This is a genomic window from Massilicoli timonensis, assembly GCF_900199515.1.
In the GTDB taxonomy this organism is placed as follows: domain Bacteria; phylum Bacillota_I; class Bacilli_A; order Erysipelotrichales; family Erysipelotrichaceae; genus Massilicoli; species Massilicoli timonensis.
The window spans coordinates 197,071-254,741 of sequence record NZ_LT963434.1 but is presented as its reverse complement, the minus strand read 5'-3'; the positions used below and the strand labels follow the sequence as shown (position 1 = coordinate 254,741).

General features: G+C 43.7%; 61 protein-coding genes and 1 pseudogene (1 of these 62 running past the window's edge). 32 read left to right on the top strand and 30 right to left on the bottom strand.

Features of this window, described 5'->3' with window-relative positions; translation table 11 throughout:
• The first annotated feature begins 12 nt into the window (after window positions 1-12).
• The 5 genes from C1712_RS12535 to C1712_RS03215 all read left to right on the top strand — a co-directional run bounded on the left by C1712_RS12535 (window position 13) and on the right by C1712_RS03215 (window position 5,456).
• Entirely contained in the window at window positions 13-195 is a 183-nt protein-coding gene (locus C1712_RS12535) for a hypothetical protein (RefSeq protein WP_146003306.1), read from the top strand.
• 198 nt (window positions 196-393) lie between these two features.
• Window positions 394-1,767, top strand: a complete 1,374-nt coding sequence (locus tag C1712_RS03230; RefSeq protein WP_102266739.1) for a glycine--tRNA ligase — start codon at window positions 394-396, stop codon at window positions 1,765-1,767.
• A 29-nt stretch (window positions 1,768-1,796) separates the two neighbouring features.
• Window positions 1,797-3,578 (top strand): DNA primase, encoded by a 1,782-nt coding sequence (gene dnaG / locus C1712_RS03225; protein WP_102266737.1) that lies wholly within the window; start codon window positions 1,797-1,799, stop codon window positions 3,576-3,578.
• A 26-nt stretch (window positions 3,579-3,604) separates the two neighbouring features.
• Window positions 3,605-4,780, top strand: coding sequence for an RNA polymerase sigma factor RpoD (gene rpoD, locus C1712_RS03220; protein ID WP_180963056.1), 1,176 nt, complete (start codon window positions 3,605-3,607; stop codon window positions 4,778-4,780).
• 4 nt (window positions 4,781-4,784) lie between these two features.
• A complete protein-coding gene (locus C1712_RS03215) occupies window positions 4,785-5,456 on the top strand; it encodes a tRNA (adenine(22)-N(1))-methyltransferase (protein ID WP_180963055.1) in 672 nt (223 codons plus the stop codon).
• Between the two features lie 205 nt (window positions 5,457-5,661).
• Here the strand turns inward: C1712_RS03215 and C1712_RS03210 are convergent, their stop codons facing one another.
• Window positions 5,662-6,945 (bottom strand): ISL3 family transposase, encoded by a 1,284-nt coding sequence (locus C1712_RS03210; RefSeq protein ID WP_102266732.1) that lies wholly within the window; start codon window positions 6,943-6,945, stop codon window positions 5,662-5,664.
• Window positions 6,946-7,154: 209 nt separating this feature from the next.
• Window positions 7,155-8,135: an asparaginase gene (locus C1712_RS03205; RefSeq protein WP_102266731.1), complete on the bottom strand. Its 981-nt coding sequence runs from the start codon at window positions 8,133-8,135 to the stop codon at window positions 7,155-7,157.
• A 111-nt stretch (window positions 8,136-8,246) separates the two neighbouring features.
• On the opposite strand from C1712_RS03205, the gene C1712_RS03200 reads away from it, so the two are divergent.
• Window positions 8,247-8,906 (top strand): alpha/beta fold hydrolase, encoded by a 660-nt coding sequence (locus C1712_RS03200; protein ID WP_178199945.1) that lies wholly within the window; start codon window positions 8,247-8,249, stop codon window positions 8,904-8,906.
• 4 nt (window positions 8,907-8,910) lie between these two features.
• Here C1712_RS03200 and C1712_RS03195 read toward each other — a convergent pair whose 3' ends face one another.
• Window positions 8,911-9,813 carry a 4-hydroxy-3-methylbut-2-enyl diphosphate reductase gene (locus C1712_RS03195; protein ID WP_102266729.1) on the bottom strand — a complete coding sequence of 301 codons (903 nt, stop codon included), beginning with the start codon at window positions 9,811-9,813 and terminating at the stop codon, window positions 8,911-8,913.
• A 161-nt stretch (window positions 9,814-9,974) separates the two neighbouring features.
• Here C1712_RS03195 and C1712_RS03190 point away from each other — a divergent pair, with 161 nt between their 5' ends.
• Together C1712_RS03190 and C1712_RS03185 are read left to right on the top strand one after the other, a co-directional pair.
• Window positions 9,975-11,324: a DEAD/DEAH box helicase gene (locus tag C1712_RS03190; RefSeq protein ID WP_102266728.1), complete on the top strand. Its 1,350-nt coding sequence runs from the start codon at window positions 9,975-9,977 to the stop codon at window positions 11,322-11,324.
• Window positions 11,325-12,218 (top strand): deoxyribonuclease IV, encoded by an 894-nt coding sequence (locus tag C1712_RS03185; RefSeq protein ID WP_102266726.1) that lies wholly within the window; start codon window positions 11,325-11,327, stop codon window positions 12,216-12,218.
• A gap of 264 nt (window positions 12,219-12,482) precedes the next feature.
• Here C1712_RS03185 and ispG read toward each other — a convergent pair whose 3' ends face one another.
• Window positions 12,483-13,559, bottom strand: coding sequence for a flavodoxin-dependent (E)-4-hydroxy-3-methylbut-2-enyl-diphosphate synthase (gene ispG / locus C1712_RS03180; RefSeq protein ID WP_180963054.1), 1,077 nt, complete (start codon window positions 13,557-13,559; stop codon window positions 12,483-12,485).
• 214 nt (window positions 13,560-13,773) lie between these two features.
• Between ispG and C1712_RS03175 the strand changes: the two genes are divergently transcribed.
• From C1712_RS03175 to C1712_RS03100, 16 genes are all read left to right on the top strand, one after another.
• The gene (locus C1712_RS03175) at window positions 13,774-15,834 is read left to right on the top strand and encodes a peptidoglycan D,D-transpeptidase FtsI family protein (protein ID WP_180963053.1); all 2,061 of its coding nucleotides are present in this window, start codon (window positions 13,774-13,776) and stop codon (window positions 15,832-15,834) included.
• Between the two features lie 56 nt (window positions 15,835-15,890).
• Entirely contained in the window at window positions 15,891-16,040 is a 150-nt protein-coding gene (gene rpmG, locus C1712_RS03170) for a 50S ribosomal protein L33 (RefSeq protein WP_102266723.1), read from the top strand.
• 40 nt (window positions 16,041-16,080) lie between these two features.
• Entirely contained in the window at window positions 16,081-16,698 is a 618-nt protein-coding gene (locus tag C1712_RS03165; RefSeq protein WP_102266721.1) for an MBL fold metallo-hydrolase, read from the top strand.
• Window positions 16,699-16,861: 163 nt separating this feature from the next.
• Window positions 16,862-17,851: an ATPase, T2SS/T4P/T4SS family gene (locus tag C1712_RS03160; RefSeq protein ID WP_102266719.1), complete on the top strand. Its 990-nt coding sequence runs from the start codon at window positions 16,862-16,864 to the stop codon at window positions 17,849-17,851.
• Window positions 17,838-18,797, top strand: coding sequence for a type II secretion system F family protein (locus C1712_RS03155; protein ID WP_180963052.1), 960 nt, complete (start codon window positions 17,838-17,840; stop codon window positions 18,795-18,797). The genes C1712_RS03160 and C1712_RS03155 overlap by 14 nt, the downstream gene beginning before the upstream one ends.
• A gap of 13 nt (window positions 18,798-18,810) precedes the next feature.
• Window positions 18,811-19,110: a competence type IV pilus major pilin ComGC gene (gene comGC, locus C1712_RS03150; protein WP_102266716.1), complete on the top strand. Its 300-nt coding sequence runs from the start codon at window positions 18,811-18,813 to the stop codon at window positions 19,108-19,110.
• 13 nt (window positions 19,111-19,123) lie between these two features.
• On the top strand, window positions 19,124-19,483 hold the full coding sequence (locus C1712_RS03145; RefSeq protein ID WP_146003305.1) for a hypothetical protein: 360 nt from the start codon (window positions 19,124-19,126) through the stop codon (window positions 19,481-19,483).
• Complete coding sequence (locus C1712_RS03140; RefSeq protein ID WP_102266713.1) at window positions 19,470-19,667, top strand: hypothetical protein; 198 nt, start codon at window positions 19,470-19,472, stop codon at window positions 19,665-19,667. The genes C1712_RS03145 and C1712_RS03140 overlap by 14 nt, the downstream gene beginning before the upstream one ends.
• Window positions 19,621-20,031: a type II secretion system protein gene (locus C1712_RS03135; protein ID WP_146003304.1), complete on the top strand. Its 411-nt coding sequence runs from the start codon at window positions 19,621-19,623 to the stop codon at window positions 20,029-20,031. The genes C1712_RS03140 and C1712_RS03135 overlap by 47 nt, the downstream gene beginning before the upstream one ends.
• A gap of 31 nt (window positions 20,032-20,062) precedes the next feature.
• A complete protein-coding gene (locus C1712_RS03130; protein ID WP_102266710.1) occupies window positions 20,063-20,380 on the top strand; it encodes a hypothetical protein in 318 nt (105 codons plus the stop codon).
• Window positions 20,381-20,394: 14 nt separating this feature from the next.
• Window positions 20,395-20,727: a hypothetical protein gene (locus tag C1712_RS03125; protein ID WP_102266709.1), complete on the top strand. Its 333-nt coding sequence runs from the start codon at window positions 20,395-20,397 to the stop codon at window positions 20,725-20,727.
• A gap of 68 nt (window positions 20,728-20,795) precedes the next feature.
• Complete coding sequence (efp, locus tag C1712_RS03120; protein ID WP_102266707.1) at window positions 20,796-21,353, top strand: elongation factor P; 558 nt, start codon at window positions 20,796-20,798, stop codon at window positions 21,351-21,353.
• 144 nt (window positions 21,354-21,497) lie between these two features.
• Window positions 21,498-22,337, top strand: coding sequence for a hypothetical protein (locus tag C1712_RS03115; protein ID WP_102266706.1), 840 nt, complete (start codon window positions 21,498-21,500; stop codon window positions 22,335-22,337).
• A complete protein-coding gene (gene cmk, locus C1712_RS03110) occupies window positions 22,327-22,992 on the top strand; it encodes a (d)CMP kinase (protein WP_102266704.1) in 666 nt (221 codons plus the stop codon). The genes C1712_RS03115 and cmk overlap by 11 nt, the downstream gene beginning before the upstream one ends.
• Window position 22,993: 1 nt before the next feature.
• Window positions 22,994-24,301 carry a ribosome biogenesis GTPase Der gene (gene der / locus C1712_RS03105; protein ID WP_102266703.1) on the top strand — a complete coding sequence of 436 codons (1,308 nt, stop codon included), beginning with the start codon at window positions 22,994-22,996 and terminating at the stop codon, window positions 24,299-24,301.
• Window positions 24,302-24,311: 10 nt separating this feature from the next.
• On the top strand, window positions 24,312-25,322 hold the full coding sequence (locus C1712_RS03100) for an NAD(P)H-dependent glycerol-3-phosphate dehydrogenase (RefSeq protein WP_102266701.1): 1,011 nt from the start codon (window positions 24,312-24,314) through the stop codon (window positions 25,320-25,322).
• 132 nt (window positions 25,323-25,454) lie between these two features.
• On the opposite strand, the gene C1712_RS03095 is transcribed toward C1712_RS03100, so the two are convergent.
• A complete protein-coding gene (locus C1712_RS03095) occupies window positions 25,455-26,711 on the bottom strand; it encodes a shikimate kinase (RefSeq protein WP_102266700.1) in 1,257 nt (418 codons plus the stop codon).
• Between the two features lie 153 nt (window positions 26,712-26,864).
• On the opposite strand from C1712_RS03095, the gene aroD reads away from it, so the two are divergent.
• From aroD to C1712_RS03065, 6 genes are all read left to right on the top strand, one after another.
• Window positions 26,865-27,641: a type I 3-dehydroquinate dehydratase gene (aroD, locus tag C1712_RS03090; protein WP_180963051.1), complete on the top strand. Its 777-nt coding sequence runs from the start codon at window positions 26,865-26,867 to the stop codon at window positions 27,639-27,641.
• A gap of 191 nt (window positions 27,642-27,832) precedes the next feature.
• The gene (locus C1712_RS03085) at window positions 27,833-29,419 is read left to right on the top strand and encodes a peptide chain release factor 3 (protein WP_102266697.1); all 1,587 of its coding nucleotides are present in this window, start codon (window positions 27,833-27,835) and stop codon (window positions 29,417-29,419) included.
• Window positions 29,362-31,080, top strand: coding sequence for a 4-alpha-glucanotransferase (gene malQ, locus C1712_RS03080; RefSeq protein ID WP_102266695.1), 1,719 nt, complete (start codon window positions 29,362-29,364; stop codon window positions 31,078-31,080). The genes C1712_RS03085 and malQ overlap by 58 nt, the downstream gene beginning before the upstream one ends.
• Before the next feature lie 80 nt (window positions 31,081-31,160).
• Window positions 31,161-32,639, top strand: a complete 1,479-nt coding sequence (gene spoIVA, locus C1712_RS03075) for a stage IV sporulation protein A (protein ID WP_102266694.1) — start codon at window positions 31,161-31,163, stop codon at window positions 32,637-32,639.
• A gap of 88 nt (window positions 32,640-32,727) precedes the next feature.
• Window positions 32,728-33,012 carry an HU family DNA-binding protein gene (locus C1712_RS03070; protein WP_102266692.1) on the top strand — a complete coding sequence of 95 codons (285 nt, stop codon included), beginning with the start codon at window positions 32,728-32,730 and terminating at the stop codon, window positions 33,010-33,012.
• A gap of 104 nt (window positions 33,013-33,116) precedes the next feature.
• Window positions 33,117-34,613 carry an immunoglobulin-like domain-containing protein gene (locus C1712_RS03065; protein ID WP_102266690.1) on the top strand — a complete coding sequence of 499 codons (1,497 nt, stop codon included), beginning with the start codon at window positions 33,117-33,119 and terminating at the stop codon, window positions 34,611-34,613.
• Window positions 34,614-34,803: 190 nt separating this feature from the next.
• On the opposite strand, the gene C1712_RS03060 is transcribed toward C1712_RS03065, so the two are convergent.
• The 13 genes from C1712_RS03060 to acgA all read right to left on the bottom strand — a co-directional run bounded on the left by C1712_RS03060 (window position 34,804) and on the right by acgA (window position 45,388).
• Window positions 34,804-36,486 carry a hypothetical protein gene (locus tag C1712_RS03060; protein ID WP_102266688.1) on the bottom strand — a complete coding sequence of 561 codons (1,683 nt, stop codon included), beginning with the start codon at window positions 36,484-36,486 and terminating at the stop codon, window positions 34,804-34,806.
• A gap of 2 nt (window positions 36,487-36,488) precedes the next feature.
• Entirely contained in the window at window positions 36,489-36,965 is a 477-nt protein-coding gene (locus tag C1712_RS03055; protein WP_102266687.1) for a low molecular weight protein-tyrosine-phosphatase, read from the bottom strand.
• 336 nt (window positions 36,966-37,301) lie between these two features.
• Window positions 37,302-38,807 (bottom strand): DUF3800 domain-containing protein, encoded by a 1,506-nt coding sequence (locus C1712_RS03050; protein WP_102266685.1) that lies wholly within the window; start codon window positions 38,805-38,807, stop codon window positions 37,302-37,304.
• Between the two features lie 206 nt (window positions 38,808-39,013).
• Window positions 39,014-39,157 (bottom strand): hypothetical protein, encoded by a 144-nt coding sequence (locus tag C1712_RS12860; RefSeq protein ID WP_219718832.1) that lies wholly within the window; start codon window positions 39,155-39,157, stop codon window positions 39,014-39,016.
• Complete coding sequence (locus tag C1712_RS03040) at window positions 39,154-39,396, bottom strand: helix-turn-helix domain-containing protein (protein ID WP_102266684.1); 243 nt, start codon at window positions 39,394-39,396, stop codon at window positions 39,154-39,156. Before C1712_RS03040 ends, C1712_RS12860 begins: the two co-directional genes overlap by 4 nt.
• The gene (locus C1712_RS03035) at window positions 39,386-39,775 is read right to left on the bottom strand and encodes an RNA polymerase sigma factor (protein ID WP_180963049.1); all 390 of its coding nucleotides are present in this window, start codon (window positions 39,773-39,775) and stop codon (window positions 39,386-39,388) included. The genes C1712_RS03040 and C1712_RS03035 overlap by 11 nt, the downstream gene beginning before the upstream one ends.
• Window positions 39,776-40,011: 236 nt before the next feature.
• On the bottom strand, window positions 40,012-40,881 hold the full coding sequence (locus tag C1712_RS03030; RefSeq protein ID WP_102266680.1) for an SIR2 family NAD-dependent protein deacylase: 870 nt from the start codon (window positions 40,879-40,881) through the stop codon (window positions 40,012-40,014).
• Entirely contained in the window at window positions 40,826-41,605 is a 780-nt protein-coding gene (locus tag C1712_RS03025; RefSeq protein ID WP_102266678.1) for a protein-ADP-ribose hydrolase, read from the bottom strand. The genes C1712_RS03030 and C1712_RS03025 overlap by 56 nt, the downstream gene beginning before the upstream one ends.
• A complete protein-coding gene (locus C1712_RS03020; RefSeq protein ID WP_102266676.1) occupies window positions 41,602-42,213 on the bottom strand; it encodes a nitroreductase family protein in 612 nt (203 codons plus the stop codon). Before C1712_RS03020 ends, C1712_RS03025 begins: the two co-directional genes overlap by 4 nt.
• Window positions 42,214-42,231: 18 nt before the next feature.
• Window positions 42,232-43,113 (bottom strand): nitroreductase family protein, encoded by an 882-nt coding sequence (locus C1712_RS03015; protein ID WP_102266675.1) that lies wholly within the window; start codon window positions 43,111-43,113, stop codon window positions 42,232-42,234.
• A 25-nt stretch (window positions 43,114-43,138) separates the two neighbouring features.
• Entirely contained in the window at window positions 43,139-44,101 is a 963-nt protein-coding gene (locus tag C1712_RS03010) for an alcohol dehydrogenase catalytic domain-containing protein (RefSeq protein WP_219718831.1), read from the bottom strand.
• Entirely contained in the window at window positions 44,098-45,135 is a 1,038-nt protein-coding gene (gene acgM / locus C1712_RS03005) for a radical SAM/SPASM domain protein, ACGX system (protein WP_102266673.1), read from the bottom strand. Before acgM ends, C1712_RS03010 begins: the two co-directional genes overlap by 4 nt.
• A 106-nt stretch (window positions 45,136-45,241) precedes the next feature.
• Complete coding sequence (gene acgA / locus C1712_RS13185; protein WP_425436021.1) at window positions 45,242-45,388, bottom strand: ACGX-repeat peptide; 147 nt, start codon at window positions 45,386-45,388, stop codon at window positions 45,242-45,244.
• Window positions 45,389-45,712: 324 nt separating this feature from the next.
• On the opposite strand from acgA, the gene C1712_RS02995 reads away from it, so the two are divergent.
• Window positions 45,713-46,045 carry a winged helix-turn-helix transcriptional regulator gene (locus tag C1712_RS02995; protein WP_102266670.1) on the top strand — a complete coding sequence of 111 codons (333 nt, stop codon included), beginning with the start codon at window positions 45,713-45,715 and terminating at the stop codon, window positions 46,043-46,045.
• 626 nt (window positions 46,046-46,671) lie between these two features.
• Complete coding sequence (locus C1712_RS02985; RefSeq protein WP_178200917.1) at window positions 46,672-46,977, top strand: helix-turn-helix domain-containing protein; 306 nt, start codon at window positions 46,672-46,674, stop codon at window positions 46,975-46,977.
• Window positions 46,978-47,217: 240 nt separating this feature from the next.
• Here C1712_RS02985 and C1712_RS02980 read toward each other — a convergent pair whose 3' ends face one another.
• The 12 genes and pseudogenes from C1712_RS02980 to C1712_RS02930 form a co-directional block, all read right to left on the bottom strand.
• The gene (locus C1712_RS02980; RefSeq protein ID WP_102266668.1) at window positions 47,218-47,409 is read right to left on the bottom strand and encodes a type II toxin-antitoxin system RelB/DinJ family antitoxin; all 192 of its coding nucleotides are present in this window, start codon (window positions 47,407-47,409) and stop codon (window positions 47,218-47,220) included.
• A 12-nt stretch (window positions 47,410-47,421) separates the two neighbouring features.
• On the bottom strand, window positions 47,422-48,072 hold the full coding sequence (locus C1712_RS02975) for a Fic family protein (protein ID WP_245858181.1): 651 nt from the start codon (window positions 48,070-48,072) through the stop codon (window positions 47,422-47,424).
• A gap of 120 nt (window positions 48,073-48,192) precedes the next feature.
• Window positions 48,193-48,303: pseudogene (locus tag C1712_RS13095) on the bottom strand (helix-turn-helix domain-containing protein); the annotation flags it as partial.
• 210 nt (window positions 48,304-48,513) lie between these two features.
• Window positions 48,514-49,344 (bottom strand): Mrp/NBP35 family ATP-binding protein, encoded by an 831-nt coding sequence (locus C1712_RS02970; RefSeq protein WP_102266664.1) that lies wholly within the window; start codon window positions 49,342-49,344, stop codon window positions 48,514-48,516.
• Window positions 49,345-49,405: 61 nt separating this feature from the next.
• A complete protein-coding gene (locus C1712_RS02965; protein WP_102266662.1) occupies window positions 49,406-50,590 on the bottom strand; it encodes a phosphopentomutase in 1,185 nt (394 codons plus the stop codon).
• Window positions 50,587-51,486, bottom strand: coding sequence for a tyrosine recombinase (locus C1712_RS02960; RefSeq protein WP_102266660.1), 900 nt, complete (start codon window positions 51,484-51,486; stop codon window positions 50,587-50,589). Before C1712_RS02960 ends, C1712_RS02965 begins: the two co-directional genes overlap by 4 nt.
• A gap of 44 nt (window positions 51,487-51,530) precedes the next feature.
• Window positions 51,531-52,130 carry a stage II sporulation protein M gene (locus C1712_RS02955; RefSeq protein ID WP_102266658.1) on the bottom strand — a complete coding sequence of 200 codons (600 nt, stop codon included), beginning with the start codon at window positions 52,128-52,130 and terminating at the stop codon, window positions 51,531-51,533.
• 57 nt (window positions 52,131-52,187) lie between these two features.
• On the bottom strand, window positions 52,188-53,366 hold the full coding sequence (gene dinB, locus C1712_RS02950) for a DNA polymerase IV (RefSeq protein ID WP_102266657.1): 1,179 nt from the start codon (window positions 53,364-53,366) through the stop codon (window positions 52,188-52,190).
• Window positions 53,367-53,461: 95 nt separating this feature from the next.
• Window positions 53,462-54,289, bottom strand: coding sequence for a sporulation transcription factor Spo0A (gene spo0A, locus C1712_RS02945; RefSeq protein WP_102266655.1), 828 nt, complete (start codon window positions 54,287-54,289; stop codon window positions 53,462-53,464).
• 148 nt (window positions 54,290-54,437) lie between these two features.
• The gene (locus tag C1712_RS02940; RefSeq protein WP_102266653.1) at window positions 54,438-55,427 is read right to left on the bottom strand and encodes a SpoIVB peptidase S55 domain-containing protein; all 990 of its coding nucleotides are present in this window, start codon (window positions 55,425-55,427) and stop codon (window positions 54,438-54,440) included.
• 154 nt (window positions 55,428-55,581) lie between these two features.
• Entirely contained in the window at window positions 55,582-57,234 is a 1,653-nt protein-coding gene (gene recN / locus C1712_RS02935) for a DNA repair protein RecN (protein WP_102266652.1), read from the bottom strand.
• Window positions 57,235-57,238: 4 nt separating this feature from the next.
• Window positions 57,239-57,671 carry the 3' portion of a TlyA family RNA methyltransferase gene (locus tag C1712_RS02930; RefSeq protein WP_102266650.1) on the bottom strand. It continues 368 nt past the right edge of the window, so the window shows 433 of its 801 coding nt (coding positions 369-801); the start codon falls outside the window, past its right edge — the gene reads right to left on this strand; it ends in the stop codon at window positions 57,239-57,241.

The following is a 57,671-nucleotide window of genomic DNA, read 5'->3' as shown; positions in this document are numbered from 1 at the left end:
TGAGAATAATAAATGGAATCGGAAGGTCCATTAGATTACTTCATACTAGTGCGCATGATCATTTCTTATCTCGATGTATTGAGCAACACAGCTAGTCTGTTCAATTTGTTGCTTGGACCGACACTGCCGGATGTTTGGCTCAGTTCCTCTGGATGCCGTGCACTGATCGTTTTGACAGACGCTTGCTTTTATTAGCAGAAGGTCTGTTATATAAGAAAATAGATCAGTAGAGGAAGGAAATGATAAAGATGAAAACAGGTGCTGAGCAGATAGGGAATGCAGGAAAGGATATTGACAACGGCAAAGGCTTTGTGATATATAATAGTTTGAGTTTTTGTATAAAAAATAGCGAAACGTAAGATAGATAAAACAAGGAAAGGGAAGAGTAATTGCATGAATGAGAAGAGTTTTGAAACCGTTGTTTCACATTGTAAAAACAGTGGCTTTGTCTACCAGGGATCAGAGATCTATGGCGGGCTTTCCAACACTTGGGACTTTGGTCCGCTGGGCGTTGAACTGAAGGACAATATCAAAAAAGTATGGTGGAAGAAATTTATTCAGGAAAGTCCTTATAATGTCGGTTTACAGTCGGCAATCTTGATGAATCCGCAGGTTTGGGTCGCAAGCGGGCATGTCGGCAATTTTTCCGATCCGCTTATGGATTGTAAAAACTGCAAAACCAGACATCGTGCCGATAAACTGATTGAGGATTTTTCAAACGGCGAAGTGAATCCCGGCGGCTGGTCGAATGAAAAGATGATGGATTATATCGTTTCTCATAAGATTGCCTGTCCTGACTGCGGCAGTCATGATTTTACCGATATTCGTCAGTTCAATTTAATGTTCAAGACGTTTCAGGGCGTAGTGGAGGATGCGAAAAATGCGATTTATCTGCGTCCGGAAACCGCACAGGGCATCTTCGTGAATTTTAAGAATGTGCAGCGTACCACGCGCCGTAAACTGCCTTTTGGAATCGGACAGATCGGCAAGAGCTTCCGCAATGAGATCACACCGGGGAACTTTATTTTCCGTACCCGTGAATTTGAACAGATGGAACTGGAATTTTTTACCCGTCCCGGTGAAGATATGAAATGGTATGAATATTATAAGAACTATTGCAAGGAATTTTTGATTGCCTTGGGAATCAAGGAAGCGCATTTGCGTTTACGAGAGCATGACAAGGAAGAACTTTCTCATTATTCCACCGGCACAAGCGATATTGAATATCTGTTCTCTTTTGGCTGGGGTGAGATCTGGGGCATTGCGGACCGTACGGATTTTGATTTGCGCTGTCATCAGGAAACCAGCAAGCAGAATCTGGAATACCGTGATCCGCTTACCAATGAATCGTTTTTACCGTACTGCATTGAACCAAGCGTTGGGGTGGAACGACTGTTTTTAGCCTTTTTATGCGATGCTTATGAGGAGGAACAGCTGGAAAAGGATACACGTATCGTCCTGCATCTGCATCCGGCGCTGGCACCGGTAAAAGCAGCGGTGCTGCCGTTATCGAAACAGCTCTCCGAGAAAGCGATGGAAGTATTTCATTTGATCAGCGGCATCGGCAACTGTGAATTCGATGAAACGCAGAATATCGGAAAACGCTATCGCCGGCAAGACGCGATCGGCACACCGTTCTGTGTAACCGTTGATTTTGAAACGGAAAAGGATGGCTGTGTTACCGTAAGAGAACGCGACAGCATGAAGCAGGAGCGTATTCCTTTGACAGAATTAAAGTCTTATTTAGAAGCAAAGATCGCATTTTAATTATGAAATGAACAAAAGAAGGTGGTTTTGTGGCACGATTGAGTGAAGATCAGATCAATGAGATCCGCGCTCGTGCAGATATTGTAGATATTATTTCTCATTATGTGCCATTGACGCGAAAGGGCAAGAATTATGTCTGTACTTGTCCTTTTCATGATGACCACGATCCTTCTTTGACGATTTCCCCTGATAAGCAGATCTTCAAATGCTTTGTCTGTGGAACGGGCGGAAATGTTTTTACCTTTGTGCAGAAATATGAACAGATCTCTTTCTTAGAGGCGGTGTATAAGGTTGCACAATACACTGGCATACCACTGGATGAATCGATCTTAAGACAAAATCAACGGGTGGAAGCTGATCCGAAAAAAACGCCGCTTTATAAGGTGAATCAGGATACGATCGAGTTTACGCAATACCAGTTAAGCACGTCGAGCGCCGCATCGATCAAACAATATTTGTATCAGCGCGGTGTCAGCGATGAGATCATCAAACTGTTTGAGATCGGTTATCATCCGGAAGGCAATGCTTTATATAAGTTTCTGCATGCGAAAAAGCACAGTGATGAAAATCTGATTGCGGCCGGGGTGTGCGCGGTCGGCGCCAACGGCATCCACGATATATTCAGTGATCGCATCATGATCCCGATCCATGACGCTTATGGAAATCCGGTCGGCTTTACCGCCCGTACTACAAAGCAGGGAAATGAAGCGAAATATATCAATACCGCTCAGACTTCGATCTATGAAAAAGGACAGCTGATCTTTAATTATCATCGTGCCAAAGCCGCGCTGCGGGAGCGAAAACGCGTCTTTCTCACAGAAGGCGCGATGGATGTGATCGCTTTTGCGAAGGTCGGTATTCACAGTGCGATCGCAACACTGGGAACTGCCTGCACCAAAGAACAGATCAAGGCAATGAAGTTGCTGCGATCGACGATCATCGTTTGTTACGATGGCGATCGTGCCGGCCGACAGGCAACCTATAAATTCGGAAAATTGGCGCTTGCCAATCAGCTCCCTTTTGAAATCGTCGATAATCAGCTGGGGCTAGATCCGGATGAGATCATTGCGGCTTATGGAAAAGAAGAGCTGCTGAAAATGAGTGAAAAGACGATTTCCTGGGTAGAGTTTCTATTTACTTACTTAAGTCAGACATATAACTTGGAGAATTATTCCCAGCGCAAAGAGTTCGCATTAGAGCTTGCCGAACAGATCGCGCTTTTGCCAAATGAATTTGAAAGACAAAGTGCCTTTGTGCGCTTACAGGAAATTACCGGCTTTGATATGCGAAGCAGTGTGGAAAGCAAGTCTGCACCAAAGCGGTTTATGAAAAATGAAAAAAGCGTCAGAAATGCCTTTTTAGCAAGACCAAAGGACGGAGCGACCAGCGCCCAGTACACCATCTTATCGCAGATGCTCGTGTCGAAAAGCGCCAGCAATCGTTTTCGTGATGAGTTAGGTTTTTTGATTGATGATGCGTGCAAAAAGCTCGCATACTATATCATGGATTTCTACCGCAATCATGCGGAGATGGATGTGGCAGCGCTGTTAGATGTGATCAAAGAGGAGCAGGTGAAAAAACTGCTGCTAGAAATATCGGAATGGGAACTGGCACGGGAAAGCTATGACAGTGCATTGTTGTCAGATGCGCTGAACCGGATCCGGATGCTGCTGCTGGATGAGCAGATCCGTAAATTAAACGAGGAAATCGCCAATGTGAGCGATGCAGCGGTAAAAGCGAAGCTCGGCGATGAAAAAAATGCTCTGATTCGGAAAAAGGGAGGAATGAGAGAATGGCGGCAAGACAAGTGAAAAAACAAACGGGTAAGGAGGTAGTCATGCGCGAGATCAAAACACTAGATGAAGTAAAACAGGATTTGAAAGCGATGTATGAGCAGGAAGGATATCTTTATGAAAAGGATATTATGAATGCGATCGAACATTTAGAGCTTTCTGATGAAGAAAATGAAGCGCTGCTGATGTGGTTCAAGGAAAACCATATTGAAATCAGTGATGAGGATATCGATGATTCCGATATGGAGGAAGAAAACAATTTATTAGGCGATGATCTGGATGACTTATATGATTTGGATGAAAACGGTGAGGATTCTGAATTTGACAGTTTGACCAGTGAGATCGAATCTTTAGAGCAGTCATTTGCCAATTCTGCGCATACCAAGATCAATGACCCGGTCAAGATGTATCTGAAAGAAATCGGGCGGGTGGAGCTGCTTGATCCTTCCGAGGAACCGGAAATCGCCAGAAGAATCCAGGAAGGCGATGAAGAAGCAAAACGCAAGCTGATTGCGGCCAATTTGCGTCTGGTCGTTTCGATTGCGAAAAAATATGTCGGCAGAGGCATGCTGTTCTTAGACCTGATTCAGGAAGGAAACATGGGACTAGTCAAGGCTGTGGAAAAATTCGATTATACCAAAGGCTTCAAATTTTCTACTTATGCGACTTGGTGGATCAGACAGGCGATCACAAGAGCGATTGCCGATCAGGCAAGAACGATCCGTATCCCGGTACATATGGTCGAAACGATCAATAAATTGACTCGTATCCAGCGGCAGCTCGTGCAGGATCTGGGACGTGATCCGACTGCGGAAGAAATTGCGGCGAAGATGGAAAATATCTCACCGGAAAAAGTGCGGGAAATTCAAAAGATCGCTTTGGAGCCGGTTTCTTTGGAGACACCGATCGGGGAAGAGGATGATTCTCATTTAGGTGATTTCATCGAAGATAAACAAGCGCTTTCCCCGGATGAATATGCGAACAATCAGTTGCTGAAAGATGAGATCAATACCGTGCTGCAGGGGCTTACCGAACGAGAGGAAAAAGTGCTGCGTCTGCGCTTTGGATTATATGACGGCAGAACGCGTACGTTAGAAGAAGTCGGAAAAGAATTCAATGTGACGCGTGAGAGAATCCGTCAGATCGAGGCGAAGGCGCTTCGTAAATTGAAGCATCCAACCCGTTCCAAACGCTTGAAGGATTTTGTGGATAAGCCATAATATGATGCTTTCAAAACGATTGCAGGCCATTGCATCATGTGTCGATGAAGATGTCATATTAGCAGATATCGGTTCCGATCATGCTTATATTCCCTGTGCATTGGCTAAGGCGAAGATGATCAAGAAAGCGTATGCCTGCGATGTAAACGAAGGGCCGTTAGAAAATGCACGTAAGACGATCGCTCGTTATGGAGTAGGGGAAAAGGTAGAAGCAATCCGCTGTAATGGATTAGCGGGGATCGGTGAGGATACTGAGGAAATTATTATAGCTGGAATGGGCTTTGATACGATTCAGACCATTTTAGAAGACAGTTATGAGAAGCTGCGGCATTATAAAAAGATCATCGTACAGTCTAATCACGATGTTAAGCAGTTAAGAGAGTGGATCAGTGATCGCCCTTTTACGATTATTGAGGAAAAACTGGTCTGGGAAGGCTTTTATTATCAGATCATCTGTTTTCGCTTTGATGAAAATGCAAAAAAGCTAAGTGAGGATGCATGTGAATACGGCGTGCTGCTGCGAGAAGATCCGCTTTATCCTGCTTTTTTAAGGCATCAAATGAAAAAAATAGATGAAATTTTGGAACAGTTGTCGCCGAAGCATGAAAAATATACGCTGTTTCAACAGAAACGTGATCAAATCTTGCGTAAAATAGCAGAAGCGAACAAACTATAAAGAGGAGAATACGAGCAGGACATGCTTGTTTTCTCCTCTTTTATTGAAAATGGCTCTATAACTTTTTCTGGGGTTAGATCTAAAATGGGGTCTACCATAGAGTGGGGTCTAAAGTAAAAAAAATCAGGTAAATCATGCAGAATAAACAGGCATGAGAAACCTGATTTTTATATGCGAAAAAACAAAGAGAAAAATCTAAAAAATACTAAAAGTTAATAAAAGAATTTTTGTTTAAAGAATATAAAACACGCTTTCTAAATCTTATGAAATTACGATATCCATTTGCATTTCGTTTGATTAGTTTAATTCTTGAATTGACTGATTCTATAGGACCATTCGATATACGACGATGATCGATTATATCAAAACTATTGATGATTTCCTGTTTCCAATTTTTGAAAGTAGAAACAACAGAGTTAAATTCTTCAATATTAAAGATGATCATGTCTTCGATGAAACGATTTAAAGCAACTTCAATCGTTTCAGAATTACAACGTTTATTGATATCGTTATATGCTTCTTTTAAAGCATAGGCAATCTCTAATTCACAATCACAATTCAATAAAAAATTTAGAATATCAATAGCAAGAACATCTTTACTAAAAAAGTAAGAAATGTTTTTATGAATATGAATTCGACGATGAAGATCAATGTCATCATATTTCATGTTTAAAAGCCAAGAGAATTTTTTAAGAAGATAATATTCATCACTATCAACATCGTATTGACGCATAACTTGAATACGAACTTTAGTAAAAGCATAATTGATTAGTTTGACAACATGGAAGTTATCAACACAAACTTTCGCATTTTTAAAATAAAGACGAGCAATATCACGATAAGGTTCCCACATATCGATAGAAACGTAAAGAACTTGATCACGATATTTCTTATCAATTTTAGTAAAATGATTGGCTAAGTCATGTTTTTTTCTACTAGGAAGAAGGTCATATATTTCATTTGATTGAAAATCGACCAAAACACAAGCATATACTTTCTGAGTATATTTGACAGTATAGACTTCATCAATACAAAGGATAGTAGGGAGAGGACGAGTAGGAATACCTACATATTCATCAAATACTCTCATAACAGATGAAACAGAAACATGGCAGTTAGAGGCAACCATAGAAAAGGTCATCCTAGGATTTTTCAGTTCTTTCATAATACGAAGAACAGTATATTTAGAAATTCGTTTACCAATATGAACAAAAGGAGAATCTTCTATAAAGGACTTCTTACAAGAAGGACAAAAATAACGTCTTTGGTTATAAACAATAGTGGTATCAATACCATCAAGGATTGCATGGGAGATTGTGCGTTGGTTATAATCATGAATTCGCTTCGTAGGGATACCACATTTCGGACAAGTGTAGAATTTTTTAGTAAGCGTAATACGAGCAAAGACTTGATTGTCTTGAGAGAATACATCAATATTCTGAATATCATCAGGTTCCAAATTTAAAAATTTTGTGATAAGATTTTTCATGTACGATACCTCACTTTCAAAGAATTGTTTTTTCGCAAAAATAACATAACACAGAAAGAGGTAAGGGTACAAAAAAAGTCATCATTCGTTATTAGAATTGATGGCTTTTTTACATGATTTGATTGAAGTTAAACTATGAATGAATCGCACCCCATTTTACTGTTATAGGTGGGGCTCTGACCCCAGAAAAAGTTATAGAGCCTTGAAAATCAGCATTCTTGAAACATCGCTTTGATGGCATCGATCTGATGTGTTTTTGTCAAAGCGAGCATGAGCAGGATGCGTGCTTTCTGCGGCGTCAGGGTATTGGCGCAGATCGTCGTGGCAACATCCATGGTCACGGCGGGAAGCACGATGCCGCTCACTCTGGAGGCTCGAACGATCGGAATATTAACGGCGGCCAATGCTTCTAATTTGGTTTTCCACGCTTTTGCATAATTGCCGCTGCCGCTTCCAGCGATTACGATGCCATCGACTTTTTCCCGATAAAGATAATGATCCAAAACCGCAGGATCAGCTCCGACATAATAAGAAACGATCTCTACCTTCGGAAGTGCAGTAAGCGCGCTTATATCAAACGGTGTTGCGACGGTATGCTTTTTGAATGAGCGTGTATAAAAATAAGGGATCTCATCTCGCATATAGCCGATGCAGGCAAAATCATTATGCTGAAAAGCGTCTATTTTGAAATTGCTCGTCTTGCGAATATCCCGGCTGGAAAAAATATTGTCGGAGAATAAGGCGATAACGCCTTGTCCTACACTGTCAGGATGTGCCGCCAAAGCGATTGCCTGATATAAATTCATCGGTCCATCGGCGCTGGTTGCCGTGGCTGGACGCATGGCGCCGGTCAAAACAAGCGGCTTTTCACTCTTGAACACCAGATTTAGGAAATAAGCGGTTTCTTCTAATGTATCGGTGCCATGGGTGATGACAAAACCATCTAAGTCGCTTTCTAATGCTGCCTGATTGAGCTTTTTAGCCAAAAGCAGCCAGTCGGAAAGCGTCAGATCGTTGCTGTCTTTGTTACAGATCTGTTCCATGCTTACCTGTGCAATCTCTCCTAAGTCAGGCAAGTCCTGCAGCAGCTTCTCAATATCGACATGTCCAGCTTCATATGCGGCGCTTTTCCCGGCAGCACCGCTTCCGGCAATCGTACCACCGGTCGCAAATATCTTGATCTTTTTCAATTGACTCCCTCATTTCTTATCGATCCTATTGTAAAAAACATTTTCAAAGAAAGCAAGACAAACAATGACGATTATAGTATGATGATAGCAGATGAAAAGAGGGTGAATCATATGAAACTGCTTTTTCTTTATGGGATCAACTGCAATAAAGATATTTATACATCACTTCTTTCTTATATGCAAAAGGAAGAAGTGGTCATCGCAGCGATCCCGCATGCGGTCAGCAAAACTGCACAGAAAATTGAAGATTTGAGCGCATGGGTGTATCATCGCTATCGTCATGAAACATTTGATGCCATCATCGCTCATAGCATGGGCGGTATCATCGCTGTGCAGTTGGCTGCCGTTTATTCGATGCCGATACCGAAGATCATCTGTCTGGATACCAATTTTGTACCGGCAAACGCATTTTATCGTAATCTGATGATGCCGGTACATTTAGAACGCTATCGACATTTTTTGGAAGAAATGTTTGATAAAGAAAAGCCTTTCTATCATCCCGCCCTGCGATCACGTCTGCAGGAGGATTTTGATTATCGCCCCTATCTTTACAAGCTTCAGCAGAAAATCACGGTCATTTACGGTGATCGCGGCAATCCCCATTCTCCCACTTTGATCGATGATCTGCATTTGGGAGAAGCTGCTTTGCGACATCTGGAGCTGCATTTTTTAGCGAATACTTGCCATTTGCCGATGCTGGAAGATCCAAAAGGTCTGGCAAAGCTGCTTTATACACTTCTAGCACAAAACAAAGAAAAAGAAGTCAAATGACTTCTTATAAAAGCAGATCTAGATCAAAAACAGGATACTTTTTATTTTCTTCATAATGTTCTAAATAATCAATGACCTGATTGGTTACATAGGTCGGCGTCGATGCACCGCTTGTTACAGCTACGCGTTTTGCTTCTTTTAGCTGGGCGCTGTGAATCGCAAATACATCGTCGATCAGATATACGTGAGGGATTCCATGTTCTTTAGCGATTTGTGCCAACCGATTGGAATTGTTGGAAAAGCGATCTCCGACCACATATAAAACATCAATATCCTTTAATCGGGCAATGGCTTCCTGTCGAATGCGCGTTGCATTGCAGATTTCTTCACAGAAAAGAGCAGTGGGGAAATATGCCTTGATCGTCTGAAACAGCGATTCGATATCAAAGACAGACATCGTTGTCTGATTGGTGACGAAAAGCGGTTTTTCTATCGACAATGCTTTCAGATCCGCTTCATTTTCGATTAGGTGAACGGCAGGACTGAGCGAACAGATTGCTTCTGCTTCCGGATGTCCCAGCTTTCCGATATACAGGACTTCATAGCCTTTCTCTAAATGTTCTATAACGGCTGCCTGGGTCTTTAATACATCGGGACAGGTGGCGTCCAGACAAATCAGTCCCTTTGCTTTGGCGGTATTTATGACTTGCGGAGAAACGCCGTGCGCGGTAAAGATCACGACTCCGTGATCGATCCGCTCTAACAACTGAGCCCTTGTCTTGTGCGGTTCATCTAAAGGAATGATGCCAATGCGTTTCAGCGCTTCTACGACATGATGATTGTGCACCAGCATGCCGAGTACATAGATATTTTCATTGGGATAGTCTAGTCGTGCCTGCTTCGCCATCGATATCGCGCGTACCACACCTTTGCAATAGCCGCGGGGCGTTACTTTGATCAGTTCCATCTTCATCACCTGTCTTTGTTTGTCATCGCATTCATTATAATGGAAAGAGGAAAAAATGAAAACCGGAAAACGCCGATAAAAGTATTTTTACTTGTGAGAAAGTGAAAAAACCGCTATAATAATAACGATTTTTCAGGATTCAGAGAAATGAGGTAGAGGCAATGAGTTATCAAGACTATCAATTAAAAGAGGCGACACGCCGTTTTATCGCATACCAGCGCTTTACAGAACCGACCATGATCCAGCAGGCGGTCATTCCTTACGCATGCAAAGGAAAAGACATCATCGGGGTATCGGCGACGGGTTCAGGGAAGACCCATGCTTTTTTGATTCCGATCATGGAACAGATCGATCCAACAAAGGATTTTGTCCAGGTCGTAATCACCGCGCCGACCCGTGAGCTCGCTTTACAGCTTTATCGCAATGCACAGGATATGGAAGCGTGCATGGAAGGACTGCGGGTAAAACTGATTACCGGCGGTGTCGAAAAAAGCAGAATGATGGAACAGTTAAAGCAGCAGCCTCATCTTGTGATCGGAACACCGGGACGCATCAAAGATCTGTTTGTAAAGGAAGCAGTGCTGCGTTTAGAGAAGACCCGGATCCTTGTCGTGGATGAAGCTGATATGACGCTGGAATTCGGCTTTTTGGAAGATGTCGATGCGATTGCCGGCAAGATGGGCGATCATTTACAGATGATGTCTTTCTCCGCAACGATTCCTCAGGAGCTGCAATTCTTTTTACGGAAGTATATGAAGGATCCGCGAGTGATTCAGATCGATCATGAAAAAAGCCTTCCCGCTATTACGCATGTGCTCATTCCCTGCAAGCATAAAACTTATGAAGAAAAACTGTTGGAACTGCTGCCGCTATTTCAGCCATACGTCTGCCTGATCTTTGCCAATACGCGAAAAGAGGCCGCTTCGGCAGCACAGCTGTTGCGTGATCACGGCTATGGAATAGTGGAACTGCATGGTGATCTTACCAGCAGAGAGCGCGTAAAGGCGATGAAGGAACTGCGTGAACAGAAAAAATCTTATGTCGTTGCGACAGATCTGGCGGCCCGCGGGATCGATATCGAGGGTATCACACATGTTGTTTCTTTGGGCTTTCCGAAAGAGTTGAATTTCTATATTCACCGCAGCGGCAGAACCGCACGTGCCGGTCGTGATGGGATCTGCTATGCGCTGTATCAGAAGCAAGATCAGCATGCTGTAGAGCTTTTGACGAAAAAAGGTGTGCAGTTTATACAGAAAGGCATTAAAAACAATGCTTGGCAAGAGATCCGCGTCAATACCAAGAAACCAAATGAAAAAGAAATCCTGATTGAAACGCAGATAAAGAAAGTAGCCGGAAAAAAGAAAAAAGTCAAACTGGGATACAAAGTGAAACGACGCGCTGAATTGGATCAAGCAAGACGCAAAGCAAAGCGTATGTTGATTCAGGAAGACATCAAGCGCCAAAAGAAAGAACGTGCAAAAGCGAAACAGATCGAAAAAAGAGGGATGTAAATGAAAATAGGAAGTCATGTGTCAGTCAGTGCACCTGATTATTTTAAGGGTGCGCTAGAAGAAGCGTTAAGCTATGAAGCAAACGCTTTTATGATCTATACCGGGGCGCCGCAGAATACGAAACGCACTGCTATCAGCAAGATGAAGGCTGCGGAAATGCGGGAGATGATGGAAGCAAAAGGAATTCCGCTTACCAATGTCATTGCCCATGCGCCTTATATCATCAATTTAGCCAATACGACGAATCCCGCGACCTTTGAACTGGCGGTCGAATTTCTGGCAAAAGAGGTCGAACGGGTCAAAGCGATCGGGTCAAGCGTATTGGTGCTGCATCCGGGTTCCCATGTCGGAGCCGGTGAGGAAGCGGGCATCGCGCAGATCGTGAAGGGTTTGAATGAAGTGCGGCAAATGGTCGATTTCGGTAATGTGAAGATCGCACTGGAAACGATGGCCGGCAAAGGCAGTGAGATCGGTGCGACTATGCAGCAGATCAAAATGATCCTTGAACAGGTGGAGGATGCTTCCTGCCTGGGGGTTTGTATGGATACCTGTCATTTACATGACAGTGGGGTGGATCTTACACAGTTTGACGCGTACTTAGACGCATTTGATCGTGAAATTGGGTTAGATCGCCTGCTTTGTATTCATATCAATGATTCTAAAAACGAGCGAGGCGCCAGGAAAGATCGCCATGCCAATATCGGATTCGGCAAGATCGGCTTTGATACGCTCAATCAGATCGTGCATCATCCAAGACTGGCAGATGTTGTCAAAATATTAGAAACGCCATATGTTGAAAAATGTCCGCCTTACCGCCATGAAATCAAAATGTTGAAAGCGGGGACATTTGATGCGCGGTTATTGGAAAAGATCATAGAAGATGGCAAGCAATAGCCATCTTTTTTTACTGGAGATCAATGAGACTGCGCATAGATCGATAGGTATGATCTGGGGCATGCGTAAATCAGCAAAGAACAGATGGTGCGGATCATTTCGGTTATCCTCATATAAAAAATAGAGAACATTTGAAGCAAGTTAGGCTGCAAGCGAATTTTGTGACAATTCACATCGACTTTTCTAACGGTAATTGAATGGCAGAGCAGTAAAAAAGCATATCTTCAGCTGATATGCTTTTTAGCTGTAAATGAGGGGAGTGCGTCATGATCCTGCTTCCTGCAATTTTGCCAGTGTCAGTATCTCCTCTTTTAAGCGAGCAACCATCTGTTCCTGCGGCAGTTTTTCAACGATGACACCGCGCTTGATCAATAGTCCTTCCTGTTTGCCGCCGGCAATCGCAATGTCCGCATGCTTGGCCTCTCCCGGTCCATTGACCGCACAGCCCATGATCGCAACGCTGATATCGGCATGGATCGTCTGTAAAAAAGCTTCTATTTCATCAACGACACTGCTGATATCCCATTGGGTCCTGCCGCAGGTCGGGCAAGCGATCAAGTTCGGTACATTGTCAAGCAAACCGACGCTTTTTAATAATTGCTTTACGATCGGGATCTCTTTGCGCGGATGTCCGTTTACGCTGATCCGGATCGTATCGCCAATGCCTTCATGCAGCAGATAACCTAGGGCATAACTGCTTTTGATCGCACTGGAGGTGATCGTGCCGGCTTCGGTCACGCCCAGATGCAGTGGGTAAGGGAACTGTTTTGCCGCTTCTTGGTATGCTTCGATGCAAAGCTTTGGATCAGAGGACTTAAACGATAAGACGATGTCATAAAAGCCCAGATCTTCTAAGATCTGCACATGCCGCTTAGCACTTTCGATCATACCGGCTGCTGTCGGCTTGCCATATTTTTCATGAATATCTTTTTCCAAAGAACCGGAATTGATGCCGATTCGAATCGGCACATGATGGCTGCGGCATGCCTCTACCACTTTTTCTACATTCTCACGAGAACCGATATTGCCGGGATTTAAGCGAATTTTATCGATTCCGGCTTCTACCGCCATGATCGCAATGCGATAATCAAAATGAATATCGGCAACCAGTGGAATATGCACCTGCTTTTTGATCTGGGGAATGGCTTTGACATCGGCTTCGTCAATGACGGCCATGCGTACCAGTTCACACCCCATTGCTTCTAATTCTAAGATCTGGGCAACGCTTGCCTCTACATCGCTGGTGCGGCTTGACAGCATCGACTGAATGATGACGTGATTGCTGCCGCCCATGGTAAGTGAACCGATCTGCACCGGTCTAGTCTGTGTTCGTTTGATCATATTTATGTACCTTATTTCAACGAGTATCCTTGAAATCCTTTCATGCCCATTATAAACAATCTCGTATTTTTTGACAATGACTTTATCGTACCCTTCCTAAATGGAGAAATGATCCGGTGACAGATTCACACAAATATAAAGATGGTAATTTTATAAAAACTTGATATAATATAGAAGTCAATCAGGCATGCAGATGAGAAAGGAGCACGATTCTATGTTTTCGAACCCGTTTAAGAAAATGGATCAGGAAACGCTGCGGCACAGCAGTGATCTGTTAAATAAGCAGAAGAATTATAACAAAGTCATCAATCTGCGCATCAGTATCGCGGCAGTGGCGGTTTTGTGCGTCTTTTGCATCATCGCTTTTCGACTGTTTGACATTCAATATCGAAATCATGACAGCTATACGCTGAAATTAGAGAATTTTGCCTCAAAAAAGCAAAAGACGGTAACGCCTCGCGGTCAGATCTTAGATCGCAATGGCAATGTCGTAGTGGCGACAAAGGAGTCTTTGAACATTACTTATACGCCGCCCGAAGAATTGGACGAGGAGACGATATGGGAGAATGCCATTCATTTTTATGAACATTTCGGAAAGGCGGACTATGAGCCGACAAATCAGGAATATCAGAGTCTGTATTTGCAGTTGAGCGATGATAACGGCGATTCTTTGCTGAGTGAAGAAGAACAAGAAAAAGTGGCAGCGGGGACATTAAGTGAAGCAAAGGCGGAGCAGTTAAAGCTTTCTCGGGTCAATGAGGAAATGATCGCTTCCATTCCTGAAAGTTATCGCAATGCGTACGGCATCAAGCTGATGATGCAGAAAAGTCCTGCAAGCGAAACCAAACTGATCAAGGAAAATGTATCTAATGAGCAGGTTGCTTATCTTTCCGAGCATACTGCACAGTTTGAGGGGTTTGATGTTTCAAATGGCTGGATGCGCGATTATCCTTATGCTGATACGCTGAAAGATGTCATCGGACGTATCGGTACGATCCAGGAGCAGGATCAGCTGTATTATCAGGCGCTTGGATATGGCTTGAATGAGATGGTGGGCATCAGTGGGCTGGAACTGGAGTATGAGGATCTGCTGTCAGGGAAGAAAATGGTCAATGAGATTACTTATGATGAGTCCGGCAATGCCCAGCTAAATGAAGTATCGGCGGGGAAGAAAGGCTATGATTTGCAGTTAAGCATCGACATTGAGCTGCAGCAGAAGATCGATGAGATCTTATTGAATACGATGCGTACGATCGGTTCCAATGAAACATCGAAATATATGCGCAATCTTTTTGTTACGCTGATCAATCCACAAGATGGCTCAATCTATGCGATGAGCGGGGTGCAAAAGGATGAAGAAGGCAATATTTATCTCTATGCCAGCGGTAATTATCTCAGTGCGAATTTGCCCGGTTCGGCGGTAAAGCCGGCAGTGGTTTATATGGGTCTTGCCGAAGGTGCGGTTTCCCCGGGAGAGATCATCGTCGATGAACCGCTTTATATCAAGGGCAGTGCGCCAAAAGGTTCTTATCGCAATTACGGTCCATTGGATGAAATCGGTGCTTTACAGGTTTCCAGCAATGTCTATATGTTTCATATTGCCATTCGTTTGGGGCATGGTACTTACGTAAAAAACGGACCGCTTGATCTGGATACAAGCGCTTATTCATTGATTCGGCGCTATTATTCGATGTTTGGCTTAGGCACAAAGACCGGCATCGATCTGCCAAATGAGGAAATCGGTGTGCGTGGTACCGAAACAAGCAGCGGACTTTTGTTGGACTATGTGATCGGCCAGTATGAAAGCTATACGACCTTGCAGTTAGCGCAGTACACGGCAACGGTCGCAAACGGCGGTAAGCGGATGAAGCCGCGTTTGGTTACACAGGCGTATGAGGTAAACAGCAAGAACGTCGTCTATCAGAACAAGAGTGAGATCCTGAACTATGTCAACGGCGATCGCGCTTATTTTGACCGGGTGCATTTAGGAATGCGCACCTGTGTTACGACAAATTACTGTGGCAATATCAATCGTTCTGATGTGCAGGTTGCTGCTAAGACCGGAACCGCTGAAAATAAATACTATAAAGATGGAGTCGGCTATGATTCGCCAAATGCCATTCAGTTAGGATATGCGCCATATGACAGCGATACGCCGAATTTGGCATTTGCCTGCATGGCACCTAATTACAGCAACGGCGATAAACTGCAGCCTAATATCTGCGGTAATACTATCATGCCGCAGGTTTTAGAAGAATTTTATAAAAAGTATTAGTAATCTGAAAGCAACTATGATATAATCATTACGCATGTAGGTAGAGGAGGGACACTATGAGAGATCGTATTACTTTCAAATGTTCAGAATGTAACGAAGAAAACTACATTGGAACACGCAATAAAAGGAAACATCCGGAACGCATGCAGATCAATAAATTCTGCCCGCGTTGTAACAAAAAAACCGTTCATAAGGAGAAAAAATAAAAAGGGCCGTCTGATTGGTCTTTTTTATTAAGAAACACATATGATAGAAATCGTACCAGTAATTGTCGATCATGAATTTGCCTGTAACTGTTATCTAATCTTTCAGCAGGGACATGCATTGATCATTGATCCGGGAACAAAGAATCATCGCATTGCCGATGAAATTGAAAAACGTCATGCACAGGTAGATGGCATTGTTTTGACACATGGCCATTTTGATCATATTGCCGGTGTGGATCGGCTAGTGAAACGCTATCACTGTCCGCTTTATCTGCATGAAGCAGATATGGCGATGCTGCGGGATCCTTATCTTAATTATTCCATTGCGGCGAATCCACTTACCGTCCAGGCAAAAGCTGAGAAGCTGGGAGCAGGGGAACAGCAGGTTGGAACTTTTCATATAACGGTCATCGATGCGCCAGGACATAGTGAAGGCAGCGTCATGATCCTGATCGAAGATCATTTGTTCAGCGGTGATGCACTGTTTCAAATGGGCATCGGACGCACTGATCTGCCGGGTGGCTCCAATTCAAAAATGATCCAGACGCTGCGGATGATCAAAACACTGCAGCCGGCGTGGCATGTATATCCGGGGCATGGACCTTTTACGACCATTGAGCAGGAGCTGCTATACAATCCTTATTTGGCGCAGGTTTAGCATAAGGAAAGGAAACGGGAATGATGATTTCCGTTTTTTTTTATATGCTTGAGAAGATCGCATTTATTTTCATCACTGTCTTAGGATAAAAGACAATCTTTCGCGTATAGAAAATACAGGAGGAAGGATATGCTTAATGCTCACAAGGGAAGGGGGATAAGAAATGAAGGAACGTTTGATCAGATTGCTATTGACCGCCCAAAGGCATGGTGCTACTGACGTGCATTTTTTATTAGAGGATGAGCGATTACAAGTATCTTTGCGCGCATTAAAAGGGATTCGTGTGATCGATGATCCGTTATTTGACCGTGCTTTCTTTCAGTATTTGAAATATTTGGCAAACTTAGATCTGGGATCAAAGCGGCCGCAGTCCAGCGCATTTACATTATCACTGAATGGGAGCATGCAGTACTTTCGTTTTTCACTCATTGTCAATCGTTCACTGGAAACAGCGGTCTTACGTATTTTAAGCAATCATCCGCAGTTAAAAGTGCAAGACCTGACCAAACAAAAGCAGTGTGTTGCGGCGATGGTGAGATGGTGCCGCTTTCGTAGCGGCATGATCCTGCTAAGTGGACCGACAGGCAGCGGCAAAACGACCACGCTCCATGCGTTATTGCATTTGATCGCCAAACGCAAGCAATTAAAGATTATTACCTTAGAGGATCCAATCGAAATTATTTCTCAGGAGTACTTACAGCTGCAAGTCAATGAAGCGGCTGATTTCAGTTATGAGGAAGGGATCAAACAGCTATTGCGTCATGATCCCGATGTTATCATGATCGGTGAGATTCGTGATGCTCATACTGCAAAAATGGCATATCGCTGTGCATTGAGCGGACATATGGTATTTACCTGTATTCATGCCAAAAGTGCAACGGAAGCCTTAAAACGCATGGAAGAGCTGGGGGTAAGCCGCAGTGAATTAAAGCAGACGCTGACTGCAGTCAGCTCACAGCGGCTCATGACTGCTAAAAACGGGAAAGAGCGCATCTGTATTTATGAGATCCTAGAAAAAGATGCGCTGACACACTATTTGGAAGGGTGGAACATTGAGCATGAACATGATGGAATACATCTGGAAATACGCAAAGCGCTTGAAAACGGCTGGATTTCCAAAAAAAGCGCCGAACAGGACCTTGAAGTTTACTAAAGCAGACTGGCGCTATCTGCAAATGCTTTTGGAAAAAGGATATCACTTCCGCGATGCCTGCATGATCATCGGTAAGGACAGTGAGGTGATCTTAGAGAAGCTTGAGGAAGGGAAAACGGTAGATGAAATGCTTTTTCTCAATCACAGCGGATCTTTTTATGAACATATTGCTTTTTTTCTGCAATTTGTATCATTACAGGAAGCAATCAAGATGACGTTCACCTACTTAGATTTTGAAGAGAACATGAAGCGTCAGTTTTTGCGGAAGTCGCTTTATCCGTTTTTTATCTTTCTTTGCGCAGTCATGACGCTGCTCTTTTTTCGCGGCAATATCCTGCCGATGATGCAAAGCGGTTTTGAATTGGAACAAGACGCCTCATTTTTGCAGGTTGTATTAGATTTTCTCTATATTCTGGCAATTTTATTGCTGCTGGGGTTGAGCGTGCTGCTCTTTTATCTGCTTATTTATCGCCTAGTGCCACGCTTTCATCATAATTGTATGCTTTTGTTGATCGCGCATTGCCGCTGGGTAAAAGATTACTGGTCATATCAGTTTTGTGCCTATTTACGGATATTGATGCAGGGCGGTCTTTCCAGCAAACAGGTTTTTTCCTTTCTTCGCACGAATAGTAAAAAAAAGATGATCGCAGAATGTGCAAAACGGATCGAGGCACTGCTGGAAAACGGTGCTTCCTTGACCGATGCGCTTGCCCAATGTGCATTGCTTTCAAAGGACCTGTTGCAGATGATCGAAATCGGCAGCGCGGCTTCTACCCTAGATACATTATTGGGGCAATATTTGATCAAGCACCAGATGCAGATGGAAAAACGCATCAAATCTTGCACGATCGCAATTACGGCACTGGCTTATGGGTATGTGGCGGTCTTAGTGATCTCGGTTTATCAAATCATGTTATTGCCTTTGGAATTATTGGAACAGTTCTAACAGGAGGGAAACGATGAAACAACGTGCAGGTTTTACGATTTTAGAGATGATCATCGTCTTATCAGTCATCGCTTTGATTTTTCTTTTAACTTTGCCTAATATCCAGCAGAAACAAAAAACGATCCAGACAAAAGGCTGTCAGGCTTTGGTGGAAGTGGTGAACAGTCAGATTTTATTATTTGAATTAGATCATAACCGTACACCGTCCTCGATCAGTGAATTGATCAATGAAGGGTATTTGAAAGAAGGACAGAATATTTGTCAAGGCGGAAAGGAAATCGTGATCGTGAATGGACAGGCAAAAGAAAAATAGAGAAGGCTTCACTTTGATAGAAACACTCTTCGTGGTGGCGCTGTGTGTGATGATGTATGGTATGTTTGTCGGAAAGAAAGCAACTGCGTTTTCTTTGCAGTTATTCTTGCGGCAGATGAAGCTGTACTGCGAGGAACAGCAGTTTTCAGCGATGCAGGCAGGACAACGCCGCACGATTCGCTTTGAAAATGATCATGCTTTATTCGATCAAGAAAGTGTTTTTTATCCAAGCGGAATCACCTGTGAACCGTACGCGTTTGCTTATAATGCGGCCGGTAACATTTCTAAGGCCGGTACACTGCGCTGCGCAAATGAAAATGAACAGGGAACACTTGTATTTCAGTTGGGAAGTGGTCGCAGTGTCGTACGATAAAGACGGTTTTCTTTTGATCGATACTTTGTGTGCATTGATGATCGTTTCGCTGGCGTCAATGCTTGCACTGTCGATCGTACGCTTAAAAAGGATCGATATCCATAGCGAATGGAATCAAAAGCAGGAGGAAACAGCACGTGATTTACAAAAGATGTATGAAGCGCTCGGCCTTTACGATGAGTGAAATGATCTTAGCATTGCTCATTGTTTCATTATGTGCGCTGGTGCTCGCCAAAAGCATGTCAGTATTACGCTATGGAACGAAAGCAAGCATGCTGCTCAGTGATGAAATGGCGCTTTGGCAGATGCGGCGTTTGCTTGCACAGGCAGAAGATATCACTTGGGAGAAACAGGTGCTGCAGTTCCTGTATCATGATGAGGAGGGTGCATTGCGGATCAAAAAAGATCAGATCGTTCATCAGATCGGCAATGAAATCATGATGATGGAATTGGATGACGCTTATTTTTATGAGGAGGATGGATGTGTTTGGCTTTCATGGAAAAGAGAGAAGGAAGACTATCAAGGGATGCTTTACTGCCCGGCGTAGCGGCTTTTTTTCCGTTATGATGCTCATGTGCATGCAGCTATTGGTATTGACGCTATCTTTTGCTTACCACGATGGCACACAACTGCTTCAATATCGCTTGGCCGAGAATAAAAAGCAGAAGATCGAGTGGTATCTGATTCACTATATCAAGCATGCGCTTGCGGAATATGAAGAAGAAGATGAGAGCATTACCGTCGAAGGAGAAGAAGTAACGCTGCATTATGATGATATTACTGCCTATGCAAGTTTTCAAATCAACGGCAAGCTGCTCTGTTTCCGGCTCCAGTATGACGATCTGAGTGATTGTGTCATGGATGTGTCATATATCGAAGATGGCTGCCCATACTAAAAGCGGTGATAAAAATGTGGAATTTAACGATTGTGTCGGTCGGTATCTTTGCTTTGATGATTGGAGCAGGCTATCTCTGTCAATTTCTTGAGGCATCTGCCTTTTCTCTCATTGCGGTCTATGCGCTTTGTTCAGCGCTGCTGCATTTCAAAAAGTATCCGAGCTCGTGCATCGCATTAAAGGCAGAGGACTTTCTGATCGTATGCCTATTACTTTTTATCATGGGAGGATGGTGTATTCTTTTAGCAATTCCGCTTTCCCTCGATATGCTTGCATATGTCTATCTTTCCGCTTTTTTGGCTTATATCAACTATGCATGCGGCATGCGGTTTCGCTCCCTTTTCTAAGTTATTGACAAATAATAGAAAAACGGTAAAATATAAGAGGTTATAGATTAGAGAAAGGTGAGAAAAATATGATTAGTTCAAATGATTTGAAACCGGGCATGACCATTCAGGTCGATGGCAACATCTATGTGGTATTGGAACAAAGCCAAAATAAAACAGCCCGTTCGGCAATGGTAGTAAAGGCAAAAGTCAGAAATCTGAGAACCGGATCCAACATCGAATTGTCATTTGGCGGTGGGGATAAAATCGCTCCGGCACATATCGACAAAAAGGAAATGCAGTATCTTTACGATACTGATGATGCACTGGTATTCATGGACAATGAAACGTATGAACAGATTGAAATCAACAAAGAAGCATTGACATGGGAAATGAAGTTTATGAAACCGAATGACAATGTCAATGTGACGATGTTTGAAGGGGAATTCCTAGGTGTTATTTTACCGGATAAGGTAGCGTTGCAGATCGTGGAATGCGAACCGGCGGTAAAAGGTGATACGGCAACCAACGCGACAAAGAATGCGAAAGTGGAAACCGGCTTGGAAATCCGTGTTCCGCTGTTTATCGAAAATGAAGAAATGGTAATGATCTCAACAGCTGACGGCAAATATGCCGGTCGTGCTTAATTTCTGATAGCGGCAAGGTTTGCCGCTTTTTATATGGAATCGGAAATTTGGAATTTGTGTGATAATTAAGTAAAGTTTACGCTTTTTGTATTCAAATAAGCGGTTATTTGGTATAATAAGAAACGGATATAGGAGGTTTTTTTTATGGAAAAATTATCTCGCGTAAAGAAATATGAAGACCTGAGAAAACAAATTGAGGAAAATGCGGAAACAGAGATGGATCTGGAAAAAGAAACGTCGATGGAAACGCTGCATACAATAGAACCGGCGCATTATAAAAAGGTCAAGATCGAGGATACTTTGCCAAAACGCGAACAGATGGAACAGTTTGAGGAACATACGGATACGTTTCAGTTCAAGAATGAGTTTTTAGATGAATTTATCAATGAAGTGCGAGAGTATAATCTGAAGAAAGGCAACCGTTTGGAAGATGATACGCAGATGGATATTTTATCACAATTAAAGGGTTCTGCTCCCAAAAGAAGTCAATATATTTCCCCGTTGGAAAGTGAGGAATTGACGTTTGGATTGGAAGATACGACAGCTTCTTTAAGCAAAGAGGAGATTGCCAAGCAGGTACAGGAGCTGTTGCAGGATGAGACGCCGCTGGAAGAAGAAAGCATAAGCGGGCAGGTACAAGAAGAAAAGACGGCTTATGAAGTAAAAGCAGTGCCGATGGAAGAGGCTTTTGCCAAGGAAGAATCATCGCAAGAGAAGTCGGAAGCGACGATGGAGCTAGGAAGCGTGCTGCCGCAGGAAACGATGGCAAGTGATGATGTATCGAAGCTGGTAGAACAAACACAAAAAATGAAGCTTCAGTTAGACAGTTATGAGGAAGAATTGACCGATCTAAACGATGGTTTGGATCGTACGCATCGGATGCTGAATATCATCTTATGCCTTTTGATCGTCTGTCTGATTGCCGCGATCGGATTTGTCGTTTACTATATCTTACAATCGGGAGGTGTCATAAATGCGCTTTAATATTGCGATCGACGGGCCTAGTGCTGCCGGAAAGAGCACGATTGCCAAGATCCTGGCGAAAACACTGGGCTTTGCTCATCTCGATACAGGAGCGATGTATCGCTGTTGTGCGCTTGCGGCACAGCGCTGCAAGATCGATTTAGAAGATGGAGATGCAGTAGCAAAGGTCTTGGGACATACGAAGATCGATTTTGATGCGTCCGGGAATGTTTTGCTGAATGGTGAAGATGTCAGTATGGCAATCAGAAGCAATGAGATCAGCATGCTGGCAAGCAAAGTGAGCGCTTATCCACAGGTGCGTAGAAATCTTGTCGCATTGCAGCAAAAGATCGCTGCGGGACAAGGATACATATTAGATGGACGTGATATCGGTACAGTCGTGCTGCCCGATGCGGCGGTCAAGATCTTTATGGTCGCTTCCGTGAAAGCGAGAGCGGATCGCCGTTATAAAGAATATGTGGAAAAAGGCATTTCCATGTCTTATAAAGACGTCTATGATGACATCGAAAAGCGTGATTATCAGGACAGTCATCGTAGTGCATCGCCATTAAAAAAGGCAGATGATGCGATCGAGCTTGATACTTCTGCACTGAACATAGAAGAAGTCGTAGCGGCGATCATGCAGATATTGAAAGAGAAAGGACTGTGGAACTAATATGATTCATGGTACGGTTGCGATCGTTGGACGTCCGAATGTTGGTAAATCGACAATATTTAATCGTATGATCGGTGAGCGAAAGAGTATTGTCGAAGATCAGCCCGGCGTTACCAGAGATCGTATTTATGGAAAGGGAGAGTGGCTGACCAAAGAATTTCGTCTGATCGATACCGGCGGGATCCAGTTGGAACAGCAGCCTTTTAGCGAGGAAATCCGCGTTCAGGTAGAAATTGCGATTGCAGAAGCGGATGCGATCTTATTTCTGGTAAATGGACGTGAAGGTTTGACCACGGAGGATCAAGCAATCGCCAGATTGCTGCAAAAAGCAAAAAAACCGGTCGTTCTCGGTGTCAATAAGATCGATGATCTGCATTTACAAGATGCGATCTATGAATTTTATGCATTAGGCTTAGGTGATCCGATTGCAATGAGCGGCAGTCATGGTATCGGTATCGGTGATGCGTTGGATGCACTCGTTGCGCATTTCCCTGAGAAAGAAACAGATGAATATGAAGGAATGACGAAGTTTTGTCTGATCGGTCGTCCGAATGTCGGTAAAAGCTCACTTGTCAATGCGATCTTAAAGCAAGAACGGGTCATTGTGAGCGATGTTGAAGGAACGACCCGCGATGCGATCGATACACCGTTTCAAAGTGATGGGAAGGATTATGTCGTCATTGATACCGCCGGTATCAGAAAGCGCGGCAAGGTGTATGAAAACATTGAAAAATACTCAGTATTGCGGGCAATGAGCGCGATTGAGCGCAGTGATGTTGTCTTGGTCGTGATCGATGGCGAAAGCGGCGTACGTGAGCAGGACAAGCATGTTGCCGGATATGCGCATGAAGCAGGGAAGGGCATTATCCTTGTTTACAATAAATGGGATGCTGTTGAAAAAGATGAGCATACGATGCATCAAATAGAGAAGAAGCTGCGTCAGGAATTTATTTATCTCAGTTATGCGCCGATCGCTTTTGTTTCGGCGCTTACCAAAGCGCGCGTCCAAACGCTTTTACCGCTGATCGACGCAGTGCATGACGCATCTTTGCTGCGCATTCAGACAAATGTATTGAATGAAGTGATCATGGATGCACAGCTGATGACACCTCCTCCGACCCGCAATGGCAAACAATTAAAGATCTATTATGCTTCACAAGTTGCTACTGCACCACCGACGATCGTGCTGTTTGTCAATGATCCGGAATTGCTGCATTTCAGTTATAAGCGTTTTATTGAAAATACATTGCGTGAAGCGTTTGGCTTTGAAGGAACGACCATTCGCATTCTCGCCCGTGAAAGAAAGTAGAGGTAATCTTATGAAAACTGTCGTAATCGGAAGTGGCAGTTGGGGAAGCGGACTTGCCCAAGTGCTTGCCGATAATCATGTGGATGTTACCATTTACGGCAACTGTGCGGAAGAATTACAGGATATTGCTGAAAACCATCGCAATGAAAAGTTTTTCCCTAATGTCGATCTGAATCCGGCCATCAAAGTCAGTACGACGATCGATGTCGTAAAAGATGCGGATATGATCGTTTTATCTGTTCCTACGATCGCAATCGAATCGGTATGTCGGGATCTGCTGCCTTATCTGGATCATAAAGTCATTATCGTCAATACCAGCAAAGGCTTTCACCCGGTCACCAACGAACGCATGTCGAATGTCATTCGCAGTGTGATTCCGGAGCAGTATTTAAGCAGTGTCGTATCTTTGATCGGACCAAGTCATGCCGAAGAAGTCGTCATCCGTATGCTGACAACGATCTGTGCGGTTTCCTTAAATGAAGCAGATGCCATTACGGTGCAAAATACCTTCTCAAATGCCTATCTGCGCGTATATCGCGGCAAAGATGAGATCGGCAGTGAAATCGGGGTTGCACTGAAGAATGCGATTGCGGTGGCAAGCGGTGTATTAAGCGGAATCGGATACGGCGACAATACCAAAGCGGCATTGATCACGCGTGGTTTGGCAGAGATGATCCGTTTTGGTACGGCGATGGGCGGAAAACTCGAAACCTTTATGGGATTGACCGGTATCGGGGATTTGATCGTTACCTGTACCAGCGTCCATTCCCGCAATTTTCAGGCAGGATATGAAATCGGCCGTTCCAATGATGCCAAAGCCTTTTGGGAAAACAATACCAAAACCGTCGAAGGGGTGCGTACCGCTCAGGTCATTCACGATCTGGCAAAAGAAAAAGGCATTGAAATGCCGATCATCGAAGAGGTTTATCAGGTGCTGTATCATGGCAAAGAACCGCGCCAAAGCGCCTATGATCTGATGCATCGGGAATTAAAGGAAGAACACCCTTATCATTCAATATAAACAAAAAGATATTTGTGTTTAGCAGGGAAGATAGTCTTTTTTAGGATATCTTCCTTTTCTTATGATCAGCCATCCATAAGCATATGCGTACTTTTAGAAGAAAGAGCTGACAAAAAAAGCAAAGAGAAAAAGCTATCTCTTTGCGATATAAGCATCGATCTGCTGCACACAGTTTTCTGCAACAACTGCCGGTTCTTCGGCGTTTTTGACCGTGATATCACTGTATTGAAGATAAAGCGGCAGACGCTCGCGATACATCTTTTCCACCGCTTCTTTGCTGCTTGAGAGCGGCCGGGTAGGGTCATTGCTGGATAGATTTGCAGGATCACGCTCCAAATAAATGACAATGCTGTTTTGTCCCAGCATTTCCATATTGACATCGTACTTCACAATGCCGCCGCCACAGGCGATCACGCTGTTTTCCTGTTTTGCCAACTGCATGGCGATCTGTGTTTCATAGGCACGAAAACCGCGCTCACCATGCTCTGCGAAGATCTGTGGGATCGATTTTCCGGCTTGTGCAACGATCCTTTCATCCATGTCGATAAAAGGCTTCTGCATTTGTTTTGCCAGCAGTCTTCCGATCGTCGTTTTCCCGGCGCTTGGCATACCGATCAAAACAATATTGATTTTATCGCGCAGCAGCTTTTGATAAATCGTTTCGATGATCTGATCATCGATCTTTTGATGTAAAAAGTGTTCTACTGCATATTTCGCTTGTGCAATCAGCATTTCCAAGCCATTGGCATGGATCAGGCCCAACTGTTTGGCGGTGTAGCAAAGCTTTGTGGTGATGGGATTATAAACGACATCCAATACTGCTTCACAGCAGTGAAACAAACGCAGATCGATCGGAGCAGCATCGTTTTTCGGATACATCCCGACCGGAGAAGTATTGATTACGATCTCCGCATCTAAATGTTTGTGATAGACCTCCTCATAGTCTACCGCATCTTTGCTCCTAGCGACATCAACGATGACCAATTCTTTAGGCTGCGCTTTTTTTACGACTGCCTGGATGGCCAAAGAAGCACCGCCGTTACCGATGACCAACACTTTCTTGTTTTGCATCGATACCCGATATTTTTTCACCATATAAGCAAATCCATAATAATCGGTGTTATAGCCGATCAGTTTTCCATTGCGATTTACGATCGTATTGACCGCGCCGATCATTTCAGCTGCTTCCTCTATCTCATCTAAATAGGGAATGACGGCCTTTTTATAAGGAATTGTCACATTGATTGCCTTGAAATCCCGTTTTTCCATGAACGTATGAAATGCACTTTCCGTTAATGGCATCAAATCATAGGTATAAGAAGCGATCTGTTCGTGAATCTCTTTAGAGAAGCTGTGTCCCAGCGCCCCGCCGATCAGTCCATACTGCATATCTATCACCCTCGTTTCTATTGCTTATAGGATACAATAAAACGCTATTGATTTCAATACGCGAACATGATATAAAATGATAGACAGTAAAGCTTTCCTTATCAAAACACAATGTGTGAATGATCGATGAAAGAAAGAAGGGTAGGCGATCATATGGAAAAAATGATGATGAAAGAGAAGCAAAGCGAGATAAAAGAACCGCTTATCTGTGTACCGCTTACCGGGTCTTCGCCAGAGCGGATCTTAGCAGAAGCAGAAAAATGCAGAGAAGCAAAGGTTGCCATGGTCGAATGGCGCTTGGATTGCTATGATGACTGTTTTTGTTTTCCGAAAATGCTCGCTTTCTTAAAAAAACTGCGGGAAATTTTACATGAACAGCAGCTGCTTGCGACCTTTCGTACGCGAAAAGAAGGCGGCAACAAAGCATGTGAAACAGCACAATACATAGAACTTTATGAACATTTGATCAAGAGCGATTTAATCGATTTGATCGATGTGGAGTTGTCTATGGGAGAAAAGGCTGTCGATCAATTACTGACGCTTGCGCATGAAAATAACAGAAAAGTCATTTTATCCTATCATAATTTTCAACAAACACCGCCGCCGGCAATATTGTTACGATATTTTGATCAGATGGTGTCCTTAAATGCGGATCTATTGAAGATTGCCGTCATGCCGCAGACAGAGGAAGATGTGATCCAGCTGATGCTGGCAGCAAGGGAAGCGCATCAACGATATCATAAACCACTGATTGCGATCGCAATGGGGGAATTGGGTAAAATAACCCGTGTCTGTGCTGAATTTTTGGGATCAGCAGTTACTTTTGCGAGCATTGATCACAGCAGTGCGCCCGGACAGATCCCGATTTCACAAATGTGCCGATATTTATCCTTTTTTCACAGTATTGCAGCACAATTAAAGGAAGAATGATAAAGATTGTCGTAATATATCGCTGATTTATTCAGCACGCATGTTTTTATAAAAGATCCTCTATTCCGTTATGAAACAGGATCATTTTTTCGATGGTATTTAGAAAGGACATATGCTATAATGAATCAGCATATGTCTTTTTTGACAAGACGATCGTTTTATAAATCAATACATGAAAGGATTGAATCAAGATGAATACACAGGATGAAATCAAACGCAGGCGTACTTTTGCGATCATCTCCCATCCCGATGCCGGCAAAACGACGCTGACTGAAAAACTGCTGCTTTACGGCGGCGCTATTTTATCTGCCGGTACGGTAAAGGGGCGAAAAAACAGCAAGCATGCGGTGTCTGACTGGATGGAGATCGAAAGACAGCGTGGAATTTCGGTAACCAGCTCGGTCATGCAGTTTGAATACGACAATTACTGCATCAATATTTTGGATACACCGGGACATCAGGATTTCTCGGAAGATACTTACCGTACGCTAATGGCTGCCGATTCCGCGGTCATGGTAATCGATGCGAGCAAGGGAGTAGAGGCGCAGACGAAAAAACTGTTTAAGGTCTGTCTGCTGCGTCATATTCCGGTATTTACCTTTATCAATAAAATGGACCGGGCAGCGATGAACCCCTTTGCACTGTTAGAGCATATTGAGAAGGAACTCGGTATCAGCACGTATGCGATGAACTGGCCGATCGGCTCCGGCAAGGATTTCAAAGGGGTTTACGAGCGCGATCATAAACAGATTTTATGCTTTGCCGGCGGACAGCACGGACAAAGAGAAGTGGAAAAAGTGGCTGGTGATCTACAAGATGAAAAATTCAGAAGCTTGTTAGGTGATGACTTCTATGAACAGTTGATGGAAGATGTGGAATTGCTGGATATCGCCAGTACGGTTTTTGAAGCAGATAAAGTCCAAAACGGCAGATTGACGCCTGTTTTCTTCGGTTCGGCGCTCACTAATTTCGGCGTAGAACCCTTTCTTTCCCATTTCTTGGCGATGACGACATCCCCTTTGTCAAGATATGCCGGAGATGTTGAGATCGAGCCGACTGATGATCATTTCTCTGCGTTCGTCTTTAAGATTCAGGCAAATATGAACAAGGCGCACCGCGACCGCATCGCTTTTCTGCGCATCTGTTCCGGGAAGTTTGAAAAAGGAATGGAAGTGACCCATGTGCAAGCGAACCGCAAGATCAAACTGGCGCAGCCGCAGCAGTTCATGGCTGACAATCGCGAAATTGTGGAAACAGCTTATGCGGGAGATGTCATCGGCGTATTCGATCCGGGTATCTTTGCGATCGGCGATACGTTATGCACCGGTAAACCATTTGCATTTGATAAGATCCCGACCTTTGCACCTGAACACTTTGCCCGTGTTCAGCAAAAAGATACGATGAAGCGAAAACAATTTTTGAAGGGGATCACGCAGATCGCACAAGAAGGAGCGATCCAGGTGTTTCAGGAAATCAACATCGGTATGGAAGAAATCATCGTCGGCGGCGTCGGTGTATTGCAGTTTGATGTGCTGGAACAGCGTTTGAAGAGTGAATACAATGTAGATATCAAACTGGATCTATTGCCTTATCAATGTGTTCGCTGGATCGAAAATGAAGAAATCGATCCCAATGCCTTAAATCTGACTTCAGAGTCAAAGCGGGTCAAAGATCTCAAGGGCAGAAATTTGATTATCTTCGCTAATAACTGGGGCATTAAATGGGCATTGGAACAAAACCAAGGATTGATCTTGACCGATATCGGAACGGTGGAATAAAAGCAAGAAAGCATTTTGCAGTGAAAGCAGAATGCTTTTTTCGCGGATCATGGACAAGATGGAAAGTAACAGCCGTTAGAAACGCTTTTATAGATTGCTGTTTTTTGATGACTCTTTTCTTTCTATTTTACCAGTGGTTTGTTATAATGAAAACGCATATTTTAATAAAAAGGGGCTTGATGCATATGAATCGTAAAACAGGGGTGCTGTTGCCGCTTTCGTCATTGCCGGGGACACATGGTATCGGTGATTGTGGTGAGCATGCATATCAATGGATCGATCTGCTTCATGAAAACGGTGTAAAGATATGGCAGATTTTACCGCTGAATCCACTTGGATATGGTAATTCTCCCTATCAGTCCTGTTCTTCTTTTGCGGGAGATGAAATCTATATCTCCTTGCCGATGCTAGTAAAAGAAGGATTGCTGCCGCAAAAATACAGCAGAAAGAAAGGAAAGCAAAACGATCGAGTCGATTATCCGGCTGTAAAAAAGACAAAACGGGAAGCATTGCAAAAAGCATGCCGCATCTTTTATCATAAGAAGCTGGATCAAAGGCAAGACTATCAGGATTTTTTGAAACTTGCTTTCTGGCTTCCGCATTATGCCTTGTTTATGGCGATCCGCGCGCAATATGGGGATGTTAGCTGGGTGGATTGGCAAAGGGAGGATCGGGACGCACTGCTTGATCAAAACTATGATCAAAGCATGCTGGAAACGGAAAAGCGGTATCATTATTTTGTGCAGTATCTTTTTTTCAGACAGTGGCGGCAGTTAAAGCGCTACGCCGAAGAAAAAGGTGTTTCCATCATGGGGGACATACCGATCTATTTAGGGTTGGACAGTGCGGATGTCTGGGAGCATCGCAGTTATTTCCTGCTGGATAAAAAAGGACGTCCGCGCTTTGTCGCTGGGGTGCCGCCGGATTACTTTTCCGCACAGGGACAGCGCTGGGGCAATCCGATCTATAACTGGAAAGCCTTAAAAAAACACCATTATGATTTTTGGATCAATCGTCTGTACTGGAATCAAATGCTGTATCATATCATTCGGATCGATCATTTCCGCGCCTTTGATGACTATTGGAAAATACCTGCTTCCTGCCAAACAGCAATCGAAGGAAAATGGGAGCTAGGTCCGCGGCATGATTTTTTCAGAAATGTATTTCAGCAGCTTCCCGATATACAGATCGTTGTCGAGGATCTCGGCATATTAAGAAAGCAGGCACTGAAATTAAGAGATGATTTCCATTTGATGGGCATGAAGATCATCCAGTTTGATTTAGACGACACTGCTGACAGCTTTTTGAAAGAAGATAAAAAGCATTTGCTGATTTATACCGGCACGCACGATAATGAGCCGATTCGCAGCTGGTATGAGGCGTTGGCGCCATCCTTGCAAAAACATACGCGTAATATGTTAAATCGTTTGCAGATCAAAGAACGGCGCATCTCACGCGGATTGATTCGTTTTACGCTTGCTTCTCATGCAGATGCAGCGATCATACCGGCATGGGATCTATTACATTTAGGAAAAAACGCTCGTTTTAATGTACCTGCGACGATCGGATCACCAAACTGGGAATGGCGGCTTACAACGCTTTCTAAGATAGAAAATGAGCTAAAATGGCTGCATGAATGGATTTTGTTTTATAAACGCTAAGGAATCGCGGGATTCCTTTTCTTTTGGTGCATAATTATCGATTCCTTAACATAAAGTGAAAGTGATAAGGGAGGAACGTTATGAATACACCAGAGATATTGAAACATATTGCACAGCGTACCGGTGGCGACATATACTTAGGAATCGTAGGACCGGTGCGGGTAGGGAAGTCTACGTTCATTAAGCATTTTATGGAACGCTCAGTCTTGCCGTATGTGCAGGATGAATATGAAAAAGCACGTATGATCGATGAACTGCCGCAAGCAGGCATGGGCAAGACGATCATGACGACTGAACCGAAATTTGTGCCGAATAATGCGGCACAGATCGAGTTTGAAGACGGCTTTAAGGTCAATGTGCGATTAGTGGATTGTGTGGGTTTTGTCATTCCTGAAGCAAAAGGCTATAAAGATGAAAACGGTATGCGCATGGTCAGAACGCCATGGTATGATGAGCCGATCCCCTTTAATGATGCAGCACGTATCGGTACCCAAAAGGTCATCAGCGATCACTCTACGATCGGCATTGTCATTACGACAGATGGAACGATTACCGATTTGTCAAGAGAAGCGTATATCGAAGCGGAAAGTGAAGTCATCGATGAATTAAAAACGATCGGGAAGCCGTTTATCGTCGTGGTAAACAGCGCCAATCCAAATGGCACGGCAGCAGCGACCGTTGTAGAAAAACTAAAGGAAAAATATGAAGTGCCGGTATTGCCGATGGCAGTCAATGCGATGAGCGAGCAAGATGTGCATGATATATTGAGAGAAGCGCTTTATGAATTCCCGGTTGCCGAGATCAATATCGACATGCCGGAATGGATCGCGGTATTAAGTGATGAACACTGGCTCAAAAAGAGTTTTCAGGAAACGATCGATGCCAGCATGGCAAGTGTCGAACGCTTACGGGAAGTAGAAAGCATCATAACCGTCTTAAATGAAAACGAATATATCGAAAACAGTCATCTGGCATCAATTGACACGGGTAGCGGTTGTGTAAGTGTAGAGATCGAAATGGTCAACGGTCTTTATAATCAGATCTTAAAGGAAATCATCGGTGAGGAAATCAACAATAAAGCGAAACTGATTTCCTTGATGCAGGATTTCGCCAAAGCCAAAAAAGAATATGATGCGGTTGCCAGCGCTTTGAAAATGGTAAAACAGACCGGATATGGCTTTGCGAGTGCATCACTTTCGGACATTGCTTTATCAAAGCCGGAGATCGTAAAAGCAGGAAGCCGCTATGGCGTGAAATTAAAGGCCGTTGCCCCAAGCATCCATATGATCAAGGTCGATGTGGAAAGCACATTTGAACCGATCATCGGCAGCAAGGAACAAAGTGAAGAACTGATCCGTTATCTGCTCAGAGATGCGGGCGTAGATGATCAATCCATTTGGGAAAGTGATATTTTCGGCAGAAAGCTGTCAGATTTAATTCGCGATGGGCTCAATGCCAAGCTTTCTATGATTCCTGAGGCAGCGCGTGCACGACTGCAGGATATTTTGACAAAGCTGGTAAATAAAGGAAAAGGCAATGTCATCGCAATTGTTTTATAATACATTTTCACACAAATATATCTCATTCTTACGCTTGAAATATCATCTCTATGATGTTATCATATAAGCATGTTGGAGGTAATGTATTATGAACAACACATTAAACAAAAAAGCATTAGCTGAAGCGATTGCGGAAAAATTAGACATCACGAAAAAAGACGCAATGGCAGCAGTGGAAACTGTATTTGATGCTATTTCTGACGCATTGGCAAACGATGGCAAAGTAGATATCAGCGGTTTCGGAAAATTCGAAGTGAAAGAACGTCCTGCACGTCAGGGAATCAATCCTAAGACGAAGGAACCAATGCCGATCGCGGCATCAAAAGCACCTAGATTTAAGCCGGCTAAAGCGTTAAAAGATGCGGTAAAATAAATCTATGTCGATAAAGGAAGCCTTGCACTGTCATGCGCTTCTTTTTTTATGATTAGGAGAGAGAACTGCTTTCACGTAAAAACAGGGTGAGGAGCGTGAGAGGAATGAAGCTGATGAAACAGTTTTTATCACTTTATTTATGTGTGTTATTTCTTTTTTTGTTTTATTTGGAAGATACCGCTGCTGCAAACAAATATGAGATGCCTTATGAAATCACCGCATTTCGAAGCGGAAAGACAGGATTTGAGATCGAAGGATGGGGGCTGATGATCGAAGCGCAGCATTTTCTTGATGCAAACACTCATGCTTATCGATTATTGCTCTATGAAAACGGTGTGCGATCACACAGTTATGCGCTTAAACTCAGAAATGTGGATCAAAGCGAACTGATGCGTATGGTCGGTAAAAGACAGTGTGGAAAAAATGAATGGAATCAAAGTGCAAATACCTGTAATTATCTGTTTCGTAATGTCGGTTTTCAGGGAGTGATTCCTTATCAAGATCTGAGTATGGATCGTGATTATGAGGTACATTTGGAAATAGAAGCGAAACAGAGCGGAAAGCGAAAAGAAATCAGTCTATTTTATCCGATCAGTGAGAAGATCACACACCGCGATCAGGAGTTTGTCTATCAAGCGGTTTCTGATCTGCATGAAACAGCCTTGCAGGTAACGTACGGCGATGTATTCGCGAGAAAAAAGCCAAGTGCGGCAAAAGAATACTACAAGACCGGAAATCTTTGTTCTTATACACATGGAAATGCGCTTTATTTCAGACAAAATGCGATCTTTCAGCATATTTATGAGCGTAAAGTAGTCGATCATACGACATATTATCGCGTCAGCGGGAAAGAGAGCGTCTGTGAAGGCGGATTTCGGCGAGTAGAGGAGGGAAATGGCATTTCACCGCTTTGGATCGCCAGCGCCTTTGTAGACTATCGTGGCAAGCCGCTTACCATTCATACTTATATTGATAATGAAGCACCGAGGCTTTATTTCGACTATGAACCGGTACTTTATCCAAATGAAGTGAAACAATTTGATTTTCAAAGTATTGTGCATGCAACAGATAAAGAAGATGGAAATTTAGACGATAAAGTTATCTTAAAGGATGGAAATGTAGATGTACATCCAGGCAATTATGAATTGACTTATTATGTTGAAGATCGCTATGGTGCATTTGATCAGAAAGTATTGCATGTAACGGTGCGTGAGCCTGAAAATACACCGCCGCATATCAATGCCAAGGATGCAACGATCTATCAGTATGAGCCATTTGATTATCTAAAGGGCGTACAGGCAAGCGATAAAGAGGATGGTGATCTGAAGCAACAGTTGCGTTATACGGAAACCGTCAATACACAAAAGCTGGGTGTTTATCCGGTCACTTACACGGTAACTGACAGCAAAGGTGCATCGGCAGTCAAGACCATTCAAGTGCATGTCATTCGTAATCCGAAAGAAGGACTGCGCTATTTAAGCAGAAAATACCCATGGTATGAACAGAAGATACCGTTAAATTGGAAAGCATATTATCTTTATTTGATAGATCAGTTAAAGAACCGGCAGATTTACTATGAAAACAGCTTTGATCATCCATAATTTTGTAACATAACATAGATTATGCGAAGTAAAGTGTGTTATGTGTGAAAGATATCATGATAAAAAAGAGATTGATGATTTCCTATTCCTCCCCATTCTGATCGTGTATAATAAAAAAGGCATAACAGTTCAAAGATCGAACAATGAACCGTTACAGCCTTTTTATTTTATATAAATTATTCAAATGATTTTAGGAACCCTCATTTCCATCAGCCGCCTGCAAAGAACGAATCTGTTTGATGCCTTCCTGATCCATATATGTGATTTTTAATTGTTTCCCAACAGTTAAGAATACAAGCTCATTTTCATATTTAGCACTGAATGTGATCTTATAAACTGCACCGTTTTCATCACGAAGATAATAAATCGTAGTTCCATCGAGCATCAGTTTTTCAATGTCAGACACAGTAATGATCGCTTCTTCTAAGCTATCTTTATTAACGACATCATCACTGCTTGCACCTAACAGTGCGATCGTTTCTTTCAGTAGTTCATTTAACCCTTCATCACTGTTGACCGTGGCAACTTTTTGGTAGTCGATCGCAGATACGGTCGCATACATCTTAATAATGCCGTTGTCTTTTAATGACATCAGATAAACCGGGTTTCCTTTTACATTGATCAATAAAGGAAAAGTCGATTCATAACCGTAGTTTTTTACTTCCGATTGTGCGCTTTTCATTGCGCTTGTTTCATTGGCACCGGCTGTCTTGATCTTCATTGCTTCATGTGTTCTTAAATTTACCAATACGAAGCCGAGATTGGATTCATCGGAGTTGGCGGAAGTGATGCCGCTGTACAGCCAAATATCACCGTCTTTTTCAAGGTAATTGTAGCCTTCACTCGTAAGTGTTACCCCATTTTGCCCAAATACTGAATTTAAGAATCCATCCTGCAGGCTGCCGTTATCATCTAACTCTTCGACTACGGTTGCTTCCGGATAAACGCGATCAGCCCATTTCGGTATATCGCCGGCGTCATACTTCTTGCTTTCACCAGTGATCGGATCTAAGAAGATCGCTCCGGTCACTTTCTTTCTGGTTCCGACACCTTTATAGGTATAGGTGGAACAAATATACCATGGATGGCCGTCTTCATCAATTTCAAATGAAGGCGAGCCAAAGATCTCGGTTGGATAACTGAAACGCAAATGCCGCATCAGATTATCATTGAACATGCCACTTGGCACATATTTCATTCCTTTTAAGCCGAGATCTTTTAATTTTACCAGTTCTGTTTTCCCGCTGGTGCTGTCAACTGTAATATAGGCCGGAATACCTTCCTCTCTGTTTTGAAAATACTTGATAATGCCATTATAAGTTAACGGAGTGACGCGGTAAACACTGTTGCGGTAAGAAATCTGGGTATATTCATCACTGACATCAAACTGGGAAACCAGTTCACTCATATTCCCCATTACTTTATCGCCTAATCGCACAGAGCTGTCTCTATCGATGATCGGTGTTTTGGTAAAGTCTACTTCCGGAATTTCACTGAAATCCACGTTTTTTACATCAATACGCTGTGCATGATCCTTCGCATTGAAAAAACGTGAGGTAACAAGCGCTGATCCAAGCGGAAAAAGGATCATGCAGGCGAGCACGATCGTACTGATTTTACCTGCTTGTTTCCAATTCCCTGTTCTTTCTTCCACTTGTACGACATGCATGTGCTTATGCAAGCGGGAAAGCCGTGCGCTTCCCTCCTTTGCAAAGGCATATATGATCACCACTACCAACAAAGGCGCTACTGTAAAGAACAAAAACTGCCAAAACTGCGGTGCATGCCAGTTCAGCGGCGGCAACATCACATAAAAATATGCAAATCCATATGCCCCATAGAGCAGGGCTGCCCATAGCCATTTCAATTTCATAGTCAATTCCTCTTTTCCATATTGATCTTATTGTGTTCATACAAGTATTGAAGCAATGCATCGCATCCTTCTACAATATCTCGATACGTTAAATCAAAATTCCCGGTGTACCAGGGATCGGCAATATCTCGGGGATGCTTGCTGAAATCCAGCAAACGGTAAAGCGGTGCATCACTTCCTACAATACGTTTCATATTGGTTAAATTGTAGGTTTCCATACCGATCAGATAATCATATTGTTTGCCATCTTCCTTGGTTAGCTGACGGGCATATTTCCCATCACAGGCAATGCCGTGCGCTTTTAATTTCCTTTTTGTACCGGGATGAACCGGATTACCGATCTCTTCCCTGCTTGTTGCGGCAGATGCGATCATAAACTGATCCGCGATCCCTTCCCTTTTTACCAGGTCTTTCATAACAAATTCTGCCATCGGACTTCTGCAAATGTTGCCGTGGCAGACGAAAAGTATCTTAATCATATTTGAAAATCCTCCTAAAATGCCGTATTCTGCCCCGTTTTGCCGCAATTTACCGCCCCTTATTTCGCCCATCAGATTGTTAAATTTATCACAGAATAGGCAAAACGGGGCAAATCGAGGCAAGTTGAGGACACCAATCGTAGTAAAAACGTAGTAAGAATGGGGGTGTGTTACTACTGCGACTATTCTATCATAGGTTGCTGGATTTTTGGAGTGTGGAAATGGAAAGAATGATGGTAACATCCCGAAGTGCTGCTTCTGTGAATTCAACAAAATTGAAGTTATCGCCTTTCTTTTCTATAACCTTCTTCTTTGTTTTTCCTTTCTTGCCATGTATCAAAGTATATCTGCAAAATATCTTCCATTAATTTTGGAAAAGGTTACTTTGCTAGGGAAAAGATTCATTCCCCTTGCTGCCATTCCAACAACACTACAGGCCCACTCACTTAGTTCATCCGGAAGCCGAAAACAAACCGATTCACCATCTTTTAAGATTGTTACTGATGGAATCAGTTTCTGATCTACGCCCACAGATAAAACATCAAAGGTTTGACTACTTCTATGTAGTGGCAACAGAGGTTGTTTTCCCGAATCAAAAAATACCCTTCCACCCCTTTTGTTCAAATATGATTTTTCATCAAAGGGAATTACAGGATCAATGGGCAATTTGCATTTTCTCTGATTAAAATACCTTGCCAACTGTTCGCAAGCAAACGCATTGAAGTATTCACCTTGCATATCTATACCATTTTGAATCTGTTCAACAGATTCAAAATGGTTCATAAAGTTAAGCAAAGCATTGAATAAAACTAAATCATCCGAATATATACCGGAGTAAGATTTATACCAAGCTGGTTGCCACTCACAAATAAGCCGATAAAGTTTTTTATAAAGTCCTAATTGAACTTCATTCAGGCAGAACCACCCCGTATCCAAAATCTTCTTATTGATACTTTCGTCAAGAGATTGATACCGCAAGGAATCACACAGCCCCTTCAATAACTTAGATATAATACCTGCCATCATATCTGCTATACGAAGCCCCGGGTACTCTGTAGAATCGGCTTCATCTGAATTATAAAGTCCTATTTCACGGGCTGCTTTTAAGGTTTTGCTTTTTTCCTCGTCTTTACCTTCTTTGTCTATAATCAGATTGTAATTCGATATATCTTTTTCTGCCAGATATTTTTTGAACCCATCAAAAGACATATGATAGTCCCAATCAATCTCCGGAGCATCCGAAATATCATCCAGTATGAATAAAATCTGTTGAAATGCTTCCGTTTCTCTCTGCTTTAATCTAGGATTATTTTTATTGCATTCAATCCTTTCTTGGAAAAATTTCTTTAGCTCTTCTAAAAAGTCTTTAGGAGATTCGTAGAGGCACTTAATAATTTCTTTCGGACGATACATAACGAGAGCCTTTGTAATGGAATACTTCATTAAGTCCGCATCAACGAGAAAACTGTTTCTGTACTTTTGAAAAACTTGTAGCACAAGGTATTCAATCTTGCTGGAAACAGAAAAGTAAATATGAATATCCTTGTCAAAAAGCGATAAGAAATCATTTACAAGTTGAGCGTTTTGCTTATTGAGGGAGGCAAAACCACACTTGAATTGTTTCTGATGAAACATCGTACTTTTAATTTCACCATTACGATCTTTTCTATCTGAGTACTTAGCCTCAAAAGTAGCATACTGTTGCAGAATATCATCATTCTCGGCTAACCATCCTACAATCATAGTTACGAAATTATCATAATAATTAGAGGCACTTACCGTCTTATAGTTGATTTTCCGACTATGTTCAGACTCGTCATAGTAGAAATTATATTTAAACATTTGTAACGTCTCCTTCATATAAATGTAGGTTTAGAAGCAACTGCCCAAAAGGTTATTTCAGCCACCTTATCAAGCTACTAAATTTTGATTTGCTACTCTGATTATATCATGTAATTTTCTAAATTCCTATTCAGACTTCTACACTATTCGCTTTGCTACACACAAAAACGCCCCGCCGAAGCAGAGCGCCCTGTGTCCTTTCCTTATTAAATTACCCGGAACATTTTCTGCGATACGGTTTTTTCTCCATCTACCTTCTCCAACTCCTTTCTTGCATCCGCCAGTTCCTCAAGCTGGGCATACCAGCCGGGTACATAGGCGAAGGAGAACAGATCCGGCATCAGGTTCATATCAGTTCCCTCCATTTGGTCTGGATCACTTCCAGAAGATGCATCTGGACCTGTATCTTCTTGTCCTCGTCGATCTCCTTATGTATCTTCCCGTCGGGACCAATTACCTCGCGGGTTACGAGGGCATTGTGGAAAGGCTCGTAAATCCGCAGGATTTCCTCCAATGCGTCCTTCTCTCCGTGAACCGCCTTTTTAATTAGGTCATAGTTTAATCCATCGGTATAAGCGTTACCGCTCATAAAATTTTTTGATTGCTTGATAGGCACGGTGCCGTAAGTTATACACCGTGCGGGTCGTTACCTCCAGTCTTTCTGCGATTTCCCCGTCTGTAAGATTCCTCCAAAAGTCCAGAAGCAGGACCTTCCGCTGTTTCTCCGGCAGGGATTTCAGTGCTTCATATAAAGTTTCGCTCTCCACCACACAGGAATGCCCATCCGCATCAAGCACAAAAGAATCAGACGGGTAGGCGTCCTTGTGGCCTAATAGTTCAAATAGATAGTCTACCGGTTCTTCTTTGTAATGGTCGTTCCGGCACTTTTCCGCCCGCAGCAAATCCCGATAATAATTGCGTGATACTGTTTTACAGAAAGAATCGAACATTGCGCAGATTCTGTCCATGTAGGAAGGAGATACCATACCTCATCCCTCCTCTCTGCAAATATCAGGGTGTGTCTTTTTTTGCCTCCTCGCTTATATAGAACACATCTCACATAGGCAAACCGGAAAGGTTCACAGAAAAAAGTTAAAAAAATTTTTTTATCTTCTTTCCCTAACAGTTTTCGATAGGCAAAGCAAAAAGGCCAATCCGCACAAGGCAGACTGACCTTTCGGGCAAGATAACCTTGCCTTGTTTATCATAAGATAGACTCAATTACTTTTCCAATATCACTGTCAATACAAATAGACTGTTTCTTAATTTCCTGCGGGCACACCGCTTCACCATAATTGATACAGACATAAGTAGCATTACGGTTTTTCGCTGTCATCTGCCAAAAAGGATATTTAATGATAACGGGCGTATTGTATCCAACTCCAAGCTCCAAAAACAAAATTCTCTGATTTTTCCGTGTGCGAAGAAAATTATTATATCTCTCTGCCGCACGGTGCCAGCCCTCGTCCTCCACAAACCGGTTGTCTGAACGCAGATTCATGGTAAGCGGTTTCCCACAATGGGGGCAGACCGGCAAAAGCTCCGAAGGAATCCTCATATCTTTCTGCCGCTCCACCATCTGCCGCATGATATCTTCGTTTTCAAAAGTTTCATTGCAGCATGGCTCACTGCATTGGAACAGTCCATAATCCCCCTGTGTATAAAACAATCGCTTTTTGTCAAATCCCGCTTTCTGAAAGCAATGATCCACATTCGTTGTAAGAATAAAGTAATCTTTCTCTTTGACAAGCTCAAACAGTTCACTGTAAACAGGCTTCGGAGCATCCATATAGCGGTTGATGTAAATATACCGGCTCCAATACGCCCAATGTTCTTCTAACGTATTGTAAGGATAAAAACCGCCGGAATACATATCGTGGAATCCGTATTTTTCTTCAAAATCGGAAAAGTATTGCCGAAACCGCTCGCCGTCATATACAAAGCCTGCGGAAGTGGAAAGTCCCGCCCCGGCTCCGATCACAATGGTTTCAGCCGCTTCAAATTCTTTTTTCAGCTTTTCAATCTGTGACGAGTAATTTTCGGTAGATTTTGTAGTCCATATCTTTGAAAACATTGAAGATTACCTCCATGTTGCTTTTTGTTTTTTCTTTATATTGCTTTACCGTCTGTACGGCGATCTCCGCCGCCTTATCATTCGGAAAGTGAAATTCTCCCGTAGAGATACAGCAGAACGCAAGACTTGTTATCCCATTTTCTTCCGCCAACTCCATGCAGGAGTGATAGCAGGACGCAAGCAGTTTTTCATCCTTCTTTGTAAGCCTGCCGCTGACGATGGGGCCGACCGTATGCAGAACATATTTGCTTGGCAGGTTATACGCAGGTGTAATTTTTGCTTTTCCGGTTTCTTCTTCATAGCCTTGCTCTTTCATCAGCGCGGCACAGGTTTCCCGGAGCTGAACCCCTGCAAAGGTATGGATGGCATTGTCAATACAGCCATGACAGGGGCAGAAACAGCCGAGCATCTGGGAATTGGCCGCATTGACAATAGCATCACAGCGCAATGTAGTAATGTCGCCCTGCCAAAGATAGATTCCTTCTGCCACAGGAGTAAGAGCAGAAATATCGGTAACGCCTTTCTCCGCCGTTTCCGCTTGGAGGTAAGCATCCTGTACCGCAAGAAATTCACTGTTGGTATGTCTCGGCATACGGATATTAAAAAGGGAACGGAGCAGCCTTTTCTGCTCCTGCTCATTTTCCGGTATTTCTATATCGGCATACCGAGGCTGTTCGGAAAGCATTTCCCTTATGAGAAAAATCCTTCGTTCCTGCTGGTTCATATTTCCTCCTTTCCCGCTGGGACGGCATTATAAAAACAGGTTTCATTCAACGGCTTTCTATGACAGCCAAGTTTTGTATTTGGCACAAAATCTTCTGCAGGATAGCCGATATAAAGCATACATACCGGCTGCCAGTTTTCCGGCAATTTCAAAAGACTCCTTGCCTTTTCCTCGTCAAAATAGCTGATCCAGACGCTGCCAAGATCGAGACTTGCAGCTTCCAGCATCATGTGTGTGGCAACGATTGTGGCATCTGTTTCTCCACTGCTTTTTCCGCTTTGCGGATGCGTCCAACAGGCATCCTTATCATATGCCACAAACAAGACAAGCGGCGCACCGTAGTAAAAATTAAGTTTTCCGTGGCTTTTGTCCTCACATTCCTCTGCCAACTCCACATACTTTTTGTCGTAACCAAAAGAACAGAATTCCCGAACCTTTGCCAAGTTTTCCAGTGTATTCAACACAAGGATTCTCTGAGGCTGCCCATTAACCGCCGTAGGCGACCACCGCCCGGCTTCTAATATCTTCTGTATTTTTTCATCTTCTACCGGAACCTGTGCAAACTTACGCACCGTTACCCGTTTTTTCGATACATCCATAAAATCCATAAAAACCACATCCCTCTTTTAATTGTGACTGTCACGATAGCGGTGGATTTTCCGATTCCGGTCTTTCTGTACTCCCCGTGAATAGGAAATTTCCGGGTAGCCAAACCCAACAATCAATTTCATATAATGATCAGACGGGATATTCAGCATTTCTCTTGCCTTTGGCGCAAGCTCCAGCAACACCTCTGCCGGATAACTCATAATGACTGTACCAAGCCCGAAGGCATTTGCAAGAAGTTCAAAATATGCCGTTGCGATATTGCAGTTGACCTTAGAATCCTCCGCCCACTTTCCAGTGCATTTCTCATGTGCGATAAAGAGATGCGGCGCACCGCAGAATAATAAATCGCCTTTACGCACCGTCTTTTCTGACTGCTTCATTTTACTGTAATAAAAATCGCTGAAGCTATTTGTATAAATGTGTTTCTGCGCATCCGCCTCCATTTTGGAATACGCCGCCTGCCAGATGGTTCTTACCCTGTCTTTATCATCGATGATTGTGTATTCCACATTACAGGAATTTCCTCCGGTTGGGGCAGCAGCCATAGCGTCTAAAATCCGTGTTATGATCTGCGGGTCAACATTTCTGTCGAAATAGCGCCTGCAAGACCGGCGGTTTACGACAAGCTGCTCCATATAACTTCCCATCTCCGATGTAGGCGGAGGAAGGGAATCCTCCGGTTTCTTGTGAAAGATAGAAATTGCTCCTTGCGGGCATACGGCCAGGCAATGCTGGCATTTCCAACACCCCCGCCACCCGTATCGTTCAAACTCTTTCATTTCCGGGTATCCGTCTTTCCCGGATACGATTACCATGCCGGAACAGGTATTGATACACTTTCCGCATTGAATACATTTTGATTTATCGACCATGAAATATGTTTTTTGTTCTGCTCCCATTTTCGCTCCTTATTTTTGTATGGCATCAGACAGTTACGACAATCTTTCCATTTACCTTGCCGCCGTCAAGTGCAATGCAGGCATCCCGGATCTGTTCAAATTCAAAGGCTGTGCCAACCACCGGGGAAAGATGATGTTCCTGTAAAAATGTAAAGATGTCCGTGATAACCTGCTGTGTAGGATAATTTGAGAAAAAGCCGGTAAGATAAACGCCATTTGGTATATCCTTGATCGGGTCAAAACCATTTAAGGTATAGACGCCTCCAAGAATCCCCGTATCGCAGACGATCCCGCCCTTTTTTACGGTCTGCAGCGTATCTCTCAGATTCCGTGGGCCGACAAGGTCAAGAGCCTTTGTCACACCGGAGATTCTCCCCGCAAGGTGTCCATCATCAAGAACCGCTTCATCCGCTTCTGCCAGCAGAGGGATTTTGTTTCCCCTGTGCGTTGTTGCAATCACACGACATCCAAGCGCCTTTGCGATCTGGATTGCCGCATAACCTAAAGCACAGGTGCCGCCGCGGATGAGCAGGGTGTCCCCCGCCGTAAGGTTTAACCCTTCAAACAGAGAACCCCATGCGGTAAAATAAGTTTCCGGAACCGCCGCCATTTCTTTCCATGACAGTTCAGAAGATACCGCAAATACCTGCCGGGCCGGAAGCAGGACATACTCCGCGTAGCTCCCGTGAAAGCTGCGTCCCATTCCGCCCATCAGGGCGACCACTTTCTGTCCTGGTCTAAAATCACTGTCAGAAGGATCGGCTATTTCCCCGACACATTCAATTCCAGGAATGATTGGTTTTGTAATGTAATCCGCCTGAATTTCACTGAGCCGCAGAATCTGTTCCGAATGATTCAGCCCGAAGGCTTTTACTTTTACAAGAACCCAGCCGGGGCGTACCTGCGGTACGGGATAGTCTGTTATTTTTACTTCCTCAGCAAGCGTTGGCCCTGTCAGGACAACTGCCCTCATTGTTTTTGGAATCATTCTGTTATCTCCTTCCAGCACTGCGGATCGGCTGCATAAAAGTTTCCATCCTTGCCGCTGGCAACTGCCGGACAGCCTCTGCACCATGCTAACAGCTCACATTTTGAGCATTTCTCAAATTTACGATAATCACGGTAACTTTCCATCTGGCATACCCATACGTCCGCCAGCCGATCCTCAAACACATTCCCAACTTTGCTGTTCTGTACCCGTCGGCAGGCATACACATCACCGGTAGGAAGAATCGTCAGATGGCAGTTCCCGCAGTTACATCCGCCATAAATCATATTTTCTTCCACTGTTTCAGGGATTTTGAAAACGCCCGTTTCGTATTCATACAGTGTCCAGAGATGATCTTTTTTGTTGAAATAGGTTTCGCAGCCTGCCGCTTCATACTCTTTGAATTTCCTGTCGCAATCGGCTAAAAGCTGTCGGTAACGCAGCGGCTCAATCGCCACATCCTTTTCCTCACTGGTGGGGCAGTAGCGGGCAAAGGCAAATACATTTGCTTTATGAGCCACCACTGTATCAATGATGTCAGGAACTTCATCAATATTCGTACCGGATACCGTTGTCATAATCACGCTACGGATTCCGGCGCGGTTGATACAGCCAATTTTTTCAAGGGTAATATCAAAGCTGCCGGGTTTACGAAACCAGTCATGGGTTTCCCTCATACCGTCAAGAGAAAGCTGGTATTTCTGACATCCGTATTCCTTTAATCGCTGACAGACTTCATCGTTGAGATGAAACGGATTTCCCAGTATCGTAAAGGGAATTTCATGCTCTTTCATCAGAGCAAGCAGCTTCCAGAAATCCGGGTGGAGGATTGGATCACCGCCAGTAATGTAAAAATAAGGGAGCCGTCCATAAACCTTGCAAAAGTCCAGACAGTTATAAAATGTGTCCTCCATCTGCTTCCAGTTCATTACATCCAGCTTTTTGCAGTTATCTTCGGAGAAAATATAACAATGCTTACACCGCTGGTCGCACTCGTCAGTAATGTGCCATTGAAAAGAAAAATACTGCTTCATCGTGTTTGTCCTCTCTTATATAAAATCGGATTGACCGAGTAATATTTCAAAATATTCCCGGCGAGATTGCTCCCGCCGGGAACGGGGTTCATGCGAATGGAACAGATTACTTATCGCCAGCGCCGCAGGCAGAACCGCAAGCGGCAGGCGTTTCAGCAGGCTTATCACCGGCTCCGCAGGCAGAACCGCAAGCAGCAGGCTTCTCAGCCGGCTTATCGGACGCACCGCAAGCGGAAGCAGGGACTGCCTCCATTTTCTTGTTCCATCCAAAGAGATTTGAAAGTGCCATGATTTTGACCTCCATTTTTTTATTCAGAGAACTTGTTTTGCCCTCTGTACTTTCTATTTTACCGATCTTTTTACGCTCTACAAGTACGCACTTTTTTATTAGGATACTTACCTTTTTGTAACTTTTATGCTATTTCCAGTTTTCAGGAGCAAAGTACAAATGTAAATTTTTTGCGGTACTTATGGAAACATTGATTTTTTGCGGTCTCTATGCTATAATTCGAGTGCAACATTCGAAATTAAATGTTGCATAAAAAAAGAATGTATTGTGATGTTTAGGAGGTAAAAGATGAAGTTGAAATCGGAATTACCGGCTTGTCCTGTAGCAACTACAGTACAACTTATAGGCAGTAAGTGGAAATTGCTGATTCTTCGGAATCTGCTTGCCCGCCCGTGGCGTTTTAACGAATTGCAAAAAAATCTGGAAGGTATCAGCCAAAAGGTACTGACAGATAGTTTGCGTTCAATGGAAGCCGATGGAATCGTTACCCGTACCGTATATCCAGAAGTTCCCCCAAGAGTAGAATACTCCTTGTCAGAGCTTGGAGAATCCATGCGCCCAATTATTGCATCAATGGAGCAGTGGGGAATAGCGTATAAAAAATCCTTAAATAAAGAGTAGAAGCAGACAGTTACATAATTTGTTTTCTTGAACTATGGTATTTACGACAACACCGATGAAAAAATAACTTTTTCAAAAATCCTGCTTTCCATCTACGAGTATGTAAGCTATCATTTACGTGGGGCTAGCCAGTACAAAAATTAAATATTATATTTGACACATGGGAAAGCAGTAAGATTTACCGCTTTCCCATGTGTCTTTCATGATAGCTTGCACTAACAAAATAACTTTTAGAAATTCGGATACCATCGTAGCAGATTGTCTCGTCCATCCGCTTCAAGTTTTTCTACCACATACCGCAGCCACTCGTCCGGTGTAGGAATATCCCCGGCACAGGGAATCTTCCTCCACTGAGCCCTTTTCTCCAAATCTGGATCATTCTATCCTTTTTCTATGCGGGCTGATATAATCGCCCGCATTTCTTCAACCGTAATATTCCTTTCACGGGCCGGCCTTTCAAATAAGTGTTCTTCCTTTTCCAACATTCGCACCTCCTGCCACATAACCTTCCCCTTTTCCTGCCACACTAATTCTATGCACTTTAAGGGAAATATGCTATCTACTGATTATGACTATTATAGCACCCTTTTGGGAATTAGAATAGATACAGATAGGCAGGTGATGGCATGGATGCGCAAGGACGCATAAAGCAACTCATGGAAGAACGAGACTGGACGGATTATCGGCTGGCAAAGGAATCCAATCTTTCCCATTCCACAGTCACAAATATGTTCAATCGAAATAACGCTCCGACGCTGCCGACCTTAGAGGCGGTCTGCAAAGCATTCGGTATTACTTTGGCGCAATTTTTTACAGAAAGGAACAGCCCCGAATTGACGGAAGAACAGCGTGTCCTGTTTGCAAAATGGAGTACCTTAAAAGATGAGCAGAAACAGGCGCTGCTTGCACTGATTGACACCATGAGAAGTTGAAAAGCACATTGTTTCCAACCGGGCGGAAATAATGTGCTTTTTACTTTGGTCTGATATGAATATTGCTATCGTTAAAATTTGCACCCATCGTCATGCTTGGGTGCATTGTATCAAATTGTGGTACGCAAGCCAGTAAGAGTGTGTGCCAATGGCTATCTATATTTTTCTTGAAATATTCTGTTCTTAAACTTCTGACAACGATACGCATTCCACACGGAATTTTTTTACGGCGGGTCTCATCTAATCCTCATCTCTGTTTTCCTCATCTTTCCAACGCTGCAATTCTTTCTTCGCCTCATCATGGTTCTGAACTACCCGCTGCAAAAACATACGTATCGCCTGTTCCATTGTCAGATGATTGGCTGCCAAAATCTGCTCTGCCTGACGATACACTTCTTCATCAATTTCTACCTTTATTGTCTCGTAAGTCATATACTCACTCCTCTACAACATTGCCAAATAACTGTCCAGCCTTTCATTCACATACCCTGCAAATAGTTTTTCCATTGCTCTTAAATTGTGTTTGACATGATATTCATCAAAAGCATTGTAATAGGCAATCCGATCTGTAAATTTAATATCAATCGGTGGATACCCGGCCTTCATCAATTCCAGATTCACAAGTAAGCGTCCCGTACGACCGTTTCCATCGATAAAAGGGTGGATGCCCTCAAACTCAATATGAAACCGTGCAAGCCGGGGGATGATATGCTCTGTGCTGTTCCTATAATCATCCAGCAACTGTTCCATCTTTGGCTGGATGAGATAAGGCTGAACAGGTTCATGCTTCGCTCCCATGATTCTTACCGGAACTCTTCTGTAAACCCCACGGTCATCTTTTTTATCAGCAAGAACTAGATAATGAATCTGTTTGATTACGCTTTCTGATAAAGGCACCTGCTCCTTTACTAAATCTTGCACAAAGTAAAAGGCTTCTTTATGTCCCACTGCTTCCATATGATCTTTCAGCGGCTTTTTGTCAATCGTCAACCCGCGCAGCACCATATCCGTTTCCCGAAGAGTCAGCGTATTTCCCTCAATCGCATTAGAATTATAGGTGTATTCAACGACAAATTCCTCTGTGAGACGTTCCACCTCTCCTTCTGTTAGCGGGCGCCTGGAGTCTAATTCTGTTTTCTTTCTGTCAATCTTCTCCAATAAATTTTCTGCAGTCTTATATCGTCCATCCTCTGGTTTCTTTGCATCTTCTGGTATTTTCCAACTACGTCCTTCACGGGTAACGCCAGGAATCTTCCCTTCTGAACAAAGTATCCTTACTCTTCTATCTGAAATACCCCATTTCTCTGCAGCCTGCTTCACTGTCATGTACATAAATCTACACCTCGCTCCCAACAATAGTATACCCTATTATCGGAACAATATCAACGCTATCGGAATAATATTTCCCGCTTATCGGAATAATGTAAATTATCATTTTAATAGGATGCCATTTCTTACGATTTCAAATACCTTTGAAAAAAGCAGAAAACCGCTCTTGATTTCCTGCTTTCTCTTCCTTACAATGCTGATATATGATTACAAAGCCTTCAACAAGCCATCGACAGCCGGTTTCATCGCTTCATCTAATAAAGCAATCGCATCGCTTGTATAATCATCGTCCTTATGGATGTTCGCAATCAGATCCATCATCGGCAGTTCCGCAAATAATGGCAGATCATTGCGCTTTAAGAATGCTTCCATATCATTTGACTGATATAGATCGATCCGTTTTTGACAGTCCGGACAGATGATATAACTCATGTTTTCAATGACGCCTAAGACACGAATCTTCATTTCCTTGCACATATTGATCGCCTTTGATACGATCATCGACACCATCGGCTGTGGTGTTGAAACCATTACCATGCCGCTGATCGGCAAGCTCTGCATTAAAGTAAGCGCGACATCACCGGTTCCCGGCGGCATATCGATCAATAGAAAATCCAGATCGCCCCATACCACATCGCTCCAAAATTGCTTTACCGCATTGGCGATGATCGGGCCACGCCATACGACCGGCTGATTTTCATCTTCCAAAAGAAAGTTCAGCGACATCACTTTAATGCCGTCTTTATCCACTACCGGTTCAATCGCATCATTGCTGCCATATGCATGCTCATGAGCCAGTCCCATCAAACGCGGAATGCTTGGTCCGGTCATGTCGGCATCCATAATACCGACCCGATAACCCGCTTTGCATAACTGTTTGGCAAGCAAGACGGTCATTGAAGACTTTCCGACACCGCCCTTTCCGCTCATGATTCCGATCACATGCCGGATATGACTATGCGGGTTAGAAACGATGCCGCAGGTTGCCTCATCTTTGCCGCAGCTTCCTTTGCTTGGACATGTACTGCAATCACTCATATTATCCCTCCATTACACTCTATTTGCTATTTTAGTACGCACTGTTCGCTTTGTCAATTCACTAGCGCAGCAGCGGTAACAGCGAATGCCCCAGTTTTGGCATCTCGCATTCAAAATTATCACAGATCGTTGCGCCGATGACCGCAAAAGTATCCGTCTGCGGAAGCAAGCCGCTTCCCTTCATGGAAGGACTGTATGCAAGAAACGGTACCATTTCCCGTGTGTGATCGCTTCCGCGATAGGTTGGATCAGTGCCGTGATCAGCCGTAATGATCAATAGATCATCCTCTTTTAATTTAGAGAGCACAACGCCCAGCTTTTCATCAAATGCCTCTAATTCCTTACCATATCCGATCGGATTGCGGCGATGGCCCCAGAGTGCGTCAAAATCGACCAGGTTCACAAAGCAAAGACCGGTGAAATCCTGATCCATCAGTTCAATGGTTTGTTCCATGCCATGCACACTGCTTTTTGACTTATAGGCTTCGCTGATCCCTTCCCCATCGAAAATATCTTTGATCTTACCGACGCTGATCACATCATAGCCTTTATCACGCAAAAAATCCAAAGCGGTGCGATCATAAGGCTTCAACGCATAGTCATGACGGTTGGCAGTACGCTTAAATTCACCTTTTTTCTTACCGATATAAGGACGGGCGATGACTCTGCCCACCTTCCATTCATCACGCATGGTCAGCTCTCTAGCGATCTCACAGCAGCGGTATAGCTCTTCTAATCCAAATGTTTCCTCATTTCCACAGATCTGTAAGACCGAATCTGCCGAAGTATAAACGATCATATTACCGGTAGCGATCTCCTCTTCAGCAAGCTCATCCAATATTTCCGTACCGCTGGCCGCTTTGTTGCCGATTACTTTATGTCCGCATCGTTCCTCCAGCGCTTTGATCAGATCTTGCGGAAATCCGGTTTCGGTAAATGTCTGAAACGGCGTTGTAATATGCAGTCCCATCATTTCCCAGTGTCCGCTCATCGTATCCTTGCTGACGGCTGCTTCCTGCATGCGGGCATAATAGCCGATCGGTGAAGGCTCATATGCCACCTTGGTCAAAGGATGCAGATTGGAAAGTCCCAGCTTTTTCAGATTCGGGATCGTAAAAGATTCCATCACCTCATCGATGTGTCCCAGCGTATCCGCTCCTTCATCGTGAAAGTCTGCCGCATCAATTGCGCCGCCGATGCCCATCGAGTCGATGACGATCGTAAAGATTCGCTTATACTGTTTCATTTTGTTTCCTCCTTGTTTGCTCTTGGATGCGCCGCATCATAAACGGCTTTTAACCGCTGATCCTGCACATGTGTATAAATTTGCGTGGTGGCGATGTCACTGTGTCCTAAAAGCTCCTGCACCACTCGAAGATCCGCACCGCCATTTAACAGATGGGTCGCATAGGAATGTCGAAAACTATGCGCCGATAAAGCCGAAGATAAGCCGAGCTGCGCTAGTTTTTCCTTGATCAATCGATGCACATATTGACGATTGAGCGGATGGCCCAAATGATTGATAAAAACATAAGGGCTGCGCTTTTTCTCCCAGTTTCCTCTTACCAGATGCAAATAGGCTTCCAGCGCCGCGATCGCACTTTGATTGATCGGCAGCATTCTTTCCTTATCGCCTTTGCCGATACAGCGAATAAAGGACTGTGATAAGTGAAGCTGATTCAGTTTGAGCGAACATAGCTCGCTTACTCGCATGCCACATCCATAAAGCGCTTCAAAAAGTGCTTTTTCAAATACGCCTTCATCACTGTTGTCGAAGCTCGCTAATAGCTTTGCTACATCCTGTTCATTCAAATAACGCGGCAGCTTGCGTCCCGACTTCATGTTTTTCAAAAACAGCGTCGGATCGGCAAGATCCGGATTCATAAACGTCAGATAATGGTGAAATGTACGAATGACGGTTATGATGTGATTGATGGAAGCAGCTTTTTTGGTTACTGCGCATTCATCCAGATAATCGCTGATCCGCCCGTAAGTAATCGTATCCATTCCCTCGCCAAACTGCTTCATATAAGCAATATAATGCTTTAATTCACGCATATAGGAATCGATCGTTCTTTTGCTTTTCATTTTGACATATGTAATATGATACTGGTACGCTTCCAGTGCATCCTGCATTCGCATCTCATCACCTGTTTCTATTATAACACAGGCCGAGAGAAAATTCGCTAAAGAAGATTAAACAAACGGATCAATTCGATCACCAACGTTGATTTTACATAAGCGCCGAGCAAGACGATGATACAAACGATACAGACATCACTTAATATATAATTGAACAGTTTACGCAGATCCAGACGATCTTTGCTGGTGGCGGTGTGCATGAGATGGAGCGATAGCTGAATGGCACAGGCGCTGGCAAGAAAACTCCCTGCCACATCAAACAATACCTGCGGCAATAAAGCGATAAAGATGCCGACGATTCCCTTTAATTGATAGGCATAAATAAATAAGGCACAGGAAAACCCGATCTGCAGTCCTTTCGAGAAGATGATAAAACTGAGAAAAGGCATACCGATGATCGATGTGCCAAGCAAAAACAGCACACCGACAAACGAGATCCCGCTGCCAAACTGATCCAGAAAAAAAGCATATTTATCGATTGAAGCATTGACCGCATTCAAATAAGAAGAAAACTGTGAAATATCGTGCACATTGATGAAGGTGGAAAACAATAATCCGGCAAGCGCACCGCTTACCATCAAGATCGTAATAAACAGATAGACATTCTGGTATTTTTGAAACAGAAACCGTAACATTTTTTTCATAGAATTCACCCGCCTAATCCATTCTATGAAAAAAAAAGAGAGAAATACCTCTTTCTCTCATCGCTTTTGATCGTCTTTTTTCGACAGCAGACTGCTGGCAAAAACCAGCTTTCCAGTGCTTAGCTGCGCATTTAATTCCTCCAGCACATCTATTTTCTCCGCCTTTTGCGCTGTAAACAGATCTAACTGCTGAATCGCACGCGTCGTAGATGCCAAAGTGCCCAGCGTTACGCCAAGGTGGCGTATCGGAATATCCGCCGTATGATGATTATCGAATAACAGCAGTGCTGTTTCATAGAAATCCGCAAAGCGATCGCTGTAATGTTCTAGGCTTGCACTTCGCACGATGTTTTTGAAATCAAAATAACGAATCGTGATCGATATCATCTTACCGACGACACCTTCCTCTCTACACCCTTGTACGAGTGCATGGCACAGCTTTTGAAAGGCAAGACGAATTTCCTGATCGTCTAATGTATCCTTATCAAGAGTGGTAGAGCGTGAGATCGACTGTACGCTGTGACTGAAGGTCAAAACATTGGTGCCGTTGCCGCGGGCGTTCTGAATCAGTTGATACGAGGCCTTTCCTAAAATCTGCATCACGCGGTTCTCGTTTGTCGGATCAGCGAGGTCTCCGATCGTTTCAATACCCGCTTTTTCTAATAAGGGCGTACTTTTCTTCCCGATCCCGATCATCGATCCGATCGGCAATGGCCAAAGCTTTTTCGCAATTTCCTGCTTGCGCAAAATGGTGATGCCCATCGGTTTGTGCATATCACTGGCCATCTTGGCAAGAAACTTATTAGGACCGATGCCGATGCTGCAAGGCAGCTTCAATTCTTCATACAGACGCTTTTGAATGATCCATGCCAAATCAAGCGGCCGTTTATAGGCGCGGATGACTTCGCTCATATCCGCATAGCACTCATCGATGCTCGCCTGTTCGACAAGCGGCGTGATCGATCGAATAAAGCTGAGAAAACGCTCACTTAATTGTTCATACCAAGCATAATCCCCTTGTACGACGACCAGATCCGGACATTTCTCAAGCGCCTGATGCAGCGGCATGGCGCTATGCACCCCATATTTGCGCGCTTCATAAGAAGCGGTAGAAACGACTGCCCGACGGGACAAGCCGGATATCGCAAGCGGCTGTCCTGCCAAAGCGCTGTTGCGCATGATTTCCGCACTGGCAAAAAAAGAATTGAGATCGATGTGAAATATCACTCTGCCCATACTATCACCCGCCATTCATTATAAAGCAAATTATGGGATTGTAAAGAAAAAGTGAGCCTGCTTCTTCTCCTCGCCTCTCACTGATTCTCATCTTCTTAATAGTTTCTTGTATATTGCTGATGACGCAGCCGATGCTCCAAACGCAGCTTGTCGGAGATCATCGCAATAAATTCAGAATTGGTCGGTTTTGCTTTCGATGCCGATATGGTATAACCGAAAATATCGTCGATCGCATCGATATTGCCGCGGTTCCACGCTACCTCGATCGCATGGCGGATCGCACGTTCCACTCTGGATGCCGTCGTTTTATATTTGCGGGCGATTTCCGGATACAGCACTTTGGTGATCTGTCCTAAGAAATCAACATTCAGGTACGTTTCTAAAATAGCGGTGCGTAAGTACATATAACCTTTGATATGTGCGGGAATACCGATTTCATGTAAGACCTCGGTAATCTCGCTTTCCAGCTGGATCTTCATCAGCCGTTTTTTTTCTTCATTGTCGATCACGTTGGAAGTGATCTGTTCTTCATAAGATCTTCGCTGATGGAATCCCTGTACGATATTCAGTTTATCAATCAATGTCGCCGCCTCAAAAGGCTGTAACATCATATAATCCACATGATGTTCCCCCAGTGCCGCGATCATCACTTCGTTTAAGTAAGGCGTCGTGGCAATGATATGCTTGGCTTTGATGTTGTGCAGCTTCATCTGCTTCAATACCTCTAATCCATCCATTTTCGGCATGATGAGATCTAATACCAGTACATCGACCGCTTTATTGCTCAGTTCCTTGATACAGTTTTCCCCATTGGCGGCGCTTCCCACCACTTCATAAAATCCTTGCTTGCGAAACTCATTTTTTAGTTTTAGGACATTGTCCTGATTGTCATCGACAATATAAACACTTGTTTTCTCTTTCATACTCTTTCCTCCGTGTTCTATTATGTCAAACGCACGGAAAGAAGAAACGAGAGTTTTGTCGAACAGCTAGCTGTTTTTTTAGGAATTGTGAATAAAAACAGCAGGGTCCTGCCGTTTTTTTCAAGATCATATGAGAATTTGTCTGTTCCTAGTCGGCTGCGCTGTCTGATAATTCTTTCATAAAGCTCAAATAGACGCCGTATGCCTTCGTTGGTTCACTGGTAATGACATGGGTAATCGCTCCGACCAGCTTGCCATCCTGCACGATCGGCGATCCGCTCATTCCCTGTACGATCCCACCGCTTTTTTCGATCAGTTTCGGATCGGTTACGGTAAATTCAATGCCTTTGATCGCTTTTTGATCTTGTGGATTGACTTGGGTAATTTCCACATCAAAGGCCTCTACCTGTGTGCCTTCGATCACGGTATAGATTTGCGCTTTGCCGGTGTGCACTTCTTCCTGCTTGGCGATTTCGATGGTCTGACCATTTACTTTTCGCTCATAAGTACCATATAAACCGATCGTATCGTTTAATGTGACAGTAGCGATCGGATCCTCAAAATCAATCGTTGCGCTCTTCTCGCCGGCCGCATTCGGCTTTGAGGGAATGATCCCGGTTACGATCGATCCGTAAAGCAAGCCGTTTTGCGCTTGGCCGCTTGGATCGATGGCATGTCCCAGTGCGCCGAAAGTATGATGGATTGGATCATAGTACGTCATCGTACCGATCCCGGTTATTTCATCTTTTACATATAGACCGCTTTGATAGGCATTGATTTCCTTTTGATAAACACTGATCAGGGTTTTCTTCAGCTCTTTATCACCGCGTCTGATGACGATCGGAATAGAATTGATCGGTTCTTGATAAGTGCGTACGATCTGATTCAGCTCTTCAATCGAGGCAACGCGTTTGCCATTGGCGCTGATGATCACATCACCGGCTTGAAAATCATCTTGTTTTGGATCATAGGCCTTGCCATCGACCGTGATCGAATAGGTGCCGTTGATCATAACACCGTCATATTCCATTACGATACCGATGCTTTCTCCGCCTAAGATAACTTGATCGTTCGCAAATACCGAAACCGGAAATAACAGGAATAAAAAAAGTGCAAGCATGAGTTTCTTCCTTGTCATATAACACCTCCTATCGCCTAGTATCGGCGTAAGCAAGCAGCACTATACTGGAAGTTCCTAACAGCAGAAAAAAGACCTGCCTGATCAGACAGATCTGAAAATATATAGAAATCATTTCATGTAAACAGCGCACATTGCCCGACCATAGCAAGCATCAGTCTGCGTTTGTTTTCTCTTTGCGCACTTGTTCAAACAGTTCACTGGCCGCATGGACGCTGCTCTCGCTCGTTGTACCAGTTGCCATATAACCGAGCGTTTCAATGCGTTCCCGACGTTCCAGCTTTTTGATCTTAGTCAGCGTCGAATGCGCTTCGATCTGCTTTTCCACGAGATATTGCGTATCCCCATAGGCTGCTACCTGAGCAAGATGGGTAACGGCGAATACTTGTGAGTGTTTCGCAACCGCGGACATCTTGCTGCCGATCGCAAGGGCAACGCGACCGCTGACCCCGGTATCGATTTCATCAAAGATGACCGTATCGATCCCGGCCAGTGCAGTAAAGATCACTTTCATGCCCAGCATAAAACGAGAAAGCTCACCACCGGAAGCAACTTTTGCAAGCGGAGCCGGTTTCGCTCCGGGATTCATACTGATCAAGAAAGAAACCTGATCGATGCCATCAGCCTGCATCGTTTCCTCAAAAGCGATCGTAAAGCGGGCATGCTCCAAATACAGATCCCGCAGCTGCACCAAAATTGCCTGCTCCAGTTCTTTGGCCTTTGCCTTGCGCTGTTTGGAAAGCTTTTCCGCTAATGCAAAATAAGTTTTTTTACAAGCATCGACTTTCGCCTGCTGCTCATCGAGAAATGCCTGCCGATGCGTAATCTGTTCTACACGTTCTTCCATCATCTGTTTTTTCTGCATCATGGAAAGCAGCGTACCGCCGGATTTACGCATGACCTTATGCAGTTCAAACAACTGCTCCTGCACTTCGTTGAAGCGTGCTTCGTCATATTCCATGCCTTCATCATAGCGATGCAGATCCGAAATGGCTTCTTCCAGTGCATAATAGCCATCGTAGAGCGCTGTTTGGATCTTTTCGACTATTTCATCATCCATTCCATCTAACGCCTTGCAGCCCTCATAAAGCGCACTCATAGCGCCATCATCAAAATATGCCAAAGCGTGCTTCAGGTGTGTGGCGCGCTTTTCAAAAGATAGCCAATGCTTTTCCTCGGCAAGCAAAGCGTCATAAGCTTCTTCATCCAAGGCAACCTTTTCGATCTCATCGATCTGAAAGCGTAAAAACTCCAGATCATCTTCGTTATAGGTGGTATGCAGCGCATCCTCAAGCTTTTGCTGTTCTCGCTGATAATCCTGATAGGCCTTTCTTACCGCATTTCGCTGCTCTTGTAAAGCCGCATATTGATCTAACAGCTGTAAATGATACCGTTGATTCAACAGATACTGATTGTCATGCTGAGAATGGATATCGACCAAGAGCGTCCCTAACTGCTTTAATAACGAAGCCGTAACCACACGATGATTGATGCGTGCCGTACTTTTCCCATCGCTGTTAATTTCTCTGGTGATGATCAGATCTTCCTCAAATGCGATCCCGGCTTCTTCTAAAAGTGCTTGTACTGCTTTGCTTTCAATCTCAAATACACCTTCGATGACCGCTTTTGGTTTACCGTTTTTTACCAGCGTTCCATTGACCCTGCCGCCTAATAATGCGCTGATCGCATCGATCAGCAGTGATTTCCCGGCACCGGTTTCCCCGCAGAAAACGGAAAAAGCACGGTCAAATTCCATTTCGATTTCTTCAAATAAGATAAAATCCTTTACATAGATCTGCTTTAACATCTGATCACCACCTGTTTTCTATTTTCTTTTCAACGATCTGTTTCAGATCAAAATCATGTTGTGCGCATCTTTTGGAAACATGCAGCACATATTCCCGATTGCCATCTCTTCCGGCAATGGAACTGACATCCAAGTGCTGCACAGATAACCCTAATGACTGGATGAAAGCCATCATTTCCCGCAGTATGCGGATATGTACCTTTTTATTTTTCACGATGCCGTTTTTGCCGATATCCGCCTTCCCTGCCTCAAACTGCGGTTTGACAAGCAGCAGCATTTCCTGTTCGCCGCATAAGACAGAAAGCAGTGCGGGCAAGATCAGCTTTAAGGAAATAAAGGATACATCGACACAGGCAAAATCGGGAAGTTCTGTAAAATAGGAACGATCGAGGTAACGGCAGTTTACTTGCTCTAAATTCGTGATGCGCGGATCATCT

What these genes read in the sequence shown, in the direction of transcription:
- C1712_RS12535 (WP_146003306.1), top strand. Translation starts at nt 13, where the DNA reads ATGGAATCGGAAGGTCCATTAGATTACTTCATACTAGTGCGCATGATC.
- C1712_RS03230 (WP_102266739.1), top strand. Translation starts at nt 394, where the DNA reads ATGAATGAGAAGAGTTTTGAAACCGTTGTTTCACATTGTAAAAACAGT.
- rpoD (WP_180963056.1), top strand. Translation starts at nt 3,605, where the DNA reads ATGCGCGAGATCAAAACACTAGATGAAGTAAAACAGGATTTGAAAGCG.
- C1712_RS03215 (WP_180963055.1), top strand. Translation starts at nt 4,785, where the DNA reads ATGCTTTCAAAACGATTGCAGGCCATTGCATCATGTGTCGATGAAGAT.
- C1712_RS03210 (WP_102266732.1), bottom strand. Translation starts at nt 6,945, where the DNA reads ATGAAAAATCTTATCACAAAATTTTTAAATTTGGAACCTGATGATATT.
- C1712_RS03200 (WP_178199945.1), top strand. Translation starts at nt 8,247, where the DNA reads ATGAAACTGCTTTTTCTTTATGGGATCAACTGCAATAAAGATATTTAT.
- C1712_RS03195 (WP_102266729.1), bottom strand. Translation starts at nt 9,813, where the DNA reads ATGGAACTGATCAAAGTAACGCCCCGCGGCTATTGCAAAGGTGTGGTA.
- C1712_RS03190 (WP_102266728.1), top strand. Translation starts at nt 9,975, where the DNA reads ATGAGTTATCAAGACTATCAATTAAAAGAGGCGACACGCCGTTTTATC.
- C1712_RS03185 (WP_102266726.1), top strand. Translation starts at nt 11,325, where the DNA reads ATGAAAATAGGAAGTCATGTGTCAGTCAGTGCACCTGATTATTTTAAG.
- ispG (WP_180963054.1), bottom strand. Translation starts at nt 13,559, where the DNA reads ATGATCAAACGAACACAGACTAGACCGGTGCAGATCGGTTCACTTACC.
- C1712_RS03175 (WP_180963053.1), top strand. Translation starts at nt 13,774, where the DNA reads ATGTTTTCGAACCCGTTTAAGAAAATGGATCAGGAAACGCTGCGGCAC.
- rpmG (WP_102266723.1), top strand. Translation starts at nt 15,891, where the DNA reads ATGAGAGATCGTATTACTTTCAAATGTTCAGAATGTAACGAAGAAAAC.
- C1712_RS03165 (WP_102266721.1), top strand. Translation starts at nt 16,081, where the DNA reads ATGATAGAAATCGTACCAGTAATTGTCGATCATGAATTTGCCTGTAAC.
- C1712_RS03160 (WP_102266719.1), top strand. Translation starts at nt 16,862, where the DNA reads ATGAAGGAACGTTTGATCAGATTGCTATTGACCGCCCAAAGGCATGGT.
- comGC (WP_102266716.1), top strand. Translation starts at nt 18,811, where the DNA reads ATGAAACAACGTGCAGGTTTTACGATTTTAGAGATGATCATCGTCTTA.
- C1712_RS03130 (WP_102266710.1), top strand. Translation starts at nt 20,063, where the DNA reads ATGCAGCTATTGGTATTGACGCTATCTTTTGCTTACCACGATGGCACA.
- C1712_RS03125 (WP_102266709.1), top strand. Translation starts at nt 20,395, where the DNA reads ATGTGGAATTTAACGATTGTGTCGGTCGGTATCTTTGCTTTGATGATT.
- efp (WP_102266707.1), top strand. Translation starts at nt 20,796, where the DNA reads ATGATTAGTTCAAATGATTTGAAACCGGGCATGACCATTCAGGTCGAT.
- C1712_RS03115 (WP_102266706.1), top strand. Translation starts at nt 21,498, where the DNA reads ATGGAAAAATTATCTCGCGTAAAGAAATATGAAGACCTGAGAAAACAA.
- cmk (WP_102266704.1), top strand. Translation starts at nt 22,327, where the DNA reads ATGCGCTTTAATATTGCGATCGACGGGCCTAGTGCTGCCGGAAAGAGC.
- der (WP_102266703.1), top strand. Translation starts at nt 22,994, where the DNA reads ATGATTCATGGTACGGTTGCGATCGTTGGACGTCCGAATGTTGGTAAA.
- C1712_RS03100 (WP_102266701.1), top strand. Translation starts at nt 24,312, where the DNA reads ATGAAAACTGTCGTAATCGGAAGTGGCAGTTGGGGAAGCGGACTTGCC.
- C1712_RS03095 (WP_102266700.1), bottom strand. Translation starts at nt 26,711, where the DNA reads ATGCAGTATGGACTGATCGGCGGGGCGCTGGGACACAGCTTCTCTAAA.
- aroD (WP_180963051.1), top strand. Translation starts at nt 26,865, where the DNA reads ATGGAAAAAATGATGATGAAAGAGAAGCAAAGCGAGATAAAAGAACCG.
- C1712_RS03085 (WP_102266697.1), top strand. Translation starts at nt 27,833, where the DNA reads ATGAATACACAGGATGAAATCAAACGCAGGCGTACTTTTGCGATCATC.
- malQ (WP_102266695.1), top strand. Translation starts at nt 29,362, where the DNA reads ATGGGCATTGGAACAAAACCAAGGATTGATCTTGACCGATATCGGAAC.
- spoIVA (WP_102266694.1), top strand. Translation starts at nt 31,161, where the DNA reads ATGAATACACCAGAGATATTGAAACATATTGCACAGCGTACCGGTGGC.
- C1712_RS03070 (WP_102266692.1), top strand. Translation starts at nt 32,728, where the DNA reads ATGAACAACACATTAAACAAAAAAGCATTAGCTGAAGCGATTGCGGAA.
- C1712_RS03065 (WP_102266690.1), top strand. Translation starts at nt 33,117, where the DNA reads ATGAAGCTGATGAAACAGTTTTTATCACTTTATTTATGTGTGTTATTT.
- C1712_RS03060 (WP_102266688.1), bottom strand. Translation starts at nt 36,486, where the DNA reads ATGAAATTGAAATGGCTATGGGCAGCCCTGCTCTATGGGGCATATGGA.
- C1712_RS03055 (WP_102266687.1), bottom strand. Translation starts at nt 36,965, where the DNA reads ATGATTAAGATACTTTTCGTCTGCCACGGCAACATTTGCAGAAGTCCG.
- C1712_RS03050 (WP_102266685.1), bottom strand. Translation starts at nt 38,807, where the DNA reads ATGTTTAAATATAATTTCTACTATGACGAGTCTGAACATAGTCGGAAA.
- C1712_RS12860 (WP_219718832.1), bottom strand. Translation starts at nt 39,157, where the DNA reads ATGAACCTGATGCCGGATCTGTTCTCCTTCGCCTATGTACCCGGCTGG.
- C1712_RS03040 (WP_102266684.1), bottom strand. Translation starts at nt 39,396, where the DNA reads ATGAGCGGTAACGCTTATACCGATGGATTAAACTATGACCTAATTAAA.
- C1712_RS03035 (WP_180963049.1), bottom strand. Translation starts at nt 39,775, where the DNA reads ATGGACAGAATCTGCGCAATGTTCGATTCTTTCTGTAAAACAGTATCA.
- C1712_RS03030 (WP_102266680.1), bottom strand. Translation starts at nt 40,881, where the DNA reads ATGTTTTCAAAGATATGGACTACAAAATCTACCGAAAATTACTCGTCA.
- C1712_RS03025 (WP_102266678.1), bottom strand. Translation starts at nt 41,605, where the DNA reads ATGAACCAGCAGGAACGAAGGATTTTTCTCATAAGGGAAATGCTTTCC.
- C1712_RS03020 (WP_102266676.1), bottom strand. Translation starts at nt 42,213, where the DNA reads ATGGATTTTATGGATGTATCGAAAAAACGGGTAACGGTGCGTAAGTTT.
- C1712_RS03015 (WP_102266675.1), bottom strand. Translation starts at nt 43,113, where the DNA reads ATGGGAGCAGAACAAAAAACATATTTCATGGTCGATAAATCAAAATGT.
- C1712_RS03010 (WP_219718831.1), bottom strand. Translation starts at nt 44,101, where the DNA reads ATGATTCCAAAAACAATGAGGGCAGTTGTCCTGACAGGGCCAACGCTT.
- acgM (WP_102266673.1), bottom strand. Translation starts at nt 45,135, where the DNA reads ATGAAGCAGTATTTTTCTTTTCAATGGCACATTACTGACGAGTGCGAC.
- acgA (WP_425436021.1), bottom strand. Translation starts at nt 45,388, where the DNA reads ATGGAGGCAGTCCCTGCTTCCGCTTGCGGTGCGTCCGATAAGCCGGCT.
- C1712_RS02995 (WP_102266670.1), top strand. Translation starts at nt 45,713, where the DNA reads ATGAAGTTGAAATCGGAATTACCGGCTTGTCCTGTAGCAACTACAGTA.
- C1712_RS02985 (WP_178200917.1), top strand. Translation starts at nt 46,672, where the DNA reads ATGGATGCGCAAGGACGCATAAAGCAACTCATGGAAGAACGAGACTGG.
- C1712_RS02980 (WP_102266668.1), bottom strand. Translation starts at nt 47,409, where the DNA reads ATGACTTACGAGACAATAAAGGTAGAAATTGATGAAGAAGTGTATCGT.
- C1712_RS02970 (WP_102266664.1), bottom strand. Translation starts at nt 49,344, where the DNA reads ATGAGTGATTGCAGTACATGTCCAAGCAAAGGAAGCTGCGGCAAAGAT.
- C1712_RS02965 (WP_102266662.1), bottom strand. Translation starts at nt 50,590, where the DNA reads ATGAAACAGTATAAGCGAATCTTTACGATCGTCATCGACTCGATGGGC.
- C1712_RS02960 (WP_102266660.1), bottom strand. Translation starts at nt 51,486, where the DNA reads ATGCGAATGCAGGATGCACTGGAAGCGTACCAGTATCATATTACATAT.
- C1712_RS02955 (WP_102266658.1), bottom strand. Translation starts at nt 52,130, where the DNA reads ATGAAAAAAATGTTACGGTTTCTGTTTCAAAAATACCAGAATGTCTAT.
- dinB (WP_102266657.1), bottom strand. Translation starts at nt 53,366, where the DNA reads ATGGGCAGAGTGATATTTCACATCGATCTCAATTCTTTTTTTGCCAGT.
- spo0A (WP_102266655.1), bottom strand. Translation starts at nt 54,289, where the DNA reads ATGAAAGAGAAAACAAGTGTTTATATTGTCGATGACAATCAGGACAAT.
- C1712_RS02940 (WP_102266653.1), bottom strand. Translation starts at nt 55,427, where the DNA reads ATGACAAGGAAGAAACTCATGCTTGCACTTTTTTTATTCCTGTTATTT.
- recN (WP_102266652.1), bottom strand. Translation starts at nt 57,234, where the DNA reads ATGTTAAAGCAGATCTATGTAAAGGATTTTATCTTATTTGAAGAAATC.